The sequence below is a fragment of the Streptomyces sp. NPDC048411 genome (assembly GCF_040704695.1).
GTDB lineage: Bacteria > Actinomycetota > Actinomycetes > Streptomycetales > Streptomycetaceae > Streptomyces.
Genome location: NZ_JBEZKL010000052.1, coordinates 1 through 50,682, shown reverse-complemented (window position 1 = coordinate 50,682; position 50,682 = coordinate 1). Strand labels below are relative to the sequence as shown.

Annotated in this window: 38 protein-coding genes and 4 pseudogenes; 26 read left to right on the top strand and 16 right to left on the bottom strand. The window is 68.7% G+C overall.

What is annotated here, in order from left to right; all coding sequences use genetic code 11:
- From AB0915_RS19910 to AB0915_RS19870, 9 genes and pseudogenes are all read left to right on the top strand, one after another.
- Positions 1–84: pseudogene (locus AB0915_RS19910) on the top strand (transposase); the annotation flags it as partial.
- A 16-nt stretch (positions 85–100) separates the two neighbouring features.
- Positions 101–376, top strand: a complete 276-nt coding sequence (locus AB0915_RS19905; RefSeq protein ID WP_366692338.1) for a hypothetical protein — start codon at positions 101–103, stop codon at positions 374–376.
- Positions 377–990: 614 nt separating this feature from the next.
- A complete protein-coding gene (locus tag AB0915_RS19900; protein WP_366692337.1) occupies positions 991–2,187 on the top strand; it encodes a cytochrome P450 in 1,197 nt (398 codons plus the stop codon).
- Between the two features lie 31 nt (positions 2,188–2,218).
- Positions 2,219–2,404, top strand: coding sequence for a ferredoxin (locus AB0915_RS19895; protein WP_366692336.1), 186 nt, complete (start codon positions 2,219–2,221; stop codon positions 2,402–2,404).
- Between the two features lie 263 nt (positions 2,405–2,667).
- A complete protein-coding gene (locus AB0915_RS19890) occupies positions 2,668–2,805 on the top strand; it encodes a hypothetical protein (protein ID WP_366692335.1) in 138 nt (45 codons plus the stop codon).
- Positions 2,806–2,961: 156 nt separating this feature from the next.
- A complete protein-coding gene (locus AB0915_RS19885; protein WP_366692334.1) occupies positions 2,962–3,495 on the top strand; it encodes a hypothetical protein in 534 nt (177 codons plus the stop codon).
- 118 nt (positions 3,496–3,613) lie between these two features.
- Entirely contained in the window at positions 3,614–4,552 is a 939-nt protein-coding gene (locus tag AB0915_RS19880) for a hypothetical protein (RefSeq protein ID WP_366692333.1), read from the top strand.
- A gap of 20 nt (positions 4,553–4,572) precedes the next feature.
- A complete protein-coding gene (locus tag AB0915_RS19875) occupies positions 4,573–5,907 on the top strand; it encodes a Dyp-type peroxidase (protein WP_366692332.1) in 1,335 nt (444 codons plus the stop codon).
- A gap of 64 nt (positions 5,908–5,971) precedes the next feature.
- Entirely contained in the window at positions 5,972–6,844 is an 873-nt protein-coding gene (locus AB0915_RS19870) for a bile acid:sodium symporter (protein WP_366692331.1), read from the top strand.
- 332 nt (positions 6,845–7,176) lie between these two features.
- Here AB0915_RS19870 and AB0915_RS19865 read toward each other — a convergent pair whose 3' ends face one another.
- Positions 7,177–8,142, bottom strand: coding sequence for an NADP-dependent oxidoreductase (locus AB0915_RS19865; RefSeq protein WP_366692330.1), 966 nt, complete (start codon positions 8,140–8,142; stop codon positions 7,177–7,179).
- 335 nt (positions 8,143–8,477) lie between these two features.
- Here AB0915_RS19865 and AB0915_RS19860 point away from each other — a divergent pair, with 335 nt between their 5' ends.
- Positions 8,478–9,506 (top strand): aminoglycoside phosphotransferase family protein, encoded by a 1,029-nt coding sequence (locus tag AB0915_RS19860; RefSeq protein WP_366692329.1) that lies wholly within the window; start codon positions 8,478–8,480, stop codon positions 9,504–9,506.
- 108 nt (positions 9,507–9,614) lie between these two features.
- Here AB0915_RS19860 and AB0915_RS19855 read toward each other — a convergent pair whose 3' ends face one another.
- The gene (locus AB0915_RS19855; RefSeq protein WP_366692328.1) at positions 9,615–11,399 is read right to left on the bottom strand and encodes an MOSC and FAD-binding oxidoreductase domain-containing protein; all 1,785 of its coding nucleotides are present in this window, start codon (positions 11,397–11,399) and stop codon (positions 9,615–9,617) included.
- A gap of 147 nt (positions 11,400–11,546) precedes the next feature.
- Positions 11,547–11,858, bottom strand: a complete 312-nt coding sequence (locus AB0915_RS19850) for a hypothetical protein (protein WP_366692327.1) — start codon at positions 11,856–11,858, stop codon at positions 11,547–11,549.
- A gap of 776 nt (positions 11,859–12,634) precedes the next feature.
- On the opposite strand from AB0915_RS19850, the gene AB0915_RS19845 reads away from it, so the two are divergent.
- The 3 genes and pseudogenes from AB0915_RS19845 to AB0915_RS19835 form a co-directional block, all read left to right on the top strand.
- Positions 12,635–15,514, top strand: coding sequence for a hypothetical protein (locus AB0915_RS19845; protein ID WP_366692326.1), 2,880 nt, complete (start codon positions 12,635–12,637; stop codon positions 15,512–15,514).
- 4 nt (positions 15,515–15,518) lie between these two features.
- A complete protein-coding gene (locus AB0915_RS19840; RefSeq protein WP_366692325.1) occupies positions 15,519–20,618 on the top strand; it encodes a hypothetical protein in 5,100 nt (1,699 codons plus the stop codon).
- 92 nt (positions 20,619–20,710) lie between these two features.
- A pseudogene (locus tag AB0915_RS19835) lies at positions 20,711–20,854 on the top strand (diguanylate cyclase); the annotation flags it as partial.
- Positions 20,855–20,897: 43 nt separating this feature from the next.
- Here AB0915_RS19835 and AB0915_RS19830 read toward each other — a convergent pair.
- Both AB0915_RS19830 and AB0915_RS19825 read right to left on the bottom strand, forming a co-directional pair.
- A complete protein-coding gene (locus tag AB0915_RS19830; protein WP_366139215.1) occupies positions 20,898–21,164 on the bottom strand; it encodes a hypothetical protein in 267 nt (88 codons plus the stop codon).
- 276 nt (positions 21,165–21,440) lie between these two features.
- The gene (locus tag AB0915_RS19825) at positions 21,441–21,992 is read right to left on the bottom strand and encodes a glycoside hydrolase family 25 protein (protein WP_366692324.1); all 552 of its coding nucleotides are present in this window, start codon (positions 21,990–21,992) and stop codon (positions 21,441–21,443) included.
- Here AB0915_RS19825 and AB0915_RS19820 point away from each other — a divergent pair.
- On the top strand, positions 21,991–22,842 hold the full coding sequence (locus AB0915_RS19820) for an NAD(P)-binding domain-containing protein (protein WP_366692323.1): 852 nt from the start codon (positions 21,991–21,993) through the stop codon (positions 22,840–22,842). The genes AB0915_RS19825 and AB0915_RS19820 overlap by 2 nt on opposite strands.
- A 103-nt stretch (positions 22,843–22,945) precedes the next feature.
- Here the strand turns inward: AB0915_RS19820 and AB0915_RS19815 are convergent, their stop codons facing one another.
- A complete protein-coding gene (locus AB0915_RS19815) occupies positions 22,946–23,824 on the bottom strand; it encodes an oxidoreductase (RefSeq protein WP_366692322.1) in 879 nt (292 codons plus the stop codon).
- Positions 23,825–23,938: 114 nt separating this feature from the next.
- On the opposite strand from AB0915_RS19815, the gene AB0915_RS19810 reads away from it, so the two are divergent.
- A complete protein-coding gene (locus AB0915_RS19810) occupies positions 23,939–24,841 on the top strand; it encodes a LysR family transcriptional regulator (RefSeq protein WP_366692321.1) in 903 nt (300 codons plus the stop codon).
- On the opposite strand, the gene AB0915_RS19805 is transcribed toward AB0915_RS19810, so the two are convergent.
- Positions 24,842–26,176: a radical SAM protein gene (locus AB0915_RS19805; protein WP_366692320.1), complete on the bottom strand. Its 1,335-nt coding sequence runs from the start codon at positions 26,174–26,176 to the stop codon at positions 24,842–24,844. It lies immediately after the preceding gene.
- 320 nt (positions 26,177–26,496) lie between these two features.
- Here AB0915_RS19805 and AB0915_RS19800 point away from each other — a divergent pair, with 320 nt between their 5' ends.
- Both AB0915_RS19800 and AB0915_RS19795 read left to right on the top strand, forming a co-directional pair.
- Entirely contained in the window at positions 26,497–26,958 is a 462-nt protein-coding gene (locus AB0915_RS19800; RefSeq protein ID WP_366692319.1) for a hypothetical protein, read from the top strand.
- 14 nt (positions 26,959–26,972) lie between these two features.
- Positions 26,973–27,560, top strand: a pseudogene (locus AB0915_RS19795) (MFS transporter); the annotation flags it as partial.
- A gap of 227 nt (positions 27,561–27,787) precedes the next feature.
- Here AB0915_RS19795 and AB0915_RS19790 read toward each other — a convergent pair.
- A complete protein-coding gene (locus AB0915_RS19790) occupies positions 27,788–29,164 on the bottom strand; it encodes an ATP-binding protein (RefSeq protein ID WP_366692318.1) in 1,377 nt (458 codons plus the stop codon).
- Between the two features lie 3 nt (positions 29,165–29,167).
- Positions 29,168–29,845 carry a response regulator transcription factor gene (locus AB0915_RS19785; RefSeq protein ID WP_366692317.1) on the bottom strand — a complete coding sequence of 226 codons (678 nt, stop codon included), beginning with the start codon at positions 29,843–29,845 and terminating at the stop codon, positions 29,168–29,170.
- Positions 29,846–29,993: 148 nt separating this feature from the next.
- On the opposite strand from AB0915_RS19785, the gene AB0915_RS19780 reads away from it, so the two are divergent.
- Entirely contained in the window at positions 29,994–30,191 is a 198-nt protein-coding gene (locus AB0915_RS19780) for a hypothetical protein (protein WP_366692316.1), read from the top strand.
- Positions 30,192–30,245: 54 nt separating this feature from the next.
- Here the strand turns inward: AB0915_RS19780 and AB0915_RS19775 are convergent, their stop codons facing one another.
- The 3 genes from AB0915_RS19775 to AB0915_RS19765 are packed head-to-tail and all read right to left on the bottom strand — an operon-like array spanning position 30,246 to position 35,612.
- Positions 30,246–30,869, bottom strand: coding sequence for a 4'-phosphopantetheinyl transferase superfamily protein (locus tag AB0915_RS19775; protein ID WP_366692315.1), 624 nt, complete (start codon positions 30,867–30,869; stop codon positions 30,246–30,248).
- Positions 30,866–31,567 (bottom strand): BPL-N domain-containing protein, encoded by a 702-nt coding sequence (locus AB0915_RS19770; protein WP_366692314.1) that lies wholly within the window; start codon positions 31,565–31,567, stop codon positions 30,866–30,868. The genes AB0915_RS19775 and AB0915_RS19770 overlap by 4 nt, the downstream gene beginning before the upstream one ends.
- Positions 31,557–35,612, bottom strand: a complete 4,056-nt coding sequence (locus tag AB0915_RS19765) for a Pls/PosA family non-ribosomal peptide synthetase (RefSeq protein WP_366692313.1) — start codon at positions 35,610–35,612, stop codon at positions 31,557–31,559. The genes AB0915_RS19770 and AB0915_RS19765 overlap by 11 nt, the downstream gene beginning before the upstream one ends.
- Positions 35,613–36,064: 452 nt before the next feature.
- On the opposite strand from AB0915_RS19765, the gene AB0915_RS19760 reads away from it, so the two are divergent.
- The 4 genes from AB0915_RS19760 (at position 36,065) to AB0915_RS19745 (ending at position 40,439) form a co-directional block, all read left to right on the top strand.
- Positions 36,065–38,671 carry an NPCBM/NEW2 domain-containing protein gene (locus AB0915_RS19760; RefSeq protein ID WP_366692312.1) on the top strand — a complete coding sequence of 869 codons (2,607 nt, stop codon included), beginning with the start codon at positions 36,065–36,067 and terminating at the stop codon, positions 38,669–38,671.
- Positions 38,672–39,158: 487 nt separating this feature from the next.
- On the top strand, positions 39,159–39,386 hold the full coding sequence (locus AB0915_RS19755) for a hypothetical protein (RefSeq protein ID WP_366692311.1): 228 nt from the start codon (positions 39,159–39,161) through the stop codon (positions 39,384–39,386).
- Between the two features lie 278 nt (positions 39,387–39,664).
- Positions 39,665–40,000 (top strand): hypothetical protein, encoded by a 336-nt coding sequence (locus AB0915_RS19750; RefSeq protein WP_366692310.1) that lies wholly within the window; start codon positions 39,665–39,667, stop codon positions 39,998–40,000.
- Between the two features lie 67 nt (positions 40,001–40,067).
- Positions 40,068–40,439, top strand: coding sequence for a hypothetical protein (locus tag AB0915_RS19745; RefSeq protein ID WP_366692309.1), 372 nt, complete (start codon positions 40,068–40,070; stop codon positions 40,437–40,439).
- A gap of 36 nt (positions 40,440–40,475) precedes the next feature.
- Here AB0915_RS19745 and AB0915_RS19740 read toward each other — a convergent pair whose 3' ends face one another.
- Positions 40,476–41,549 carry an enoyl-CoA hydratase/isomerase family protein gene (locus AB0915_RS19740; RefSeq protein WP_366692308.1) on the bottom strand — a complete coding sequence of 358 codons (1,074 nt, stop codon included), beginning with the start codon at positions 41,547–41,549 and terminating at the stop codon, positions 40,476–40,478.
- A 258-nt stretch (positions 41,550–41,807) separates the two neighbouring features.
- Between AB0915_RS19740 and AB0915_RS19735 the strand changes: the two genes are divergently transcribed.
- Entirely contained in the window at positions 41,808–44,000 is a 2,193-nt protein-coding gene (locus AB0915_RS19735; RefSeq protein WP_366692307.1) for a SpoIIE family protein phosphatase, read from the top strand.
- Between the two features lie 122 nt (positions 44,001–44,122).
- Here the strand turns inward: AB0915_RS19735 and AB0915_RS19730 are convergent, their stop codons facing one another.
- Entirely contained in the window at positions 44,123–44,749 is a 627-nt protein-coding gene (locus tag AB0915_RS19730; protein ID WP_366692306.1) for an LAETG motif-containing sortase-dependent surface protein, read from the bottom strand.
- 567 nt (positions 44,750–45,316) lie between these two features.
- On the opposite strand from AB0915_RS19730, the gene AB0915_RS19725 reads away from it, so the two are divergent.
- Positions 45,317–45,805, top strand: coding sequence for a GNAT family N-acetyltransferase (locus AB0915_RS19725; RefSeq protein WP_366692305.1), 489 nt, complete (start codon positions 45,317–45,319; stop codon positions 45,803–45,805).
- 219 nt (positions 45,806–46,024) lie between these two features.
- Positions 46,025–46,750 carry a nucleotidyltransferase domain-containing protein gene (locus AB0915_RS19720; protein ID WP_366692304.1) on the top strand — a complete coding sequence of 242 codons (726 nt, stop codon included), beginning with the start codon at positions 46,025–46,027 and terminating at the stop codon, positions 46,748–46,750.
- 446 nt (positions 46,751–47,196) lie between these two features.
- Here AB0915_RS19720 and katG read toward each other — a convergent pair whose 3' ends face one another.
- Both katG and AB0915_RS19710 read right to left on the bottom strand, forming a co-directional pair.
- Positions 47,197–49,428, bottom strand: coding sequence for a catalase/peroxidase HPI (katG, locus tag AB0915_RS19715; RefSeq protein WP_366692303.1), 2,232 nt, complete (start codon positions 49,426–49,428; stop codon positions 47,197–47,199).
- Positions 49,429–49,461: 33 nt separating this feature from the next.
- Positions 49,462–49,841, bottom strand: a pseudogene (locus AB0915_RS19710) (transcriptional repressor).
- Positions 49,842–50,056: 215 nt separating this feature from the next.
- On the opposite strand from AB0915_RS19710, the gene AB0915_RS19705 reads away from it, so the two are divergent.
- Positions 50,057–50,467, top strand: a complete 411-nt coding sequence (locus AB0915_RS19705) for a Fur family transcriptional regulator (protein ID WP_366692302.1) — start codon at positions 50,057–50,059, stop codon at positions 50,465–50,467.
- Positions 50,468–50,682: the final 215 nt, after the last annotated feature.

Below are 50,682 nucleotides of genomic sequence, written 5' to 3'. Positions count from 1 at the left end.
ATCCGCCGCTACATCATCTGGCGAAACCGCCACGCCGACGACCAGCGCCTACGCGCCGTCGTCGACAGGGCAAACGTTGCCTGATCCGGCACTAGCTGCCATGCAGACCACAGTCCCGGTGCCGCAGGCCAGCGGTCACCCGGCAGGCACCCGGGACGGCCTGGGCCTGTTCTTCACACCCCTGTCCTGCGGCGGCGGTTACCTCGGGCACGGAGGAAGCGGCTTCGGATATGTCATCCGTGTCGCGACCACCACGGACGGCCGGCGCACTGTCACCGTGTCCGCGCACAGCCGCTCCGCGGACCCGCAGACCGCGGCCCGTCAGGAAGACACACTGAGCAACCTCATCGACCATGCTCTGTGCCGCACCACTTGAACATGCAGTCGGCACCACGTTCAGGCCGTTCGTGCCGGCACGGGTGGCTGCGGCCTGCGGTGGGCCGTCCGGGACCGACGGGTGCGGTTGCGGACGGTGAGATTCGCATCCGTGAGGTCGACGAAGGTGCGACCGGCCGCCGTGAGAACCGCCCCTGCCGCGGCCCGGTGCGGCAGACAGGCTGCCTCAAGAGCCATCGGCTCTGTTGCCGTGTGCAAGGGGACGGCGCCCCGTCCTTCCATTCAGCGGATGGTCGGGCACCCTCCCTTCTCGTGAATCTCGGCGTGGCAACCGACATCGGATTCCTTAGCATGTAGGACGTACGTGAGTCAGCACCGCACGTGCAGAACATGGTCGACCTTGTCGCCTGTTCTCGGTGCAGCCCTGATTCATGGGTCCACAGGCACGCACTCCGACGTATGCGACGCGTGCCTGACTACGTACGGAAATCCGGGCGCAACACCTAGGTGGCTCACAGCGCCCGGCCAAGGAAGTAGGCCGGAATCAACGGTCCACAGCGAGTTGGCCGAACACCCACTAGACCATTTGGGTGCCTGAGGCATCCAGTGGAGAGAGGCCGGCAGGAATCCCCCACCCTGTATGCGAGGTCCGCCATGGCAGACATTGAGACCATTTCCTTCCCGCAGGACCGAACCTGCCCCTACCACCCACCGACGGGGTACCGGCCTGCGCGCCGGGGACCACAGCCGGTTTCGCCCGCCCGGCTCTTCGACGGCCGCACCGTGTGGCTCGTGACCGGGCATGCGGAGGCGCGAGAGTTGCTGGTCGACCCGCGGCTTTCGGCCGACCGGGAGAACCCTGCGTTTCCCGTGCTCACCGAGCGGGTGGCAGCGACCACTTCGCGACGCGTCGAACTGCTCGGTCTCGACGACCCCGAGCACAACGTTCAACGACGGATGCTGATTCCGAGCTTTACGGTCAAGCGCACAGCGGCCCTGCGGCCGCGGATCCAGGAGACCGTGGACAGACTGCTGGACGCGATCATCGAGCAGGGCCCGCCGACCGATCTGGTCAGTGCCTTCGCGCTGCCCGTTCCGTCCATGGTCATTTGCGCGCTGCTCGGGGTGCCCTATGCCGACCACGAGTTCTTCGAGTCGCAGTCGCGCAAACTGCTGCGCGGTCCCGCAGCCAGCGATATCGAGGCCGCGCGGGACGCACTCGACGACTACTTCCGAGCCCTGATCCAACGCAAACGGTCCGACCCCGGCGAAGGATTGCTCGACGAGCTCATCGCCCAACAGCTCGACACCGGGGCCGTCGACCACGACGAACTGATCCGGCTGGCCGAAATCCTCCTCGTGGCCGGTCACGAGACGACCGCGAACATGATCTCGCTCGGTACTTTCACTCTGCTGCAGCATCCCGACCAGTTGGCCCGGGTGCGCGCCTCCACGGACTTGATGCCTACTGCCGTCGAGGAACTGCTCCGCTTCCTCTCCATCGCCGACGGAATGTCTCGGGTGGCTACGCAGGACATCGAGGTGGGCGGGGTGACAATCCGGGCCGGGGACGGCGTCATCCTGTCCACGTCCGTGATCAACCGGGACGTGGCCGCATATCCCTCGCCGGACGAACTGGACCTCGGACGGAATTCGCACAACCACGTCGCGTTCGGCTTCGGTATCCATCAGTGCCTCGGTCAGAATCTGGCGCGGGCCGAAATGGAGATCGCGCTGCGCACGCTCTTCGACCGTCTTCCGGGACTACGGCTGGCGGTACCCGCCGACGATATCCCGTTCAAACCGGGTGACACTGTCCAAGGCATGGTTGAACTGCCCGTGGCGTGGTGACCGAAATCCGAACGGAAAGGACCCTGTTGTGATGCGGATCAGTATCGACACGGATGTGTGCATCGGAGCCGGACAGTGCGTGCTTGCCGCGCCGAAAGTCTTCACCCAGGACGACGACGGTTTCAGCAAACTGCTGCCGGACCACGAGGACGCCGCCCACCCCCTCGTCAGGGAGGCGGCCCGCGCCTGCCCCGTACAAGCGATCACGATCACATAGCCCCATGGCGCACACGCTGAGTGGACCACGTTGTTCCTGACGGCCGGTCCGTCCCGGCCGCTGTCGCCGGGTGGCGTCGTCACACAGGACAGAAGCTGTCCCGAAGGCCCCCGCACCCGCGCCGGTCGCGGGGATCTTGCGCAGGTCGTACGCAGCCTGCGAAATACTCGCTACCGCTGACCGCCCCTGGCAAACAGGGGCGGCGCGTGTTCAGGACCAGGTGAACGGTCGGCGAGGCGTTCGCGCAGGCCGCTGTCGACTACGTGGCCGTTCTCGTGAAGCTGCCGGCGGCTGACCTCGCGAAGTACGACCTGTCGTCCCGGTTCGCCAAGAAGCACCGTACGCAGATCCGCGAGGCCCTCGGCTTCCGTCCGGCTGCCCCTGTCCGGAACTGCCCTTGACCACCCCCCGTGGCCCGCTCCAGTCAGGCTGCCGACGGGGTTGCCCGCACGCAAAGCTCCTGATCACGACGGTGCTGCTCATCAGGCGGATGGAGTGGCTGCATGGCACGATGAGAGGAGTTGTTCCCGGCCGGTAGGAGGCGGGAGGGAGCAGATATGGAGATCAAGCCGCAGGCGGCTGTCATCCCCAAGGAGACGGGCGATCTCGAGCAGGGGAAGTACGGCCCCGTATTTCCGAAGACACCGGCGTGTTACGGGTTCACCATCGTCGCGAGGGTCAAGCCGGGCCGAGCCGAGGCAATCCGTGAGCACGGCAACACCCTGGCCGAGGCGCTGGAGCGGGATCCGTATCTTCTGGCGCCGCTGAAGCTGCACTACCTGCGCTGGGTACTCTTCGACGACGACACTCGTTTCATGTATCAGGGGATCTTCGACACCGACTTCGACAAGTACACCGAGGACGCCGTCGCCCTCTTCAGCAAGGCGGGGGTGAGCACGGCCTTCGAGAACCTCGAAGGGTTTCCCGAGGACTGGAAGACCAACCCCGAGGCGTTCGTCAGGTTCGTGCGTGAACACCACTGTCCGAGCTTCATCGAGTACGGCGAATATCCGTTCGTCACGGCCGACGAGATCAAGAAGGCTCTGCGGATCAAGAGCGCGCTGTCGGAGATGCTCGACCAACTGCAGTGAGAGCGGCTGCCACACGCTCGTCCCACTGTGGATCGGAGACGAGATGAACGAGGTTACGACCGCACGTACCTACAATCAGAACCACGTCCCGCGTGTACACACCCCTGGTCGGCGACGGGTGAGCGTCTACGTCTCGTGGAGCTATCCGGCGGAGGCGGGCAGGAACCCTGCCGAGCTGGACAACCGGTTCTCCACCATGACCGAGGTACGGCGGGTGACCTGGCCCGCCTACGAGGACCCGAAGTGGTCCGAGCCGTCGCAGTTCCAGCAAGGCATCGCCGGTTCATTGGAGTTGTTCTTCTGGGCCTGGGTGCCGTTCCAGCAGTTCGTCGAGGAGACCACCGGACATCCCGTCCCCGTATACCAACGCGTCGACCAGGCCGGTTTCCATACCCCGCTCGACGAGCGGGTACTGGCGGACACCGACACCTTGTTCGTGTTCGGGCTGGATCACATGATCACAGGACAAGAGCCCGAACCCGGTGAGGTCGAGGCACTGCGCGCATTCCTTGAACGTGAGGACACCCGTCTGGTCCTGGGACCTCACCATGACGTCGGGGCATCGGACGATCTGACAGAGCGGGAGATCGAATACTGCCATCACGGCGATCCTTTGGTTCCCCGCCAGCAGCGGTTCGCCACCTATGTCCGGGGCTTGATGCAGGGGCTCGGGGTACCCGTCGAGAACCGCTACGGACTCCGTCCCGCCGTGCAAGGGCCGACCCGAATCGCCCCGTTCTCCGCGGTCCGGGATGCGGATACGAGAGGCTGGCTGGACGGGGTGACGAACTTCAACTTCCACCAGCACCTTCCGCATTACGCCGTGACGAGCGACGAGCCGGATGTCATTCAGCTGCTGGCGCGGCAGCCGATCGACACCTCCAGGCCCCATCCGTTCATCGAGGCAGGCAACACCGAGTTCAACATGTTCCTGTGGATGCCCCCGAGCGGTGAGCGGGCCGGCGATGTGCTGCTGGCGGACTCCACGATTTTCAGTTCGCTGTTCGGCGGCGACGAGAGCCTGCGGAATTTCTGGCGGAACCTCGTCACGAAGTAGTGACGCAAGGAGGCGCGAGTGTGAGCACGAACGCGCGAGCCGCTCTGGAGCTCGACGACATTCAGCGCGGGGTCCTCACCCCTCGCCCCACGCCCTACGCGGCGACCTATGTGGTGTTCCGTATCGATGACCGGGCGCATGGACGGGAGCTGATGCGGCGCGCGAGTGCGGTGGTGACTTCCGCCGCCGACTCGGCCAGCCCCCTGGGGGAGACGTGGGTGAGTATCGCGGTCACCTCTCACGGGCTGAAGGCGCTGGGTGTGCCGCGCGCATCGATGGACACCTTCGCCTGGGAGTTCCGCCAGGGGATGGCAGCCCGCGCCAAGGCGCTGGGTGATGTCGGCCAGAGCGCCCCCGAGCACTGGGAAGCGCCGCTGGGCACGCCGGATGTCCATGTCGTGCTCACAGCGGTCGCGCCCGATGCCACGCGGTTGGCGGGGGCCCTCGATCGGGCCCGCGCCGCTTACGACCGGCTCCCCGGGGTGACCGCGATCTGGCGGCAGGACTGCTACGCGCTGCCCACGGAGACCGAGCATTTCGGCTACCGCGACGGCGTCAGCCATCCTGCCGTCGAGGGCAGCGGCTTCGCCGGGTCGAACCGGCTGGAGGTGCCTTTGAAGGCCGGCGAGTTCGTGCTCGGCTACCGGGACGAGATCGGCGGCATCCGCACACTGCAGCCGGAGGTACTGGGACGCAACGGCAGCTACGCGGTCTTCCGCAAACTCCACCAGCGGGTTGCCCTCTTCCGGTGCTATCTGCGGGACAACGCCACCGGCCCCGAGGACGAGGAACTGCTGGCAGCCAAGATCATGGGACGATGGCGCAGCGGTGCACCGCTGGCGCTCAGTCCACAGCACGACGACCCCGCTCTCGGCGCCGACCCACCGCGCCGCAACACCTTCCTGTACGAGCGGGACGATCCGGTGGGCTTCACCACGCCCAGCGGCTGCCACATCCGGCGGGCCAACCCCCGCGACGCGTCGGTGGCGGGCGAAGTGCGACTCCACCGCATGATCAGACGCGGCGCCGCCTACGGTCCGCCGCTGCCCGAAGGAGTGCTGGAAGACGATGGGGCCGACCGCGGCTTGATGTTCGCGTTCATCGGGGCCCACCTCGGGCGTCAGTTCGAATTTGTGCAGTCCGAGTGGATGAACGACAGCGTCTTCTTCGGCGGCGGCAACGCCGGCGACCCCGTCACGGGATCCCACGACGGCGTGACCGGCTACACCATTCCCCGGCGGCCGGTGCGACGACGCCTGTCCCCACTGCCACGGTTCGTTGTCACCCGCGGCGGCGAGTACTGCTTCCTGCCGGGCCTCAACGCCCTGCGTTGGCTCGGCGATCTCCAGGACTGACACTGCGGTCACGCGCACCGGGGGACCGCTCCGAGGCGCTCCGCAGCCCGAGGAGACATGCCTCATGGGCACCCTGCACCTGCTGTTCAACGCCGTCACCGTGATCTTCATCGCGGCCACCATGTTCACTGCCGGCCTGGGCGCCACCGTCGCGGCACTGCGGGGCGCCCTCACCAACGTCCCACTGCTGACGCTGTCCCTGATCGCCAACATGGTGGCCGTCCCACTGCTCGGTTGGGGCATCGGTGCCCTGCTCAGCCTGCCCACCGCGTCGTTCATCGCGCTCGTCCTGGTCGCCTCCTCCCCTGGCGGCCCCTTCGGCACGAAGCTGGCCATGGTGCAAAAAGGCGACGTCGTCGCAGCCGGGGCCCTGCAGGTGCTGCTTGCCGCCATCGGCAGCCTCACCTTCGCCCCGACCGTCAACGGCATCCTCACCGCCGCCAAGGTCGGCAAAGGCATCTCCCTCGACGTGGGGGCGCTGGTACAGACTGTGGCACTCCTGCAGCTCGTTCCGTTCGTCATCGGCCTACTCCTGCGCCGCTACGCGGCACTCACCGCACAAGCGTGGCATCCCACCGCGGCCGCGGTCTCAAATGTGACATTCCTGATCGTGCTGGCGGGCATGCTGCTCGGCAACTGGCGTGACGTCGTCGCGCTGCTCGGCTCACGCACGCTGCTGGCCGGGTTCGTCCTCGCAGCCGCCGCCTTCGCCGTCGGCACACTACTGTCCACAGGGCCGCCGGTGCGCCGCACCGCCATGGGAGGCGTCACCGCAGTACGCAACGCGGGGCCCGCCCTGGCCGCGATCGGCATCGCCTTCGCCGACCAGCCCGCCATCCTGGGCGCCCTCGCCGCAGCCCTGCTGAGCGGCCTGGCGGCAGCCCTGCCGATCGCTACCCTGCTCAGCAGCCGACGAAGCGGCCCCGGAAACCCGTAAGACACGCTGCTGCCCAGGACACGCGTGGTCCATGAGCAATGCCGCGGGCACGCTCTCCGGCACCCCCTCCTTCGGGGCTGCCGGCTCGGGCCCGAGCGCGCCGCCGCATCGCAAGCCGTGGTCCACGATCCGCAGCCGCTCGGGCATCTCGACGTCGTCGCGCAGGCCCTCCAGCGGGTGGTCGGCGTGTGCCGGAGCCGTCTGCAGGGGCCGGTGACACAGGTCAGTTTCGAGGCCCAGGTCGGGCGGCCACGCTGCATCTGGTCTGCGATCGCACGTTACCGGCGTGCGTGCCAGACGCCATTCGGCAGACGGCAGTTCGACGACAGAACCTAGGGGCTCCGGTTGCCGTCCACATGGAGGACGACCTTGCCGCGCGGGTGCTCGGTCACAAGTACCTCGTAGGCCGCGCGAGTCTCGGTGAGTGGCACCACGCGGTCCACCACCGGCGTCAGACGGCCCTCGTCAATCAGTTCTGCGATGGCCACCAGCCCGGCCCGGTCGGGTTCGACGATGAAGAACAGGGCGCGGACGTCGTGGGCGGCGGCCTTCTCAGGGTCCGGGGGCTGCACGATGCTGATGAGGGTTCCGCCGGGCCGCAGCGTCACCCAGGAGCGGTCCTGCGTCTCTCCGCCCACCAGGTCGAGCACCACGTCGGCGTCCCGTACCAGGCCCTCGAAGCGTTCGGCCCGGTAGTCGATGACCCGCTGCGCGCCGAGTGCGGTGACGAAGTCAATGTCACGCGAGGAAGCGGTGGCCGTCACGCGCCCGCGCAGCGCCGTAGCGATGTGCACGGCGAAGGTACCCACACCGCCGGCGCCGCCGTGTACCAGGACGTGCTGTCCCGGTTGCAGCTCGGCATGGTCGACCAATGCCTGCCATGCGGTGAGGGCTGCGAGCGGTACAGCGGCCGTGCGGTCGTGGTCCAACTGGGACGGCTTCGCGGCGAGCATGCTTGCGGGAACGGCAATGTACTCGGCTGCCGCACCGTCGCGGGTGAACGGGATCAGCCCGTAGACCTCGTCGCCGACAGCAAGATCGGTCACCCCGGCGCCGACTTCGGCCACAACGCCGGAGACCTCGTGCGAGGGAATGGTCGGCGTTCGGTCGCGCCCCGTCCCGTCAAGGCTGTCGGTCCAGCTGGCGTCCCATTCGAGTTCGCCGGCGGTGATGGAGGCGGCGTACACCGCGACGAGCACTTCGCCGGTGGTCGGTTCGGGGCATGGGGCCGACTCGTAGACGAATTGTTCCGGGCCGCCCCGCCGGTGGGCCCGGACGGCGTGCATAGTACTGGTCATGAGGAGATCACTCCCGTGATCGGACCGGCCTCAGTCGGTCATACCGGCCCGATCACTCCTTGGACGGCGGCTCGCTCCTCATCGGGCCCGCATCGGACGCCCGGCTTCGTAGGTGAAAGGCAGCACCGATTGTTGGCGCATCGCGGCACCATTTGTCGATCCAGTGCCCCGGAATGTTGATGAGGACTGGCAGCACCCCGATGGCAGTCCCGGTTGTCTACCCGCTCTTGCGACAGCGTGTACTGCAGCATGCTGGTCCTGGGCGAATTGAAGCGGGACGGCTGGTTGCTGGCCGTAGCCACACACTCGTGTCGGCCGCGTGGAAGGATGAGCCCATGTGGTCGCGACTGACGTTCGGGGACGAGTTACGGGCCAAGCTGGGATCTCCCAGGCATTCTCGCAGACTGGGCAGCAGCCCGCGCTCACGTGTGTGGCGCGTCGAGCTGCCGGAGACATCGGCAGTGGTGAAGCAGATCGTCGACGGCCCCGATGCCGACGAGCGATTCGCCCGCGAGGTGACAGCCCTGCGGCTCGCCGCCCAAGCTGAGACGCCCGTGGTGCCTGCGCTGCTGGCCACCGATCCCGGCGAGCGGGTGCTGGTGCTGGAGCATCTGGAGCACCAACGCCCGTCCAGCGACTGGATCGTCGACTACGCAGCCGCATTGGCGCGGCTGCATGCCACCGCCCGTCCGGAGGACGTTGGGGTACTTCCCCCATGGCAGGGCCCTACCCAGGCCGACGTCGACTCGTTCCTCAGGCTGGCCGTGGCTCTCCAGGTTCCTGTCCTGCCTGGCGTTTCCGACGAACTCGATGACCTCGTGAACCGGCTCGGCCAGGTATCCGGCCACGCCCTTCTCCACGGGGATCCCTGTCCTGGGAATGATCTCCACACCGCGACGGGCATCAGATTCATCGACTTCGAGCAGGCGTCACTGGGCAGCGGCTTGATGGAGCTGGCCTATCTGCGCATCGGTTTCCCGACCTGCTGGTGTGTCACTTCGGCGTCCGAGCCTCTGCTGGAACGGGCGGAGCACGCCTACCGCACGACGTGGCGCACCGCGACCGGTTACGAGACTCAGGACGGCCTCGTCGACGCGTGCGCCGGCTGGCTGCTCCGCGGCGACGCGCTGGTCGAGCGGGCACGCCGCGAAAGCATTGACCACCTGGCCCGGATTCCGCACCGGGACTGGAAGTGGGGCACGGCGACAGCCCGGCAACGGCTCGTCCACCGGCTCGGTGTCGTCAGCCAGATGACCGCCAACCACAGCTCTCTCAGCGGGGTGAGCAGCCTCACCGCCGGCATGCGCCAACGAATGCTCGCTCGCTGGCCCGCACTTGAGCCAGTCCCGACAAAGCGACCTTAGAGGTCGGCCGGCACCCCGGAATCGTCGGAGAATCACTGGCATGCCGACCTGTCTCGTGCTCAGAGAGCCGTTGGTCAGCTGATCATCTGCTGTTCGGCGCGGAGGGAGTCACAGATCGAGGATGAGATCCGCGGGTGGTTGTGAGCAGCAGACGAGCGCGTTGCCCTCGGCCGGCAGGTCGATGGGGTCAGGAGAGTAGTCGACACCGCCGGAGACGACTGCCGTCTCGCAGGTGTGACAGACACCTGTGCGGCACGACCACCGCACTGGGACATCGCATGCCTCGGCGAGTTCCAGGAGTGTGCCGTAGCCAGGGTCCCAGGGAACGGTCAGGCTGCTGCGGGCGAAAGTGACAGAGGGCCCAGTACCCGGTCCGGGCGGATGGGCGGGCAGATGGGGAGCCGGTGCATCGGTGGGAACCACTCCGGGCGTCATCGCGGTCACGGATCCAAAGGTCTCTGTGTGGATCCGCCCAGGGGCCAGGCCGCAGTCCACCAGTGCTTGTGTCATGTCGTCCATGAACGCCACCGGTCCGCAGATGTAGGCGTTGGCGTCCTCCGGGATTCCGAGGCCCTGGAGAAGCCGGGCGGTGAGCCGACCGGTGGAGGTGTAGTCGTCGCCGGGACGGTCGTCGTCGCGTGGGCGACTGTACGAGACATGCCGTCGGCCGGACGGCAGGCGTGACATCAGGGTGCGCACCTCGTCGGCGAAAGGATGCTCGGCGCCGTCCCGGGCTCCGTGCACCCACCACACCGCGCGGGGATCACGGTTGTCGGCCAGTGCATGGAGCATGGCGAGCACCGGGGTGGCTCCGACGCCTGCGGAGACCAGCACGATGGCTGCGTCGTTGTTGTCGAGGATGAACGTGCCTCGCGGAGCGGCCACTTCGAGGACGTCGTCGACCACGACGTGTTGGTGCAAGTAGCTGCTGCCCACGCCATGGGGTTCCTGCTTGACACTGATCCGGTAGTGAGCGTCCCCCGGGCGCCCGGACAGGGAGTAGCTGCGAATAACCGGCGCGCCCTGCGGGTCGGGACGCATCCTGACGGTGACGAACTGGCCTGGCAGCGCTGGTGGAAGCGGACTGCCGTCGGTGGCGGAGAGAGTGAGGGAAAAGATGCTCCTGCTTTCGGGGGCGATGCGCGTGACCGCCAGGGGGCGGAAGCCCGGCCAGGCCGGCGGCGGGCTGCTCGCGGCGGCAGTCAGGCCCGTATTGCCTCCCGTATTGCCTGTTGACCAGCCCTTCGAGTCGTAGTCGTCCAGGAGCGACTGCATGGACGTCTTCCAGCCGGGGCTGAGCGCGGGAATGCGGAGCGCCCGCTCCACCTGGGCGCGTGAACGCCCGGGTCTGTAGAGGACGGCGTCGACCTCCGCGACGGTCATGGCTTCCGGCCCCGTGGAGACTTTGACGATCTCGTCTCCGGCCTGGACGACCCCCTCGGCCAGCACCTTCAGATAGAAGCCGGGGCGTCCATGGGCGACCAGCAGGGCGGGCATCTGCGGTTCGTCCATGCGAAGACCCACGCGATAGCACGTCACCCGGGGCTGCGTGACTTCGAACAACGCATCGCCGATGCGGTACTGGTCGCCGATGCACACCTCGTCGTCGGGCAGTCCGTCCACGGTGAAGTTCTCACCGAACTGGCCGTGAGTGAAATCGTTGCGGTGCAGGTGCTCCTGCCAGTACCGATAGGAGTCCACCTGGTACACCAGCACTGCCCGGTACGGCCCGCCGTGACCGGTGAGGTCGCCCTGGCCGTCCCCGTCGATGTTCAGCTTCCTGACCATCCGCGGGCCCGTGACTGGGTGCTTCCATACACCCGTATGCGTCTCTCGGCCCTTCCAGGGAACATCCCGGGGCATCCCGACATTCACCGCGACGAGCGTGGCCATCCGTGCATCTCCCTGGTCGAACGGACCGCCCCCACCACTGCCACGCTAATACGCCAACTGTCGATGGCACGTGCAGGACACGTGACGCAGTGCGCCAAAGCACGCCCCCGACAGAAGTAGCTTGACGTCGGCAGCGCACTCCCGGGGCTACTTCCTCCGGCTGGCCTCGATCGTGAACGCGGCGGCCAGGCAGGCCGCAGCTGCGGCCATCGAGCCGAAGAAGATCCCGTCGAAGAGCCAACTGTTCGCGCCCTCAACCGTGCCATCCTCGCGCGTGCAGAACTTTTCGAAAGGGAAGCTGGCCGTGCGTAGATCTCCACAGTGATTCTGCAGGTCCTCATTGATGGCGTTCGCCTTGACCCAGGAGAGCCCCCATACGAGGAGGAAGATCGCGGCGAAGGCCCACACGGCGCCCCACAGCCGGTTCAGTAGGGCATCACGCGTGCTGGTTATCGTCATGCGGCGGAGCGTACCGCGCCGCCCACCGGCGATGACTCGCTCAATCGGCGCTGACAGCTACTCAAGGTTCGACGAGAACATTCAGTGGGTTGTTCGTGAGCCTTTGAGCATTTCTGTCGTCGCCTGATGGTGTGGGTGCGAGCGGAATCCGCTGGTGCGTAGCCGGTGGTCTATTGAGGTGGCGGGGTGAGTGAACGCAAGCCGCACCCGGGCGACTTATCGGATGGGCAGTGGTTGTTGATCGAGGGTGCCGGGCCGTAAGCGGGGACTGGCTGTGGACGTACTCGTGCGCGATGTGCCAGCCCAGCAGCAGCACCTCGATCAGGGCCCGGATGCCCTCGGCGTCGCAGTGGGCTTTGACCGCCGCCGCCCACCACGCGTCGTGGACCGAGGTGAACTTGCCTGCGGAGCGGGCCTGTTCCAGCAGCCCAACCACCGACGGCATCCACGACCTCCCGAGAAGCGACAGCACGACAGGCCACTACTCCCATGGGACCCCCGCCCCTACGCCCGACCAGCAGAAACGCAGCCCTCAAGCCCGGGAAGACAACAGCTACTTACAAGCACCCGGACCCTGAACAGAACATGAACGGCGTGACGCGCCTTCGAAATGCGCCGAATCGGGCCACATCCCCCATGGGACAACCTTCTGCGTACAGCAATACTGCGCTACTCTGCGTGACTAACCGGCGCGGTTCGCCGGATCTCCGCATGCTGCGACTCCGGGGAGATGACCGATGGTCGACATGTTCCGATACATCGAGCACAACTTTGCGGTGCCAGCGCGGACTGACGCGCTCGAGGTCGCGAACCGGTCCGAATTCCAGCTGGCGCTGGAGCACGCCGCGGGCGGTGGGGGTGAAAGGGCAGAGCCCTCGGCTGCCGAGCAAGTCCGGGCCATCGCCCGCGACTTCCTGACCCGTCGCTTTCCCTCGCCAACGACGGACCCCACGACACTGGGCGGGGCGCTGGCCGGGCTGGAAGCCGCATTCGACAAGCTCCCCGCTGTCAACCCCGCGACCGTCAAGAACCTGGTCAGGGATATGTTCGGGGGAAACCCCGACCAGGTCGTCGCCCTGCAGGAGTTCAAGAGCGACCTGGAACTGTTGCAGAACGCCGTGGTGGCGGCCAAGCTCATCACCGGGTTCGACAGGATCGACGCAGGCAGGGTGGTGCGCCAACTGCGTGCGGCGGCCTTCCTGATCCACATGGCGGCTAACTCCACGGGCAAGCTGGATCGTGCGGAGGTGCGGCGGTTGCTGGCGCGGCCGCTGCGGATCCCGCCAAGGCCGCTGGCAGCAGTCACGCCGTCGCAACCGGAGGTGCTCGCCGACCGGGCGCCCACCGACGGCCGGACCGAAGAGCGGGAGCGGATCGACGGGTTGCGGCAGGCACGGAATCGGCTGCAGGCCGCGTACGACACGCTGCTCGCCGTACGCCCCCACGAACTGGAGGTCGTAACACCCGCGCAGCAGCCCCCGCAGGACCTCGGCAACAGGGACGACGCGGACGCGATCGTGGACGGCGGGCGGGGACCCGCGCCCACCAGCGAGTCGGTGGGCGCGGCCGGCCTGTCGGCCCTGCGCCTGGCCCAGGCGGCGAGGACTCGGTTTAGCGACGACGAGACGGCCGCGATGGCCGAGCTGCGGATCGAACCCGGCGAGACGGAGGTGCCGGTGGCGCTCGACCGGATCGGGCAACGACTCGCCGCGCTCAACGAGGAGTTGCTGCCACTCGAAGCGCCCACGACGGCGAAGGTGTTCCGGGTCGGCGGCCATCTCTTCGCCGAGACCACGCCGGTGGTTCCGCCTACCGGCGAGGAACCTGCCACGCCGGTACCGGACTTCAGCAAGGCGGTCACCCGGCCGGTCGGGTTCGGCAACCTGCTCGTGGTGCGTCAGGAACCGATCGGGTACCGGGCGGGCGAGATCTCCCACATCGAGAACGTCCTGGAGCGCGAGGAGCTGCGCCGCTGGACGCGGCGTTCGGAGAGCTCGGAGATCATCGAGATCGACGGAACGGTGACGTCGCAGACGGAGGAGCGCGACCGCCAGTCCACCGACCGCAACGAGCTGGCCGTCGAGACCCAGCGGGAGTCCGGGCAGCAGAACAGCCGGGCCGGAGAGGGGATGACCTCCTCCGACTACGGCCGCCTGGTGGAGAACAGCAAGACCAACTACGCGCAGACCGTAGTCGCCAAGTCGGTGGAGAGCCGCACCCAGGAGGTGCGCCGGCAGCGGGTGCGGCGCGAGAGCCGCAGTTACGTCGAGCGGGTCGGCCACATTCTCGACAACCACGACGGCGCGACCAAGATCCGCGGGATTTATCAGTGGGTCGACAAGCTGTACAGCCTGCGCGTCCTGAACTATGGCAAGCGCCTGATGTACGACGTCGTCGTGCCCGAGCCGGCCGCCGTGCTGACGCAGTCACTCAAGGACGCCGCCCAGCCCGAGAGCTTCCAGCTCGTCAAGCCGCTCGACCCCAACCTGACACCGAGCCAGGTCAATGGGTTCAACTACATGTGGTACGCCACGCAGTACGGGGTCACCGGGTCGGTGACGCCACCACCCCCGGTCTACGCCAAGACGGTGTCGCAGACGCAGCTGGTCGAGGGAAGCAAACACGTGACGGCCTACGGCGCCGAGCTCGACGTGCCCCACCAGGCTGCCTTCAAGCTCACCGTCCCCGAGGGATACAAAGCGGTCAGCGGCTATGTGCAGAGCACCAACGCGAACTGGCTCGAGGCGCCCGGCCGGACGCTTGAGACCTTCATCGGCGAGAACACCTACGTCCGGATCCTCGACCCGGACAACCCGTTCCTCAATGTCTCGTTCCCGATGGCCGGCGAGACCGGCGATGTCCCCGTCACCGTCCGCACCTTCGCGCGGGTCACAAACATGGCGTACGCCGCCGCGCTGGTCTGCCAGCGCACCGACGAGGCCTACGCCCAGTGGCAGCTCAAGACCCACGCGACGATCACCAACGGTTACCAGCGCCGGCTGGCGGAGTACGCGGACAAGCTGACGCGGTACGTCGCCGCGGTCCGGGCGCAGCTCGCCGCGGCGGGCGGGCTGGCTCACGACCCGGCGGTGACCCTGCAAGAGCTGAAGCGGGCCTTCGTGTTCCTGCTGCTCGGCGAGCACCCGTCGACCTGGTTCCCCACGCCGACGCCGGCGCCCGCACCGCCCGGTGCGGCGCTCCCCGACCCGCTGGCCGTGCGCCAGTGGGGGGCCGTGGTGGCGTTCTTCGAGCGCGCCTTCGAGTGGGAAAACCTGATGTACACCTGCTACCCCTACTACTGGGCCCGGCCGCCGCGGTGGCAGGAGATGCTGCTCACCCAGGACGCCGACCCGCAGTTCGAGGCGTTCCTCAAGGCCGGCGCGGCGCGCGTCGTAGTCCCCGTCCGGCCCGGCTTCGAGGCGGCCCTCGCTCACTACCAGGAGACCGGGGACGTGTGGATGGGTGAGGAGATCCCCGACATGTACGGCGACCACTACCTGTCGATCATCGAGGAGATCAAGGCCGCCAACTACGCGCCGGGCGAGGAAGTGTGTGTCGAGCAGTGGGAGGTGACCCTGCCCACGACGCTGGTCCTCCTCAAGGAGGACGCCGCGCTGCCGAGTTGGACTCCGACGCCCTGCATACCGGAAGCCTGACGGCGTGGCGGACGACATGCGCGAGGCGATGCGGCGGCGCGCGAGATGGTTCTACGAGACGCAGCTGCGCCGCCTCAACTACGACGCCTTCCGCGGAATTCGGCCCGACTCGACGGATCCACGGCTGGACCTGATCTCCGAGCAGCAGCTCACGGCCGACTTCCGCGTCGGCCCCAGCGGCCGCCTCAAGGACGCCGGCCGGATCTACCTCGACAGTGGGGAGCCGGTGTGGACCGCAGGTGACGATGCGCGCCACGGTGCCTTCGCCGCCTCGCTCGTCGGGCGGATGGGCGACTGGCTCGGCGCCCGCGAGCCACGCAGGCTCGCCGAGCGGCTGAGGACTCTCCAAGATGAGTATGAAGCGAGTGAGTTCGCCTCGGTCACCGATCCGATGAGCGCCCTGGGCCGCTTCCCGCGGGAGTGGGTGCCCATGCCTACCGATGAGCATCCGGTGGGAGAGCGGGTGGCCTCCGCGATCGCCCGCGCCGAGCTCGCCTCTCAGCAGCCCTGGCTGATCCCCGAGCTCTACAGCACCGCGGCCGAGGTCGCCCACGATCCACGGGCCTGGGTCGCGGGCCTCGAACGCTATGTCGAGGAGTTCGAGGCGGAGCTCGGGGTTGCCGTGGGCGGGATCGCCGGTGTCCGGGCTCCGTTCGACCTGGCCGCGCCGGCGGCGTACCGCTCGTTCCTCTCCACCATGCTCGGCGCCGCCACCGAGCGCCCAGCGGGCGACGCGGTGCAGGTGCGGCTGCTCGAACTGGCCAAGCAGAAGCCCGAGGACAAGGAGGCCACGTACCGCTTCCGGCTTTCGGTGGCCACCAACGGCGCTCCAATGGGCCCGGTCACGGCGTACCCGCTGTCCAAGCGAGTGTCGTACTGGGCCGGAGTCATGTACGACCCGCTCGGCGAGTGTGTCGGGCTCAAACCCAGTTCCGACATGGGGCTGTGCCAACTGGTGCGCCTGCTCTACCGCTACGGTCCGCTGCCGTCCCGTTTCGCCGCCGGGACCACCCCAGCCTGGCGCACCCGTACACCGCCCGACGACCGGTTCACCCGGTTCGTGGAGGCACGCGCCGCTGACCCGGCCGTCGCGAACGACCCCGAGCTGTCCGCCCGGCTCCACGCCGCCGCTACCAGGCTCCGCATCATCCTGGAGGAAACGGCTGCCAACCCGCTCAGCCCCGACCCGAGTTGGTCGCCGCTGGCCGGTGAGATCCTCAAACAAGGACTGAAATCCTACAAGTTCTGGCTGGACGAGACGCCCCGCGCCAAGGACAACGACCGACTTAACAAGGTCAAGACCGCGCTGGGATACGGAGACGAAGCCGACCGGGAGATGGAGTTCTGGTCGGAGAACCACTACATCATGTTCGCCTCCTCGGAGTACCTCCTCGGCCAGCTCTGGGAGGACGAGACCTTCCAGCCGTGCCGCCTGTTCGCCGACCCCGGCGACCGCACAGGTGCCAGGACCGGAGCGCAGCGCCGTGACCGCGGCCGCGCACGGGTGCTCAAGTGGCTCAACAACCGGCTGATGTTCGGCTGGATGGAGTTCAACTCCTCCGGCTACTACCGCGAGCACCTCTGGGCCCTGCTCAACCTCGTCGACTTCGCGCTCGACGAGGAGGTGCGCACCAAGGCGACGATGGCGGTCGACCTGATGCTCTTCGACGTGGCACGGTTCCTGCACCGTGGGGCGATGGGGGCAGCCGGTGGGCGCAGCCAGTTCAAGTCCAAGAGCCACGGGTTCGACAACGGCCTCACCGACGTCGTGGAGATCGTCTTCGGTGCCAAAGGGGTCTTCAACGAGGGCAACGCCCAGATCGGCGCGAGCTTCGCTTCGTCGACGTACGTCGTGCCCGACGTACTGCTGGAGATCGGCGGTCACCCGCCGGCGTACTCGTTCACCGACCGGTCACGGGTGTCGGTCACCTTTGAGGAGGCGGCGAAGTACGGCATCACCTGGTCGCAGAAGTCCGTCGTGAAGGACTCGCTGCTGCGCGGGTACGCCGCCAAGCGAGCTCGCCATTTCCCGCACCTCGCGGAGATAAACCGGGAGATCGCCCGCACCCATGAGGGGTACGGCGCGGTCGAGGACGACACGGTCTTCTTCTGGGGCATGTCAGCGTTCTTCAACAAGCAGGTGGTACGCAACTCCTTGCGCGTGATCCATCGGTTCGGCCTGGAGAAGGCGGAGGCGTTCGGCCCGATCCGGATCCTGGTCGAGACGGTTCTGCCGTTGGTCCGGGCGCCGGAGGGCGGCCTGCTGGGCTTCAGCGTCGCGGATCTGCCGGGCCGCCTGCTGGGCGCGGTCACCGGCGGGGGTCCCGACGAGCTGGACGAGAAGTCGGCCGACGACCTGTCGCTGGTGCTGGAAGGGTCGACCCGGACACGGGCGAACATCCTGACCTACCGCTCCCCCGGGGCGATGCTCTCCACGATCCAGAACTTCCGCTACGGCCAGCTCAACTTCCAGAGCAGCGTCCAGCAGGCCACCCTCAACGGAGCGGTCAACGTGTTCGTCACCGCCGGTTTCGGTGGTCTCGACATCTCCGGCCTCGCCGCGCTCGGTGCGGGGGCGCTGGTCGGCGGCCTGCTGCTTGGACCCCTGGGGGCGGTCGGCGGCGGGATCGCGGCGGTGGTCGCCAACAACGAGCTCATCGATGGCATGAACCCCCTCGACCCCCACCACAACGACGGCCCCGAGTGGTGGACCGGCTACTGGGCGCTGCCCCGGGTAGTCCAGCACGGCGGGGCGGCGATCATGGCCTCGGAGTTCCACGACATCCAGGACTTCCTGGCCGAGACGGGCTCGCACGCCTGGTTCCCCAAGAGCGGGTTCGACCGGGTCGTGGAGCGGCGTAGCTCGGCGTACGACGACGCCAACTTCCCGCTGCTCGACATCGGGCACATCGGGCCCAAGGGCTTCTGGCTGTTCGGCAAGGTGGTGCACTCGGCTCCCGAGGGTTCGGCGGCCGAGCCCGAGGAGGGGTACGTCGGAGTCTTCTCCAACAAGCGACCGGAGTGGCTGACGAAGGACTCGGACCCCTATGAGGGGCGCCTGGCGGAGCAGGGGGAGAACGGGATCTGGAAGGACCCGCCGGACCTGTTCGCCGACAAGGACTGGTACGTCAACGGTAAGAACGTGTGGATCGTGCAGGTCGGCAGCAGGAGCGAGTTCGGGAGCTTCGAGGCGTTCATGGACCGGGTGTCGTCCGCGCGAGTGCACCTGGACGACGTCGGGGACCTGGAGTGCACGTACGACGTGCCCCGGCCGGACGGCGGATCGGACCGGCTGCGCCTGGCCAACGGCGACGGCGGGGAATTCGAGCTCAACGGAAAACCGTTGGGGACCGACCTGTTCCCGCGGTTCGAGAACCCGTTCGTGCGAGGCGGACTGGTGGAGTGGGGGCAGCGGGCCTACTGCCTGGAGTGGAACGGGCGGTCGCTGCTCCACGACTTCGGCGATTTCCGGCGGCCGGTCCGGATGGAGCAGCCGGAGGCCGGCCCGCGGGACGACGAGACGATCATCGCGCTGGTAATCCACCTGCGCACCGGCGACGAGGCGATGGAGGCGTTCACAGTGACGACCGCGACAATCGACGTCGGCTGCGAACGCCTTACGACAGGGCAGGTGGTCGCGGTCGGCCCGGTGGCTGAGGGCACGCCTCATGACGCCGAGTGGATCTTCCTGGACCGGCCCGTGCGCCGCGCGCCCGATATGACGGTGACTCTGACCCACTCCGCCTTCGGGGGCGACCCGCCCGACGTGGACGTGCTCGGCCTGGGGGAGACGGGGCTGCCGGACCTGTCCGACCCGTTCGTTCTGCCGGACATCGCCCCCGCAGCGCTGGTGGGCCCGTTGGCACTGCTCGGTGAAGGAGGCGACCCGGAGTGGGAGGCCTCGTACTCGCTCAAGGCGCTCACGGGCGACTGGCGGCTGCGGGACTGCTCAGTGCCGTTCGGGCGGGTGGACGTGGAGGGCGACCGGCGTGGCACTGGGCCGCGGCCGTTCGCCGTACGCCTGTCGAAGTGGGCCGAGTGGGCCGATGTTGCGGGCGCGGTCCGAGCGCGGCGCTGGGTGCTGGCGCGTCAGCCCGCGGCGAGCTCGGTGTGGCTGGACCATCACGACCTGTTCGTCCTCGACGGCGACGGGGAGATGTGGCACAAGCGGGGGAAGTGCGGCATGAGTTTGGGCGCGTGGGCGCGGCTGGAGCCGTCCGGCCCGGCGCCGGTGTGGTCGCGGCCCTTCTCGTGGGTCGCGGTGTCGGACGCGTCGGGGCGGGCGGTCGTACTGGTGGTGAGCGAGGGGCGGCTGCTGGCTCGGGCGAGCGACGAAGAGGGTCGCTGGGGGCCGGGGTGGGCCGACCTCCAGCCGATGGTGCCGGGCGTGCTTCTGGCGGAGGCGGTGCCGCTCGGGCCGGGCAGTGCGCTGAGTGTCGTGCCGGGCGACGGCCCGTTCTCCGGCAGCGCCGACCTGTACGTGACCGGCGCGGACGGAGAGGTCTACCTGCGGCCGGGGTGGAACCCCGGCGAGAGTGGCCTGTGGGAACGCCTGGCGGCCACCGGGTTCGACCTCGCGCCGGGATCGCCGGTGGGGGTCGCCGGTCGTCTTCTCGTCGCTCGTTCGGTGCAGGGCACGCTGTGGCTGCGGCACCGCGAGTGGGTGGTGCTGTTCGGGGGCAGCTGGCAGGCGCTGGACGGACCGGGCTACGCCGTTGCGCGCTTCGCGGTGGCCGGCACCGAGGACGACCTGTTGCTCGCCGCGACCGGGCCTGCCGGGCAGGTCAGCCTCGGACGGCGCCGCGGCGAGGACCCGGTTCGATGGCTGCCCACCACGGCCGATGACGGCTGGCGGCCACGTCCGGGTGCCGAGGTGACCTGGGTGCTGCCAGACCCGGGCGTGGCATGGGCCCTGGCAACTGGGGTCGACGGAACGGTGCGCTCGGCGTCGTCCGAGGACGGGGTGTGGCGTCAGGTCGGGTCCGGGCGCAGTCCCTTGGGCGGGTCCGGCGGTCAGGTGGCCGCCACCTGTCGGATCCCGGGCCAGGTCGAGGTGTTCGCCGACACCGCGGACAGGCTGCTCCGCTGGACCTGGTGGTCGTAGGTGCGATGTACCAGCTCTGTGTCAGTGGTGCATGCGCCAGGGTGGGTCTGCGGGCCGTGATCGCCATGGCGAGGGCGTCGGTGACCAGCTCGGTCGCTGCGTTCACCGACGGGATCCGGCCCAAACCGGAGACGACCTTCGGCCATGTGAAGGCAGATGTGCTGCAGCACTATGTGCCCGGTTTCGAGCGCGGGGACTTCGTCCGTACGATCCTCGGCTCCCCATGGCCGGAGTGAGCGGGCGCAACCGATCCGCACCGGACTGCGCCGCGGCAGCGGTTCAGCCCGCTTGGGCGATCGCGCCGCGGAGCATGGCCACGGTCGTGGCCGCCGCCCGACGCTCCGTGTCGTCCTCTGTCGTACGCACACGCTCCTCCAGGAGCACAACGGCCGCCTGGAGGACCCCGATGCGCACCGGAACGCTCCGCATTCCGGCCAGTACCGCGGCCGCTTGCTCCGCCGGGGTCACGCTCGAAGCCTGCGGGATGAGGGTGGTGATGCCGCGCCCGAGCGCACGGTCGCGGGGAGGTTGAGCTGCTGAGGTCACCGGAGAAGTCTGCCGCACCGGAACCCTGGATTCGGTCAGCGACTTGGCCGTTGTCCGTCCTCTTCATGGTTGATGTGTACATAGACGCGCCTCAACAGGTATTCCAGCTACGTGCGTTCGTCTTCGGTCAACGGCGCCAGAAGCTCTTCCTGCACGTTCCGGGTGTCCGACTGGATCTCTGCGAGCACACATCGGACCGCCGGTGTCGGTGTGACGGTGACGCGGCGTCGGTCGCCGGCGTCGCGAGCGCGGGCCCGCCGTTGAGGCAGGCAGCGGTCATGGTCGCGCCCAGGTGCGCATGGCGCTGCGTGAGGCGAAGGCGGCCACGTCCTTGTCGAGCGGGTGGTCGGTGTACTGATGGATGCGCCAGGGCGCCTCGATACGGGGATGTCCGGCGGTCACGTAGTCGGCGATCCACAGACCGTCACCGGCATACGACGTGGTGTCGTAGTTCAGCCAGAAGTGCCGGTTGCAGTAGAGCAGGACCCGGTGGTGCGGCCTCAGGCGCTTGACCTCGCGGATGAAGCGGTCCTTCTCGGCATCGCTCGCCCGCGTTCCGTCGCCGGTCACTTCCCAGTCCACGGCGAGCAGATCGCCCGCCTTCTCCGGGGCCTTGCTCACGAAGTACTCTGCTTGCGCGGTGAGGTTTCCCGGCCACAGGAAGTGATAGAAGCCGACCACGCATTCTGCGTCCCTGGCTCGTTTGACCTGTGCGGACAGGTGCGGATTGACGTACGAACCGCCTTCAGTGGCCTTGATGAGAACGAAGTCGAGTCCGTCCGTGTCGAAGGACGACTGATACGAGCTGACATCGACGCCATGCAGCATGGGCACCGCCTTCAAGTGGGCTCTGTGGTTCCGTTTCTCTCTCTGTACGTGCCCGCAGCCGCCGGTTCCCATCCGTCCCTCCCCAGGGGGAACGTTCTTCCGGCCACCCGGAATAGGTCTCCGCATCGGCGAGTTGGTGGAACGACAAGACGGCATTGCACTTCGCAGGCACCATCGGAAGGTCGGATCCATGAAGATCGGCATCATTGGAGCGGGCAACATCGGCGGCAACCTGACTCGGCGTCTCACCGCGCTCGGTCACGAGGTGTCCGTCGCCAATTCCCGTGGCCCGCAGACGCTCACGGCGCTCGCCGAGGAGACCGGAGCCACCCCGGTCACCGTGGCGGAGGCGGCACGAGGGGCGCGCGTCGTCGTCGTCACCATCCCGGTCAAGGCCGTCCCCGGCCTGCCCGCGGGGTTCCTCGACGGGGCGGCGGAGGGTGTGGTCGTCATCGACACCGGCAACTACTATCCGCAGCAGCGCGACGGCCGTATCGCCGCCATCGAGGACGGCCTGCCGGAAAGCAGGTGGACCGAGGAGCAGATCGGTCACCCGGTGATCAAGGCGTTCAACGGCACGTACGCGGAGGACATCCTCTCCAAGCCGCTCCCGAAGGGCAGCCCCGGCCGTCAGGCCCTGCCGGTCGCCGGTGACGACGCGGCCGCCAAGCACACCGTGCGCGACCTCATCGGCGAGCTGGGATTCGACACGGTGGACGCGGGCGGCCTGGACGAGTCGTGGCGCCAGCAGCCCGGCACGCCCGTCTACGGCAACCAGGGCGATGCCGAGACCATCGCAAAGGCGCTGGCCGAGGCGTCCCCGGAGCGTACGGCGGAGTGGCGCGCCTGACGGCTCGGCGCGCAGCTCCGTCCATCGGCGGCGGGGCGGCGACGGGGCGGGTTCCGGTCGGATTTATACCCAAACCCGCCCCTCGTCGGCTTGTGGCTCGCGCTCAGTCGTCGAAGCCCGTGCTGCGGCTGACCTTCTCCCAGGCCACTGTCTCGGCGCGGGCGGTGTCGAGGGCGGCGAAGACCGCGTCGGTCGCGTCGTTGCCGAGCGGCAGCCGCATCGGCGTCCTCTCGGCAGCCAGCGCGGCCAGGATCGCCGCGGCTGCCTTGTCGGGGTCGCCCTCCTGCTTGCCGTCCGAGCCGGGAAGGCTGGTACGGACCGGGCCGACCAACTCCTCGTACGCGGGGATGGCCGCGGTCTGGCGCAGTGCGCCTCCCCCGGCAAACCCGGTCCGGAACGATCCGGGTTCGACGATCAGGACCTTGATCCCGTGCGGGGCCACCTCGGCCGCGAGTGCCTCGGAGAGACCCTCCAGGGCGAACTTGGTCGCCGAGTAGGCGCCGACGCCGGGGAAGGAGAGCCGGCCGCCCATGCTGCTCATCTGCACGATCGCCCCTGAACCCTGGCGGCGCATGTGCGGAAGCGCCGCGCGGACCAGGGCGGCGGGGCCGAAGAAGTGCAGGTCCATCAGATCCCTCAGTTCGCGGTCGGTGGTCTCCTCGACCGCCCCGACCAGCCCGAGACCTGCGTTGTTGACGAGGACATCGATCCTCCCGTACCAGAGCGCCGTGTCGGCGACGACGGCGGCGATACGCGCCTGGTCGGTGACGTCCAGTTGCAGGGCGACCGCTCGGTCGGGGTGTGCGGCGATCAGGTCATCGAGCGCCTCGGGCCTGCGGGCCGTGGCCACGACGGTGTCTCCGGCGGCGAGGGCTGCTGCGGCGATCGACCTGCCGAAACCGGAGGATGCTCCCGTGATCAGCCAGACGCGGCCGGTCGGCTCGGTGCGGGCGTCCGGGGTGGCGGCGGTGTCGGCATTCATTCTTGACTCCACTTGTCCAAAGGGGTGTTGGGCAGTTCTGTTATGTCAGCCGACGCCTCTGTTGGTCCAAGACAAAGCCTCTCTCACTCCATAAAGACGATTTATCATCGCTGGATGGAACTGCGTCAGCTGCACTACCTCACCGTGATCGCCGAGGAGGGGAATCTGGGACGGGCCGCCCAGCGGCTGTACGTCAGCCAACCGGCCCTGTCCTACGCGCTGAAGAGCCTGGAATCGGAACTCGGTGTACGGCTCTTCGACCGGCACGCGGGTGGCGTGGCCGCCACCGCTGCCGGACTCGATGTCATCACCGAGGCCCGTCTCACACTGCTCCAGTCCGAGCGGGTGACAACCGCTGCCGAACGGCACCGGCGCGGCGAGACGGGCGTCCTGCGGGTGGGGTTCGAGGCGAGCGGGGCGGGCGAGTTGACCACTCGGGCCAGGGCGGAGTTCGCGCGGCGTCACCCGGGCGTACAGGTGGCGCCGAAGAGGTACGACTGGGGCCAGGAGGCCGCTGCGCTGCGCGACGGGCTTGCCGATGTCGCCTTTGTCTGGCTGCCCAATGACCTGACGAGGCTGCATGCCGAGGTCGTGCACTCCGAGCCACGGGTCGTCGGTCTGCCGTCCAGGCATCCGCTCGCCGGCCGCTCCGGTGTCTCCCTGCTCGATGTCGCCGACGAACCGCTGATGTGGACGGAGCGGGCGCCTCGCGAGTGGGTGGACTGGTGGGCGGTCAACCCCAGGCCGGACGGGTCGAGCCCGCGCTGGGGCCCGACCAACGACAACGTCGAGGAAATGCTGGAGCAGGTCGCGGAGGGGTCGGCGATCTGCTTCGCACCCTCCAGCATGGCGCAGTACTACGCCCGGCCGGATCTCTCGTGGGTCCCGCTGACGGATGCGGAGCCGCTGCGGACCGTGCTCGCGTGGGTGGACGGCGCGGACAACGCCCTGGTGCGGGGCTTCGCCGAGGTCGTACGTGAACTCGCGGCTGACGCACGTACGTTGCCCTGCGGCTGACTACCGTGCGTCGTCCGGTGCGGCCGGGAGGCTGTCCATGAACGAGCTGACGGAGAACACGGCGCGGCCGGGTCCGGGCGGGCCGTAACCGGGCGGCGAGCTGAGCCCGTACTCCTCCATCGTCGAGCGGTACGCGTCCAGCAGCCGAATGTGGTACTCCAGTGGCGCACCGTCCGGGTTGGTCTTTCCCAGCGGCGTGGTGGGCTCCGGGCACCATGTCGTGAAGCGCGGGGTGATGCCGTGCGACATGAAGAACCGCAGGCCCTCGGTGGTCGAGTCGATGGCCTCGTCAACGGTCGTGAAGCCGAATGGCTCGGCCATCTCCACGCCCGCCACGAAGTTGGGAATGACATTGCGGGCGCCGAAGACCTCAGCGGAGTCCAGGATCCGGCGGTGCCACTCGTCGCGGCCCACGTAGCGCTCCTTGCCGGGGCAGTACAGCTCGAACAGTCGCCGGTCCCACACTTCGTAGTTCGGGTGGTAGATCTGGACGCCGTAGTCGTGGAAGCGCTGGACATCGGCTTTCGGCAGTGCCTGCGCGACGACCTTGCCGATCCAGCGGCCGGGGAAGGCGTCCTCGATCGCCTTGGCGTACTGCCCGTAGAAGTCGGCTTCGTCGCGCCCCCCGATGTGGGAGGTGATGGCGCCGCCGGTCAGGGTGTAGGCGGTGGAGGTCTTCGCGGTGTCGTAGCGGTCGATGATGGCGAGTGCTTCCAGCACCTCCTCGACCGGCTTGACCCCGGTGTAGGGACGTCCCGCCGCCTTGTGCTGGCGCCAGTTGTGGTTGATGTCGCAGTACTGGCACTCCTCCTTGGCACCGAAGTACTGGCAGACGCGGAAGACCGTCAGATAGACGAGGTAGCCCCACTGGATGGTGGGCGCGACCTCCATCACCGACTTGCCGTTGGAAAGCGTGTGCCGGTAGTAGTCCGGCATCGGCGGCAGGCCCACGTCCGAGATCCGCCTGCCGTCCAGGTACAGTCCCAGGACGCCGTCCTCGTCGGCCGCGACGCGGTAGGGCGACGCCGGGTTCACCCGTACCGAAACAACCGTGCGGCGCAGGTCGTACGGGCCTCCGGTGAGCACGATCTCCTCCGGCGGGCGTCGCAGTGCGGCCGCTCCCAGCTCCGGCAGGGTGCCGTGGTCGAAGGAGAAGATGAAGTACGACTTCGGCTTGACGTCGCCGTCCTCGTTGTCACTGAGCGCGGACTCGTCGAACGCCACGCCGCCGCGGAGGAGGTCCTCCTTGATGACGGCTTCCCGCGGCACGTGCGGGAACCGTTCCATGAGCCGCTCGATCAGGTGGGTGCGGCTGGGGTCGTTGCGGCTGGGCATGTACGGGGCTCCTCGGTCCGGTCGTCGAATGTTCTTCCGGGTACGCCACACTCTGCAACGAACCACGGACGTGATCCGTTCGCGACGCCCGTCCGCATCCCTTCGCTTCGCCGTCCGTGGACAGGAGACCTGCGATGCGCCGCACCATGTCCATGTCGGACAGCTTCGTGACCACCGCTGCTCCCAGTACGGTGTACGCGCAGCTCAGCGACCCTCCAGCGAGGGGATGTCGGAGCCCGGAAAGCCGTGGCGACATCGTGATTGGGGAGCGTCGGGATGCATACGTCAGCAGGAGTGCGGGACGGGTAAAGGGGACGCGGATGGGCAGCGAGCGCGACACCGGTTTCGAACCGGCCACCGGGGACGGCCCTTTGGCCCCGGGGCCGGCGGAGAAGCGTGCCGCGTCGGTGCGGACGGCGTGGGAGGGGCTGCTGCAGATCCGACGGCTGACCAACACCGGGCGGGCGGACCCGGAGGGCGTACCGGCTCAGTGGGAGCTCCATCGGATGGTGCGGGCGGTCGCGCTGGCGCTGGAAGCGGCCGGTGTGCCCGCATCGGCCGTTGATGCGTCCGGGCAGCGGGTCGCTTCGGGGTACCGCGTACAGGAGGGCGGGACGCCCGGCACCGTGCGGGTGGAGTGGCTCGGTCCGCCCGGCAGCGGGGCTTCGCACGAGGAGGAGGCGGAACTGACCCGGTGCGCGGCATCGCTGGGGCAACTGGGCTGGACAGCGCTGCTGTACCGCGGGCCGCGACGCCGACGGTTCCTGGAGGTCGAGCCATGAAATGTCACACGCGCATGTACCTGCAGAAGGTCCTCGGTTACGGCTCCGCACGGACCGGACTCGCGATGCTTCCGGCAGCCCTGGTGATCGGCGGGGTGTCCCTGGCGGTCTCGGCCCGCCTCAATGCGCGCTTCGGTGAACGCCGGGTCCTGCTGAGCGGGCTCGTCATGCTGATCGGGGTCCTCGGACTGCTCGCTCGCGTGCCCGTACACGCGCACTACCTCACCGATCTGCTCCCGGTGATGCTGCTCGGGGCCGGTTTCGGTCTCGCCCTCCCGGCGCTGACCACGCTCGGCATGTCCGATGCGAAGGCCGATGACGCCGGGCTCGCGTCCGGCCTGTTCAACACCACCCAGCAGATCGGTATGGCGGTGGGCGTCGCCCTGCTGTCCACACTGGCGGCCTCCCGCACCCAGGGACTGCTCACGAAGGGAGAGAACCGGGCCAGGGCACTGACGGGCGGCTACCACCTGGCCTTCACCGTAGGCGCGGGCCTCCTCGTCGCCGCATTCACCGTCACGTTCACGGTGCTGCGCCCGGTGCGGCCGGTGCGGCCGGACCATCTCCACGCGGCGTCACGGAGCAGCACTCGAAACCTCTGAACGTCCCACCATCACTCCCGCGAAGGGCACGCCATGAGCGCGAACACGGAACGGACGAGCAAGGACCAGCAGCAGCCGGGTAACCGGGCCCGCGCCCCGCGTGCTCACCGATGGGCCACACCCGGGCCTGGTCGCTCCGCGCCCTGTGAAGCCTGAACTGTCCCCACGCTGTTCCAGCACGGACTCGCCCGCGCCGGCCGCATCGAAGTGCACCGCCCCGACGGCGATCACCGGTCCTCTGCCGGCAGCAGGACGACCAGCCGGGCGCCGGGTCGGTTGTCCTCGATGCGGGTGCTGCCGTGATGGGCCGTGACGGTGTCACGGACGATGGCGAGGCCGAGGCCGCTGCCACCGGTGTACCGGGCGCGGGCGTCGTCCAGGCGGGTGAAGCGTCCGAAGACGCGCTCCCGGTCGGCCTCGGGGATGCCGGGGCCGTCGTCGGCGACGACCAGCCGGGCGGTGCCGTCGAGGATGCGGAGGCTCACGTCGATACGGGTGGTGGCGTGGCGCAGGGCGTTGTCCAGCAGATTCCGTACGACACGGGCGAGGGCGTCCTCGTCGCCCTGCACACGTGCCGCGCCGACGGCGTGCTGGTCGATGACGAGCCGGGTGCGGCGGCGGGCCTGGCGCACCTCAGTGAAGACGATCTCGTCCAGGTCGACGGGACGGGTGCGCAGCCGGGGCCGGGCGTCGAGTCGCGCGAGTTGGAGCAGGTCGTCGACGAGCCGGGCGAGCCGTTCGGTCTCCCGGAGCAGGCCGGGGGCGAGGGTCTGCCAGTCGACGGAGCCGGGGTGATGGGCGGCGACTTCAAGGCGGGTGTGCAGGGTGCTGAGGGGGGTGCGCAGTTCGTGGGCGGCGTCCGCGATGAACCTTCGCCGCCGTTGGGTAGCTGTGTCCAGACGGGCCAGCAGGTCGTTGAAGGTCGTGGCCAGCCGGCCGAGCGCGTCGTCGGCGGGCGGTACGTCGACGCGGCGGCTCAGGTCGGACGCGGTGATCTCCGCGGTCTGGGCACGCATGGCGTCCACGGGGCGCAACGCGCGCCCAGTGAGCGACCACACGACTCCGGTGAGCAAGGCGACGACCGCCGGCACGCCCGTGGCCAGACCGACGGCGAGCTGGGCCAGACCGTGATCGACGCTCTCGGTGGGCACGGCCACGTACACGGTCACGGGATTGCGGGCCGTGCCCGCGGGGACGCCGACGGCACGCCACGTCCCGCTGCCCCCCACGGGAATGTTGTGGACGGTGTGGGCCCGCGGAATGCTGGACTCGCTCGCCGGGAAAGTGAACGCCCGTGGCCGACCGCGCAGATTGGCCGAACTGGAGCTCACCTTTCCCCCGGCGTCGACGACCTGTACGGCGACTTCCCCGTGGGCGGTGAGGGGCACTTCCGCAGGGATCCGGTCGCTGTCCTCGTACGATGCCACGACCTGGGCGCTTTGCAGGGCGGTCAGATCGAGACCGCTGATCAGGCTTGCGTGCAGCCAGACGACGAGCAGCGCGGCGGCTCCGGCCAGCCCGGCCGTCATGACCACGGCCGCGGCGGCGGTCAGCCGCAGCCGCAGCGACCGGCAGGCCCACCAGGACCGAACGATGGCGGACATCCGTCACCTCGCACCACTGCGCAGCCGGTAGCCGGCGCCGCGGACGGTCTCGATGGTCCGGCGGTCGAACGGGGCGTCGATCTTGCGCCGGAGGTAGCCGATATACACCTCGACGATGTTGGTGTCGCCGTCGAAGTGCTCGTCCCACACGTGGGAGAGGATGTCCGTCTTGCTGATCACCTCGTCGGGGTGCCTGAGCAGGTACTCCAGGAGCGTGAACTCCCGTGCCGTCAGGTCGATGTCACGGTACCCACGGCGACAGCGGTGACGCGCGGGGTCCAGGGTGAGGTCGCCGGCGGTGAGCACGGCGGGACGGGCGGGTGCTCCGCGACGCAGCAGGGCCCTCAGGTGGGCGACGAGCACGACGTAGGAGAACGGCTTCCTCAGGTAGTCGTCGGCGCCGAGGTCGAGGGCGTCCGCCTCGTCGTATTCCCCGTCCTTCGCCGTGAGCATCAGCACCGGCGTCCAGACCCTGGCCGCCCGCAGCCGTTTCAGGACCTCGTACCCCGACATGGAGGGCAGCATGATGTCCAGCCCGATGACGTCGTAGGGCTCGTGGAGAGCCCGCCACAGTCCGTCCGCGCCGTCGTGTGCGACGTCGGCGACGAAGCCCTCCGCGGCAAGCCCGTCGGCGATCGCCTCGGCGAGTGCTTGCTCGTCCTCGATGATCAGCATCCGCATGGCAGCCTCTCTCCATCCACCGTAGCTCCGGACCAGCGGCTGTTTGCTGAGAGGACCCTGAGGATCGGCTCGGCTCTCAGCCTCCTCTCAGTGCCCCGGTCACAGGCTGGAATCGTCAAACAGGCACGGCCAGGCAGGGTGAGGAACGATGAAGGGCCTCCGAGACGAGTGCCGGGACCGGGACCGGGACACCCGGGAGCGCATGCGGCACGACGACGACCGCGACCGGCGGGCAACCGACGTCCGGCGAGTCGGCGGGCGGCCCGAGGGACGGCGAGAGACGGACCTCGACGAGCGGCAGCGCCTGGTGCGCACGTCGCGCGTCGCCGATCAGCCATTCGGCTGACGGCACAGGCGGCCGGTCCGTGCTCCGCGGGGCGCGGACCGGCCGCCTGTGCCGTCAGCCGCTACGGATGGCGATCGCCGCGGTACGGCTTTCGTCCATGGTGACGTCTGCGATCGTCCAGCCCGGCAGCCCCTCGGCCGGCGCGGCGCCGGTGCCGACATAGTCGGTGGACAGCCCCCGGGTCAGGCCCGTGCCAAGGCCCTTGAGGTAGGCCTCCTCGCGCACCCAGGTCCGGGCGAAGGCCAGGGGCCGCTCGTCCTCGGGAAGGGCCGCGAGTTCGGCCTGCTCCCGCGGGTGCAGGTCAGGGACGAGTCCGGTCACGACGCCGGGCGCGGGGATGCGCTCCATGTCGACGCCGACGGCCGTGTCGGCAAGCGCGAGCAGGCAGCGGTCGCCGCTGTAGGCCAGGGAGAAGTGCGGTGTGCCGCCCACCACAACCGGCCGGCCGTGCGGTGCGCCGCACACCGGGCACGGCTCCTGGGTGAGCGCCACCTGCCGGGGCGCGACGCCGAGCCGGGCGGCGAGGAGGAGGCGCAGTACGGTGTGCGCGGCGACGTACCGGTCGCGGATCATCGCCTGGGCGAAGCCGAGAGCCCGCCGCCGCTCTTCGGCGTGCAGCGACGTCGGCGCAATCCGTGGGTCCGCGCGCACGAGCCACAGGGCGGGCGGCGAGGTCACCCCTGCATCACCGCCTCCACCAGGTCCAGGGCCAGATCCCGGGTGTGGTGAACCGGCAGGCCGTGGTCGGTGTACCAGCCGTCCGTGGCCTCCGGGTGCGGCCCGGTGACCGCCACGCGGCCGCCGCCGAAGGGGGCCACGAGGGCGGCGAGGGTGCCGTTGTCGTAGGTGGCGAGTACCCGGGCGTCGGCGTTCTCATCGAGGACGAAGAGGGGGCCGTCCTGGAAGAACACGGTGCGTGGGCAGCCCCGCCACGACACCCGGACCAGCGTGTTGCCCTCGTCATGGACGGTGGCCCCCGGGGAGGAGATGTACTGGTCGGTATCGCCAGGAAGGAGACCGAAGCCCGGGGTGGCCCCGGCGAGGTAGCCGCCGAGGCAGAATCCCAGATAGCGCCCGCCGTCGTGGACGAAGTCGCGGATCGCCCGGCGCTGCCGCCGCAGTTTCCGGTAGGCGCGGGAGAGCGTGCCGCCCCCGGGCTGGGCGTACAGCGCGGCGTGGGACAGGGACTCGGCCGACAGCGGGAGTGCCTCGTCCGGGCCGGTGAAAAGGACGTCCAGATCCCACGGACCGGAGGCAAGAAGTCCGGCGACCGCCTCGGGGCAGCCGGGCAGCGAGGCCGGCCCTCGATAGACGAGGGCGAGGGGGCGGCGCCCCGCGGTGGTGTCGGAGTGCGCCATGGCTGCCTCAGCTCGCATGCTTCGTCGGCTTGGACCTCGTACGCGGCCCGGTGGCCGCTGCGGTGAGCCCCTCGGCGGGGAGCCCGTGCCAGCTCGTTCCCGGCGTCAGCCGCTCGCCCTTCATGACCAGGGACAGTGCCCCGAGCCGGACATCGGCGCCCACCACCGCGTCGTAGAGCACGATCGTCCGCGGCCCGATGCTCGCGCCGGGGCCGACGGTCACTGTCGACATTTTCATCACGCGGTCCTCGAACAGGTGGGTCTGCAGAGAGACGTGCAGGCCGATCGCGGCGTCGTCGCCCACCTCCACCAGGTCGAACTCGGTGAGGTACGTGGTTCCCATCCAGGTGCGCCGTCCGATGGCGGCGCCGAACCGGCGGAGCACCGGCGGCAGGAACGGCGTCCCCACCAGGAGGGCCACGCCTGCCGGGACCGCGGCCGACTCGAAGAGACCGGTGACGAATTCCGTACGGCGCACGAACAGGCTCCACAGGGGCTCGACGCGCGGCCGGTACCTTCCGGCGACCACCCACTTGGCCAGCGCGCAGTACCCGATGACAGCCAGCACCGCGCCCATGGCGAGGAACGGCGACACGAGCAGCGGCACCAGCAGCCCTGTACGGCGGGCAACGCCGGTCAGGGCGAGCAGGTACAGGAAGGCACTGGTGGCGAGCACCGAGGCGGGCATGGTGGCGCGGAAGAACTCGATGGCCAGGCGGCCGAGCACGGCCTTGCGGGTGGGCCGGAACGTCAGCTCCTCGGGGTACGAACCACTGGCCTGGCGTACCGGCAGCCGCAGTGCGGGCGAGCCCAGCCAGGTGCTGTCGGCGGGCACCCGGTCCGGGGGCGGCACCGTGCCCACTCCGATCAGACTGCCCGGGCCGAGCCGCGCTCCGGCGGGAACGAGCGCCGCGTTGCCGACGAACGCGCGTCCGCCGACCTCGGTGGGCCGGAACGCCATGCGGTCGGCCGCGAAGGTGGCGACGCCGACGCCGGCCTTGTCGGCGACGAAGCTGCCGTCACCGAGGGTGAGCAGGTCCGGGTCGATGTGCGACGCGGTGGAGACTTCGGCGCGCCGGCCGATGCGGGCGCCGAGCAGCCGCAGCCACGGAACCGTGTAGAGCGTGGCGTAGAGCGAGTTGGTGAGGAGCAGGCTGTGTTCCAGCAGCTTGTCGGCGATCCACTTGCGCACGCCGAGTGCCGAGCGCGCCGGGTGGATCCCCAGGGGTGTTCTCGGCAGGACAACCCGCTTCCCGGCGGCGACTGCCAGGCACACCGTGGCCACGAAGACCGGGCCGGACAGCGCGGTGGCGGCCAGACCGGCGGTCGTGCCGACGTGCAGCCAGGCCCACCAGAACACGGCGAAGCTCGGCAGGGGCATGGCGATCACGGCCACTTCCAGCAGGGCCAGGCCGAGCAGGGCGGCGGCCAGCTGCCGCGGGCGCCAGCGGTCCGTCTCGGCTCGGCTTCGCAGCATCGTCTCGACGAGCGGGGAGAGTGCCTCGACCCGGCGTGCGGGCGATCCGACGCGGCGCGCTCCGGCGGGTACCGCCTCATCGGGGCCTGCCACGGACTGCTCGCCGAGCGCGGACCCGGGGCCCAGACACGCGCCGGGCTCGAGGACCGCGTTGGCGCCGACGTACGCCCGCTCGCCGATGGTGATGGGGGCAACCGTGACCCATCCGTCGGTGACCTGCCAGGGGCGAAGCGTGGCGCCGTAGCCGATCGCGGCGTCGCGGTCGATGCGCAGCAAGGTGGGCAGGCCGACGAGGCTGGTGGCGATGGAGGTGCTGGGGCCGATGCGCGCGCCGAGGAGCCGCAGGTAGGGACCCATCAGAGGGGACCCGCTGAGCATCCGCACAGGGCCGATCTCGATCAGCAGCACGTCCAGCGCCCACAGTCGCAGGTAGGTCGCTCCCCACAGCGGGTACCGGCCGGGCCGGATGCCCGCCGCCAGCGGTCGCGCGAGAGCGAGGGGAACGAGCCAGCGTACGGCGGCGTAACCGGCCAGCACGGCGATCGTCGGCCCCACAGCCCCGAAGCCCGATACCTGCCCGTGGTGCAGTGCATAGGAGAAGGCCACCGGTCCCGACAACAGGAAGAGCAGCCCGTAGAAGGCCGCCGCCTGGGCCAGGCCGGCGCGCGCGATCCTCGCGCGGCCGTGCCGCAGGGGCGCCGGGCGGGGCTGCTCCGACGGGCGAGCGGCATCCGCGGAGGCACGCAGGCGTGCCGCGAACGCGCGCACGGTCGGGTTCTCGTACAGGTCGCGCAGTGTGGGGCCGGTCCCGCCGTCCCGGCCGCGCAGCAGCGACACGGCGCGGGCGGCGAGCAGGGAGTGACCGCCGAGATCGGTGAAGAAGTCGGCCTCCGCCGACAGCTCCTCAGATGCGATGCCGAGCGCCTGCGCCCAGGCGCTGCGTACCCTCGTCTCCAGTTCGCCGCGGGCCGGCGCCACGTGGCCGGTGCCGACGAGCCGACGGCCGGTCGGTGCGGGCAGCCGCGTGCGGTCGGTCTTGCCGCTCGGCATGACCGGCAGCTGGTCGAGGAAGTCCAGCGCCGAGGGCACCATGTAGGCGGGCAGCGAGCGCCGCAGGCGCTCGTGCAGCCGGGCGGCGAGGGCGTCGTCGGGAAGCGCGCCGTTCTTGGTGCGCACGACGTAGGCGGCGAGAACGCGGTCGCCGTCGTGCCCGTTGCGCGCGGCCACGAGGGCGGTGCCCGCCTGGGCCACGCCGGGGTCCTCCAGCAGTACGTTGTCGATCTCGTCCAGCGACACCCGGTAGCCGCGGATCTTCACCTCGGCGTCGGCCCGGCCGAGGTACTCGATCTCCCCTTCGTCGGTCATCCTGCCGAGGTCTCCGGTGCGGTACAGGCGGCCGCCGCCGGGCGCCAGGGGGTGCTCGACGAAGCGGTCCGCGGTCAGGTCCGGCCGGCCCGCGTAGCCACGGGCGAGGCCGGGACCGCCCAGGCAGATCTCGCCGACGGCGCCGTGCGGCACCGGCCGGCGCCGCTCGTCGAGGAGGACTGCCGAGTACGTCGGCAGGGGGCGGCCGATGGTCACCGGTCGCCCCGGTAGAAGTTCCTGCCAGGTCGCCGTGACGGTGGCCTCGGTCGGCCCGTATGTGTTGAGGATGCGCCGTCCCGGCCTGCTCCACCGTTGGACGAGTGAGGCAGGGCACGCCTCACCGCCCACGACGACGCTGCGGATCCGCGGGAGGTCGCGCGGGATCGTCGCCAGCAGCGTCGGTACGCAGTACAGCATGGTCACGTCGTGCTCCTCGAGGAAGTCGGCGAGTTCGTCGCCGAGCCGTCCCGAGCCGTCCGGTCCGGCAACGAGCGTGGCGCCGGCCGCCCAGGTGGGCCAGATCTCCTCGATGGAGAAGTCGAACGAGATGGTCATGCCCTGGTACACCCGGTCCTGCGGCCGGACGCCGTAGATCGGGGACACGACGCGCAGGAAGTTGCAGATGCTCGACTGGGCGATCTCCACGCCTTTGGGCCGGCCGCTGGACCCCGAGGTGTACATGACGTAGGCGAGAGGATCATCCTCGTCCCGGGCCTCGGCAGGCGGGCGCGAGGACGCCACTGACGGCAGATCTCCGGCGCACGCGTCGATCTCGATCACCGGGCACACCCGGCGCGGCCCCGCCCAGGTGGCGTCGGCCGCGAGAGCGGACGTGGTCAGCACCACGGTGGCGCCCGCGTCACTCAAGATGAAGGCGACCCGGTCGGGCGGCGCCGCGGGGTCGATCGGCACGAATGCCGCGCCCGTCTTGCAGACGCCCAGCATGTACACGTACATGTCCACGGACCGGGGCAGCAGCAGAGCCGCGCGCCTGCCCGGACCGATGCCGATACTGCGCAGCCGGTGGGCGACTCGATTGGCTCGGGCGTCGAGGCCTGCGTAGGTCAGACGGTGTGATCCGCATTCGAGGGCGACGGCCGACGGTGTGCGGTCGCACGCGTCCTCGAAGAAACAGTGCAGTCTGCCGGTGGTGTCCGCAGCCCTCGGGGCCGTGCGGCCCCGAGCCGGATCGACGGGGAGGGCGACGGTACGCGGGGCCATGGGCTCCATCCTTCCGGTCCACGAGGTGCTCGGTCGTTCCCGGTCACTCCTCCAGCCTGGGTGGCGTCCGCTGAGAGGACGCTGAGAAACGGATCCACGCGTGGCAGCACCGCTCTCCCGGTGGGTGGCCTGCGGCCCCTCCAGCGACCGCACCCGCGCCACCAGGAACTCCCGCAACTCCGCCTCGCCAGCGCATCTTCGGTCGTGAGCCATGGAACCAAGCGTGTTGGTTTTTGTTACTTCTCTTGCCCTTCTGATGAGTTGACCTCTATCTTCATGGCGTCGAATTCATCGGATGTCAAGCTCGGTTCTCAGAAAGGGACACCATGAGATCCATGCAGCCGCGGGGTGCCCGTACTCCCTGCCGCTTCAAGGCGCTTGCCTCTGCTGTCGCAGCGTGCGGTGTTGCGGCCCTCTGTGTCACGCCCCCCGCTGTCGCCTCCGAGAAGAATGTGAGCCAGGTTCAACAGACTTCAGTCATCGGATCTGCGTCGAGCCAAGCGTCGGTCGACAACACCAGGCGTACCGTCGTTGAGGTCACGGACTTCGGCGCGGACCCCACCGGAAAGTCGGATTCGGCGGCCGGGGTCGCAGCCGCCATAGCGCATGCGAAGAGCATCGACCGTCCCACCACCATCCACTTCGCGCCCGGCACGTACCAGATCTATCCAGAGCACACCCCCAAGCGGGAGCTCTACGTCAGCAACACGATCGGCGCGGACCAGTCGTTGAAGACGAAGAACATCGGCATTCTCCTCGAGGACATGCACGACGTCGTGGTCGACGGCGGCGGCTCGACGATCCTCGACCACGGATTCCAGACCGTGTTCGCCGCGATCCGATCCACCAAGGTGCGGTTCACCAACTTCTCGCAGGACTGGGTCGCTCCCAAGACAGTCGATATCACGGTGGCCGAGACCGGCGTCACGAAAGGACGGGCCTACCGCATCATCACTGTGCCCCGGACCTATCACTACGCCGTGGAGGGCACCTCGGTGCGGTGGTCCGGCGAGCGGAGCCCGGCGACTGGGCAGCCGTACTGGACGGGTACGAACTCCTTCAACTACGCGCAAGTCCACGACCCTGCGTCCAACAGGACCTGGCGCACATCGAACCCGGTCTTCAAGAACGTCGCCAAGATCACCGACCTGGGTGGTAACCGACTGGAGATCGTCTACGCCAACGGCACCGCGCCGATGGACGACGGATACGTCTACGCGATGCGCGAGACCACACGGGACACCCCGGCCGCCCTGTTCTGGGAATCGGCCCGGGTCACCGTCGACCATCTGCGGCTCGGTTATCTCCACGGCTTCGGAATGGTCGGCCAGTTCAGCAAGGACATCACCATCGACTCGGTCGCGTTCAAGACCGATCGCAGCACCGGGCGCGTCACATCGAGCTTCGCCGACCACATCCAGATGTCCGGCGTCAAGGGCACCGTTCGCATCACCAACTGCGTCTTCGACAACCCGCAGGACGACCCCATCAACGTCCACGGCACCTATCTCCAGGTGACCGCCGTGGAAGCGAAGCGGAAAAAGCTGCACCTTCGGTACATGCACAACGAGACGTCGGGCTTTCCGCAGTTCCACCCCGGCGACGAGATCGAACTGGTCAACAAGCACACCATGCTGGCGGTGCCCGGCGCGACGGCCACCGTGGTCTCGGTGGACGGACCCACAGGCACGAGCGTCCCTGCCGGCGCCGATCCGGAGACGTACCTGCGCACCATGACCGTGGCTGTCGACCGGCACCTGCCCGAGTCGGTCGTCGACGCCCCCGGCGACTACGCCGCGGAGAACATCAGCTATACGCCGTCCGTCGAGATCAAGGGCAATACCTTCCAGGCGGTCCCCACCCGAGGCATTCTCGTCACCACCCGCAAGCCCGTGCGGATTGAGAACAACCACTTCGACGGCATGAGCATGTCCAGCATCTACATCTCGTCCGATGCGCAATCCTGGTACGAGTCCGGACCCGTACGAGACGTCGTCATCCGCGGCAACGTCTTCGACCGCCCGGCGAGCCCGGTCATCTCCTTCGACCCCACCAACCAGGATCTCGTCGCCGGCCAGCCGGTGCACCGCAACGTCCTCATCGAGGACAACGACTTCAACCTCACCTCCGCAACGGTGGTCTCCGGCCGTAGTGTCGGTGCCCTGACCTTCCGCGGCAACAGGATCCAGCACTACGCCCACCTGCATCTGACCGGGCCGGACCAACCGCTGTACATCGGAGGCACCGCAAATCTCTCCACGGACGCTCCGCCCCCGAGCAGCACCGTGCCGCTGTTCACCTTCGACGGTGCCAACGACATCAACCTCGCCGGCAACACCTATGACGACGGCTTCAACAAGCGTGTCAACACCGCCGACATGGCCGCCTCAGAGGTCACCGTCACCGGCGACGGTCTGGCCCTGAATGCCGACAACATCACCAGCGCACCCGCAGTCACCTACACCAGTTCGAACCCCTCCGTCGCCACGGTTGACACCCAGGGCCTGGTCACAGGGGTCGGCATCGGGCAGTCCGTCGTCACCGCCCAGGCCACGATCGGCGGCAAGCAAGTCCGCTCCAACCCTGTGACAGTATCGGTGGCGCCCCCGCCGGACCCGCCGAAGGGCCAGGCGTGGGTGAGCGATCTGACCTTCGTCTCCGAGACCAACGGCTGGGGCCCCGTCGAACGCGACCACAGCAACGGCGAACAGGCCGCCGATGACGGCGGGCCCATCACGATAGGCACCGCTGCCTTTACCAAGGGTCTCGGCGTGCACGCGGCCTCCGACGTCGGGCTCTACCTCGGCAAGCAGTGTTCCAAGCTCACTGCGGCCGTCGGCGTCGACGCGGAGGCCGCGGCCGGCGGCAGCGTGATCTTCGAAGTCTGGGCGGACGGCAAGCAAGTGTGGAAGAGCCCTCTCCTGACCGGCACTGAGCCGGCGAGCCCCGTCGACGTCGACCTCGCCGGGGCGACCATGCTCCACCTACGCGTCACCGACGGCGGCGACGGCAACCAGTACGACCATGCCGACTGGGCGGACGCGCGGCTCACCTGCTGAGTTGTCAAGCAGTCCAGGGCACGCCCGATGGCCCGCCCGCGCCGAGTGTGCCCCGGACTGACGCTTCCAGGCTGGTCCGGATCTGCTCCTGTCTGTGTTCGGCCCCATGGCCAGATCCACATCATGGTGGAACCCTGTTTCTGATCCGGGCGCCGCCAGCGCGAACGAGGCAAAAGTCCAGCCAGCACCGATCAAGTTGCGGCGGGTGTGCACGTGGTGCTGCCTTCCTAGCCGGAGGTGACGCCCGGCCGGGTGGGACGGACAGGACATTGAGGGGGCTTCTGGCCAAGCTCCTATCAGGTCACGTTCCACCTGGCCGGAGCCATGAAGAACGGGTCCCGGCAGCCGGACGAACCCATCGCAGAACAGACCAGCAGGACGTCGGTCAGACCCAGTGCCACGGCCACCGGAACCCGGCTACGAGTATCAATGTCAGACCCATGAGAGATGCTTGATGGTCCGACACCTCTGACCAGGAGATGCTGAGATGCGCAATGACGAACTCGTCGCGGCCCAGGCGTACGTCCGGCTGCTGGAGGCCACTCGGGCCGCCCTCGCGGACCCGGACGAGTCGCCGTTGTACCTGCCCCTGCTCGCCTCGCCGATGGCGGAGGCCGACGGTGCACTGCAACGTGCAGGGCTCTGCGGCAATGAGGCCCGGTTCTTCGACCTCGTGCGAACCCTGCAGCCGAGCATGTCCGGCAGCGGTTGCTGAGCAGCACGGGACATTGCATACCGCGCAGTGTGGCGGACCGGGCTGCGGCGCCCGCGGCGGCGGCCGGTTCGTTCCCGAGGGGAGGGAACCGGCGGCCGCCTCGGTCGGTGCCCTCGGACAAGCCGAGGCAGCGCGGCCGGCATGCCGGTGACACAGCGGTGCCAGCGCCCCTACGGTGGCTGCCATGACTGCAGCTCCACGGACGCTCGCACTCGCCCGCCCTGTTCGGGGCGTAAAGGTGTACCCACGTCCGACGGTCGGCGTCGACGTGCGGAAGGGTGGAGCCGGACTTCGAGTCGCTGCCGGAGGGAACGGTCCCGTCCTGCGAGTTCGCCTGCACAGCAGAGCCGGAACCGGCGGCGGAGTACGAAGAGTCTCTCGCCGGGCGCGTGATGCGGAAGCCGGCCGCCGAGGAGGTCACGGCTCCGGAGGCCCGCCGTGGCGATCCCGTCGGCGCCCGGGTCGTGGTGCGCGCCCTCTCGTGGCACTGGACCGATACCCGCGAGCAGACGTTCTTCCGCCAGGGCCCCACGCGGTGCGGGAGGCGCTGCGCCGCGTGGCGCAGGACCGGTGAGCCCCTGCTGATCGAGACAAGGGTCAGACTGTTCTTCTGACCGCAGGCACGACGACAAGGACGGCGGTCCGCCGACGGTTCGAAGCAGCAGGAACGCCCGACGTCTCGTGGTGAACGACGAGACGTTCCTCTGGTCGGTCGGTCATGACCACGATGTCGAAGAGGGCACGTACCGCAACTGCCGCGAGATCCTCACGATCCGCCACTACCGCGCACGCGGGCGGCTCCTGATCGTGTTCCAGGAGGGCACCGGCCGGCTGGTCCCCGACGGCTTTCTCCCCTCGGGAGCCGTCGGCACCACGCAGGGCGGCTGGCTGAACCCGCACAAGCCCGGAACCGTCAGGGCCCTGCTCGACGAGGCGGTGTCCGGCGGGTGGCACCCGGACACCGCCTCGACCGAGCAGCTCGACGGCTGGGATCTCTTCGATGCGGTGGCCGCTCGCCGGAACACGGGGCCGCCCGAGCTCCCGCACACGTAGCCGGGCCCGTGAATCGTGCCCGGGTCGCCGCGTGCCTCAGCCGGCGGCCGAGGCGTCGCAGGCGAGTCCGAGTTCGCGGCCGCCCAAGGGGGTGAAGAACGCTGCCACGTCAGCCGTCGTGACCTGGTCCAGCCGGGCCGGGCTCCACTGCGGGTTGCGGTCCTTGTCGATGATCTGGGCGCGCACACCTTCCACCAGATCGGGCCGGGTGAAGGCGGTGCAGGAGACGCGGAACTCCTGATCGAGCACCCCCTCCAAGCTGTTGAGGAGCCGGGCGCTGCGCACCGAGGCAAGGGTCGCCTTGAGTGCGGTGGGCGACTTGGCCAGAATCGTCTCGGCGGTCTCCTTCGCGGCGGATACGCCGCAGTTCTGGAGCCGATCGACGATCTCCTCGACCGAGTCCGCCGCATAGCAGGCGTCGATCCAGTCGCGATGCGCGGCCAGTTCGGCGACCGGCGCCTCGGTGACGTACTGCCGCACCGCCTCCGTGACGTCGGCGGGCGTCGCGGCCCCGGCCAGTTCCCGGGTCATTTCCGGGAGATGCCGCGACGGTACGAAATGGTCCGCGAGCCCGCACAGCAGGGCGTCGGCTGCTCCGACGGCGTCCCCGGTGAGCGCCAGGTGGGTGCCGAGTTCACCGGGTGCGGAGGCGAGGAGATGGGTCCCGCCCACGTCGGGTACGAAGCCGATACCGGTCTCCGGCATGGCGACGCGGGAGCGTTCCGTGACGACACGGACACTTCCGTGGGCCGAGATGCCCACCCCGCCACCCATCACGATGCCGTCCATGAGCGCGACGTACGGCTTGGGGAAGCGGGCGATACGGGCATTCAGCCGGTACTCGTCACGCCAGAAGTCCAGCGATGCGGAGCCGCCCGCTCGGGCGTCCTCATATACGGCGCGGATGTCCCCGCCTGCGCAGAGGCCACGCTCCCCCGCCCCGCTGATCAGCACCGCCGTCACCGAGTCGTCGTGTTCTGCCCCGGTGAGGGCTTCATCGACGCGGAGCACCATGGTGTGGGTCAGCGCGTTCAGTGCGCGTGGGCGGTTGAGCGTGATGTGCCGGGTGCGGCCCTCGGTGTGCAGCAGGACGGGGTCTTCGTTGTTCATCAGTGCGCTCCGGTCAGCCCCTGGGTTGTATCGCCCGCCGGTCACGGACGATCTTCCGTTGCTCATTCTGCGATGGCGGTCCGCAGGTCGGGGCAGCAGGGGTACCGAGGACCCGCAGGGACGCGTTCGGCGGGCCAGTGGGGACGCCGGCTCCGCTGTGGCAGTACTCGAGGCCAGGTTCGACAATTGAGACACGTACAAGACACACATACAGGCCGTACTGTCCGCCAATCCCGCCGGACGATCTCCGGAGCAGGAATGACCGACCACGACCAGGAGCCAGACTCCGACGATACGCCCCGCCTGCAGATCGACCGGCCGTACAGTGGCGAGACCGGGACGGAGGAACGGCTTGCCCTGAATCGCACGGGCAGCTTCGAGTGGGACCTGGATGCGCGGTCACTGGACATCGACGCGGCAGGTCTGCTCGTCTTCGGACTGGACCCGGAGGAGTTCACCCCCGACCCGGGAATTCTGGTTTCACGGCTCGACCCGGCGGAACGGGCCCGGCTGGAACTTACGATCAACGAGGCCATCACGCGTGGCCACAGTTCGTACAGCGTCCATTTCCAGGTTCCGCGTGAGAACGGCACCCACCAGTGGACACATGTCCAGGCGCGCATTCTGCGGAGGGACGACGGGCGGGCGCACCGGGTCATCGGGGTCGTGCGAGACGCGACGGCGGAGGTCACCCATTCGGCCTTCGTGCTGGACCTGGAGAAACGCCGCCAACGACAGACAAGCATCGTTGAACGCACAACAAGTGCGATGTCGCGTGCGGTGAGCGTGAACGACGTGACCGCCACACTCACCGGTCCCAGCGGTCTGGCCATGCTCGGCGCGGACGGGCTCGCCCTCGGTCTGGTGGAGAACACCTCCCTGAATGTCATCGCGGTGAGCGGGGTCGCGCCGGAGAGCATCATCGAGATCGGGTCCGGGACCCTCGATCCGCGGTTCCCACTGGCCGATACGGTCCTGAGCGGTCGGCCCTGTTTCGTGACCTCGACCGTCGGCCTCCTGCGGCGGTATCCGGCCCTGGAGCCGTACAGGGACCAGCTGAAGTTCCGCGCCGCCGCTTACCTTCCGCTGGTCGCGCAGGCGCGATCACTGGGCGGTCTCGCGCTCTTCTACTGCGAGCGGACGGCCTTCAACGCCGACGAACGCAACCTGTGTCTGGGGCTCGCGGCGATCGTGGCCCAGTCACTGCAGCGGGCGACCCTCTTCGACGAGGAGCGGGAGTTCGCCACCGGGCTGCAGTCGGCGATGCTTCCCCGGCGGATCCAGGAGATCGAGGGCGGCGAGATCGCCGTGCGCTACCACGCGGCACGCAGCGGGCGGCAGGTCGGCGGCGACTGGTACGACGTGATCGCGCTGCCCAAGAACCGCTTCGGCATCGTCGTGGGCGACGTGGAAGGACATGACACCCATGCGGCCGCCATCATGGGCCAGCTGCGCATCGCCCTGCGCGCGTACGCGGGCGAGGGACACCCGCCGGCGACGGTGCTGGCCCGGGCCTCGCGCTTTCTCGCCGAACTGGACACGGACCGCTTCGCCACCTGCACATACGCGCAGGTCGACCTCCCCTCGGGTACCGTACGCGTGGTCCGCGCCGGGCACTTCGGTCCGCTGATCCGACACATGGACGGCCGGGTCGGCACTCCGCAGATACGGGGCGGTCTGCCCCTGGGGCTCTCCACCGACTTCGAGAACGAGGAGTACCCGGAGACGCGTCTCGACCTGGTGCCCGGCGAAACCCTCGTCCTGTACACCGATGGGCTGGTGGAGAAACCGGGCGCCGATATCGAATCGGGTGTCCGTGCGCTGATCCACGAGGTGAGCACGGGGCCCGCGAGTGCGCAGGCACTGGCCGATCATTTGTCCGACCGGCTCTGGGAGCGCTGGGGCGCGGGGGACGATGTGGCGCTGCTGATCCTCCGGCGCAGTCCGGACCCGGGTTCGCGGCGGGCGCCGCGCTTGCACCAGTACATCCACCAGGCGGATCCCGAGGGTCTCTCCGATGCCCGCTCCATCGTGCGTCAGGCACTGCGGGACTGGAACATGGCCGATCTCGCCGACGATGCCGAACTGGTCACCGGTGAGCTGCTGGTGAATGTGCTTCTGCACACCGAGGGCGGGGCAGTGCTCACGTTGGAGGTCCTGCCGGAGCCTGTCCGCCGGGTGCGGCTTTCGGTGCAGGACCGCTCCAGTGCCTGGCCGAGGCGCCGGACTCCCGGCGAGACAGCGACATCGGGACGCGGTCTGCTGCTTCTCGACGCGGTCGCCGTGCGCTGGGGCGTCGAGCCGCGCGGCGAGGGGAAGGCCGTGTGGTGCGAGATCGGACCTGCCACACTGCCCGCCTCCGGGCCGCCGGTCGCCGCCGCGGAGACCCATGAGTCCGCGGAGCATGTGGAGACCCCGGGTCCGTCCGAGTCCACGGAGGAACGACGTTGAGAAAGCTGTGAGTTGAGGAAGCGCTGAGGGGCGCGCCGTCACGCAATGCGTGATACGGCACGCCCCTCGTCCGGCGGTCTCGGCGTGGTCCTGCGCCCGAACCGGCGGACTACTGAGCTACGTCAGCCCTGCGTGGTACGACGCTTGCGCACCGACCACATGATGCCGCCACCGGCCAGCAGCACGGCGACAGCCGCACCACCGATGATGGGCGTGGCGGACGACGAACCGGTCTCGGCCAGGTCGGGCGAGCTGGGGCTCGGCGAGGCCGCGGCAGGCGCGGTCTCGGGAGAGCTCTGGCTCGGCGTGGCGCTCGGCGCGGGCGCCTCCGTCGTGGGCTCCTCGGCGGGCTTCGACTCGGACGGCGTCGGCGTGGCCGTCGGGGTGTTGTCCTCACACACCGGTGCCTGCTTGGTGTCGTCCTTCGAGAACCGGTCGCCGTCGCCGGCCTTCACCACCAGGTGGACTGTCAGTTCCTGGTCATGCTTCGGCAGTTCGAGCGTCTTGTGGAACTCCTTGCCGAATGTCTCGGTGGGCAGGAGGTCCTTGCCGTCAACAGTGACGGTCACCGTGTTGGCGACGTCGTTGTTGTAGGCGGTCAGGTCAAGCGTCACTTCATTACAGGTCACGGCCCAGGTGGGGGTGTGAGCTGCGGCCGGGCCGGCGGAAAGGACCGCGCCGGTCAGGCCGACAACCGTAGCGGCCGCGAATGTCCCCGCGGCACGCAACGATCTCCTGGGTATGGTCATGGATTGTTCCTCCACATGTTTCATCGCTGAATAGCGGTGAGGCGCACAGTACTGCCCAGCTCACAGGTTCACGCAGCCGCCCCATGGACCACACGGGTTCACAACTGTCAACAGATCAGCCCGGGTTGGCATATGACGGACACTTCGTTCAACGTGGAGCAATGTGGACGGTGGCATGACGTAAGCTTTCACTGCCGGACCGTATCGAACGGCCGTCAGTCAGAATGGCGGTACCTGATCTGCAGGCCGACGAAGCCTTTCGATCGAGATCCGGGACCATGAACTCGAGGCGTCCCCACGGCAGTAGCGAGGGATTCCGTGCTGCCGGGAGTCGCCGTACATTCAGCGCTCCGACGTGACCAGGTACTCCGCCGCTGCGGCGATACCCACGTACCGACAGTTCACGGCCGCCTTGAGCTCACCTCCCCACGCATACGGACCCTCCCTGCGCGCACCCCAGCTCCTGTACCCGAGCCCCCGCCAGATGGGGGTCACCCGCGGAACCCGACGATGTCCTGGGCGGGAAAAGTGCTGGAGATCGCGTTCCCCTTCAGGCATCCTGACCGCATGTTGATCAGGGAAGCCAACCCCGAGGACTGGGCCGCCATCTGGCCCTTCTTCCACACCATCGTCGCCGCAGGTGAGACCTTCACCTATCCGACGGATCTCGGCCAGGACCAAGGCTGTGACTGGTGGATCCTGCCATCCCCCAACCGGACCGTCGTCGCGGTGGACGACTCGGGTACGGTCCTGGGCACGGCAAAGATGAACCGCAACCACATGGGCAACGGATCGCACATCGCGAGCGCCAGCTACATGGTCGACCCGGCGCACTCCGGGCAGGGCGTGGGGCGCGCGCTATGCGAATACACGATGCAGTGGGCACGTGCTGCGGGCTACCGAGCCATGCAGTTCAACGCGGTGGTGGAGACCAACGTCCATGCGGTGAACCTGTACCGGGCACTCGGCTTTGAGGTACTGGGCACACTGCCGGAGGGCTTCCGCCACCCGAAGAAGGGCTACGTCGGGCTGCACATCATGCACCGCGCTCTGTGAAAAGCGCCGGGGACTGGTCCGGTACCGCACGATTCCGGAGCGCTGCTGCCTTCAGTCGAACTTTGAAAGAAGTCCAGCGCGTCTCCGGCCAATTGTGCTCCCCTCCGACCCCCTGCTGGTGAGGTTCCCCTCGTAGCGTGGAGTCCCTGACAGCAGGGGATGTTGGTTGTGTGCCTCAGCCCCTGACCTGCGTTCCTCGCGGATGGCACGATGGGCACCATGCATGATCAAGAAACTCTTGCTGCCCAGGCTCTACGTTTGGTCACGACCCGCTTCCCAGATGCCCTGGGTGCCATGCTGGGGGGATCGGTTGCCCAGGGCCGCGCCACCGCGGCCAGCGACTTGGACGTGGCCATCCTCCTGCCGGACACAGACGTCAGCCGCCGTGAGGTAGTGCGCCATGAGGGCCGCCTGGCTGAGCTGTTCCTGAACACTCTTGCGGACATACCGGAATTCTTCGAGTGGGACAGAGCCCGTCGCCGCGGCACGGTCCTGTTCATCTATGACCAGGGCCTGCCGTTGATGGACCCGCACGGCGATCTTTCCCGTGCGCGCAATCAGGCCCGAGCGGTACTCGCGGCCGGTCCGCCTCCCCTCACGTCGGCGGAATGGGAACGAGGCCGCTACGGCCTCACCTGCTACATGGACGATCTGGTCGATACCCCGTCGGCCAACCGCTATGAACAGCTCGCACTCGCCGACTTCACCCTGCGCGAGGCTGCGCACCTGCTCACTGCCTACCACGGCGCCTGGACGGGCATCGGCAAGTGGTTGCCCCGCAGGCTGCTGAGCGCGGACCCAGTACGGGGAAAGGCACTGCTGGACGGCCATCAAGCTTTGGCGGAACATGCCGATCCCACTCCGTTGGCGTCTGCGGCTGAGGGGGTACTCGACCTGCTCGGCGGACCGCTGAGGGAAGGTTACGCACATCGCTGGCGCACCTGATCTGCCTGATCCGTCCGGCCTCCAACAGAACCCATCCGCTTTCCTTGTGTTACCTCAGTTCTGGGCTCAGGCTCCCTCGTCGGCCCGAGGCCTCGATGGAACGTTTCTGCGCGCAGGCAGTGGACCTTGGGCTGCCGTGATCGCCTTCACCGAACACCTCGACCACACCGTGTGGACCGTCGCTGTCCGAGCCGCTCCACGCGGGCACGTGAGAAGCCTCGGATCTTCGGTCCGGGGCTTCTCACGGCCCGGCGGAGGTTCGGGCCGTCGCTGGCTATCGGCGAAAGCGCACGTCCGCCTGGGCGCCTCCCGTTGCGGTCACCGACCCGCCAACGGCAGCAACAGCGGTTGCCGCCTCGGCGTTGTGCCTGAGGACCAGGACAACGGGGGCGACCATCGAGGCCGGACAGGTGGCCATCCTGCGCGGGCCGACCTGGACGTCGTGATCAGACAAGGTCGAACCGGTCGAGGTTCATCACCTTGTCCCACGCCGCGACGAAGTCGTTCACGAACTTCTTCTTCGCGTCATCGCCCGCGTAGACCTCCGCGAGCGCGCGCAGCTCGGAGTTCGACCCGAAGACGAGGTCGGCGCGGCTGCCGGTCCACTTGACCTCGCCCGTGGCGGCGTCGCGACCCTCGAATGTGTTCGCGTCCTCGGACGTTGCCTTCCACGTCGTGCCCAGGTCGAGCAGGTTGACGAAGAAGTCGTTGGTCAGAGACCCGGGGGTCGTGGTGAAGACGCCGAGCGGCGACTGCTGGTAGTTCGCGCCCAGGACGCGGAGGCCACCGACGAGAACGGTCATCTCGGGGGCGCTCAGGGTCAGCAGGTTCGCCCGGTCGATCAGCAGGTACTCAGCCGGCAGCCGGTTGCCCTTCCCGAGGTAGTTGCGGAATCCGTCGGCGGCCGGCTCGAGCGCGGCGAACGACTCCACGTCGGTCTGTTCCTGCGACGCGTCCACGCGGCCCGGCGTGAAGGGCACCTCGATGTCGAATCCGGCGTCCTTGGCGGCCTGCTCGACGGCCGCACCACCGGCGAGCACGATCAGATCGGCGAGCGAAACCTGTTTGCCGCCGGACCGGGTGGCGTTGAAGGACTCCTGGATCCCCTCCAGGGTGCGCAGCACCACCGCCAGCTGGTCGGGGTCGTTGACCGCCCACCCGTTCTGCGGCTGGAGGCGAATGCGCGCGCCGTTGGCGCCGCCACGCTTGTCGCTGCCACGGAAGGACGAGGCCGACGCCCACGCGGTGGAAACGAGCTGGGACACCGACAGGTCGGAGGCGAGGATCTGACCCTTGAGGGCGGCGATGTCCTCGGCGTCGATGAACTCGTGCGTCACCGCGGGGAGAGGGTCCTGCCACAGCAGCGTCTCGGCCGGGACCTCCGGGCCGAGGTAGCGCAGGGTCGGGCCCATGTCGCGGTGGGTCAGCTTGAACCACGCCCGGGCGAAGGCGTCCGCGAACTCGTCGGGGTTCTGGAGGAAGCGTCGCGAGATCTGCTCGTAGGCCGGGTCGAACCGGAGCGAGAGGTCGGTCGTCAACATCGTCGGGGCGTGGCTCTTCGACGGGTCGTGGGCATCGGGGACGGTGCCCGCCCCGGAGCTGTCCTTCGGCCTCCACTGGTGCGCACCGGCGGGGCTCTGGAACAGCTCCCACTCGTAGCCGAACAGGATCTCGAAGAAGCTGTTGTCCCAGGTCACCGGGGTGTTCGTCCATGTACCCTCGAGGCCGCTGGTGATCGTGTCGCCGCCCTTGCCGGTGCGATACGAGTTCCTCCAGCCGAGACCCTGCTCCTCGAGCGAGGCGCCCTCGGGGTCGGGGCCGACGTTTTCCGCGGGGCCCGCACCGTGCGTCTTGCCGAAGGTGTGACCGCCCGCGATCAGGGCGACCGTCTCCTCGTCGTTCATCGCCATCCGGCGGAACGTCTCACGGATGTCGCGGGCCGCGGCGAGCGGGTCCGGGTTGCCGTTCGGGCCCTCCGGGTTGACGTAGATGAGGCCCATCTGGACCGCGCCGAGGGGGTTTTCCAGCTCTCGGTCGCCGGTGTAGCGCTCATCGCCGAGCCAGGTGGTCTCGGGACCCCAGTAGACGTCCTCGTCGGGCTCCCACACGTCCGCACGACCGCCGCCGAAGCCGAAGGTCTTGAAGCCCATCGACTCCAGGGCGACGTTGCCGGCGAGGATCATGAGGTCGGCCCACGAGATGCTCTGGCCGTACTTCTTCTTGACCGGCCACAGCAGACGGCGGGCCTTGTCGAGGTTCCCGTTGTCCGGCCAGCTGTTGAGGGGGGCGAAGCGCTGCTGGCCGGCCCCGGCGCCGCCGCGGCCGTCGCTGATCCGGTAGGTGCCCGCGCTGTGCCACGCCATCCGGATCATGAACGGGCCGTAGTGACCGAAGTCGGCCGGCCACCAGTCCTGCGAGTCCGTCAGTACCTCCGCGATGTCCCGCTTCACGGCCGGGAGTTCGAGGCTCTTGAACGCCTCGGCGTAGTCGAACTCCTCGCCGAGGGGATTGGCCACAGCCGGGTTCTTGGCGAGGACCTTCAGGTTGAGCCGATCCGGCCACCACTGACGGTTTCCGCCGCCCTGAGTCGGGTGCGGGGCGCGCCCGTGCACGACCGGGCAACCACCTCCGCCTTCCGTTTTCGCGTCTACGACGACTGCATCGTGGTTCTCCGACATGGGAATCCTTCCGTACTGGGCGGATCACGGTGTTCAGGAACTGCGGGCGGTGGAACAGTCGGGGCACAGACTCCAGCAGATGGCCTCGGCCCATTGATCGAGCAGCCGTGGTCGTCGGACGCGGGCAGGCGGGGCGCCTCACCGACCGCGCGGTTCGACATCAGCGACGACACCGCACAACAGGGACACGGTGTGGTGGTGGTTGTCCCCGCGGCGTCGCTCGAACCGGGCCGGACTCCCGACCGGGTCGACGCGGCGTACGAGTCACGCCGCAGTGAGCGCGTGGAGGGCCTCATACACGTCCTCAAGGGAGATGAGGCCCACCGATCGCGCGCCCCGGAGGCGATCGCCTCGGTGCCGAGGTGGTCACCGTCCCGGACGGTCTCGAGCAGCGCGACGCGGGCGGCCGTCACCACCCGCAGGCCGGCACCGCACAGCTCCTCGGCGGTGGTCCCGTCACTCTGTCTCCTGCCGTACTGGAGTCTTCCTGTCCCTGGGCTATTGCCGAAACCGATCCTACGATGGACAGAGTCTCAGTCAAGAAGCGCGCCAAACCCATATTCGATCAGGGCCCCTACCTCCACTGGTAAATTCGGGTATCCCACCGAATCTGAATAGGTGAACCGTTATGAGTGACCTGCTGGAGCGACTGCGAGGACGCGGCTGGCGGATGACCTCCCAGCGGCGTGTCGTTGCGGAGGTCCTCGATGGCGACCACGTGCATCTCACGGCCGACGAGGTGCACGCCCGCGCGGCGCATCGACTGCCCGAGATCTCCCGGGCGACCGTCTACAACACCCTGGGCGAGATGGTCTCCCTCGGTGAGGTCATAGAGGTCTCCACCGACGGCCGCGCCAAACGCTACGACCCCAACGCACACCACCCGCACCAGCACTTGGTGTGCTCCAGCTGCGGCACCATCCGCGATGTCCACCCCACTGGCGATCCGCTGGCCGACCTCCCGGCGGTGGAACGGTTCGGCTTCACGGTCTCCGAGGCCGAGGTCACCTACCGCGGGCTGTGCCCATCCTGCGCCTAGGGCGTGTTTCGAAAGTAGCGTCGTCCGCCCGTAGGGCGGGCCTGGCGGCGTCTGGTGCGTGCGATCGCAAGGCGGCCGGAAGTCCTTGTGGCGAAGCTACGTCGAGAGGAACGCCTGTATTTCGGTTTCGATGACCACGGACTCGCCGTGGTCGAGAGCGATCAGGTGGAGACGGCACGGAGGGCGAGTCCGAAGCCGATCAGGGCGGTGGAGGA

Coding starts and splice junctions, on each gene's coding strand:
- AB0915_RS19905 (WP_366692338.1), top strand. CDS start 101: ATGCAGACCACAGTCCCGGTGCCGCAGGCCAGCGGTCACCCGGCAGGC.
- AB0915_RS19900 (WP_366692337.1), top strand. CDS start 991: ATGGCAGACATTGAGACCATTTCCTTCCCGCAGGACCGAACCTGCCCC.
- AB0915_RS19895 (WP_366692336.1), top strand. CDS start 2,219: ATGCGGATCAGTATCGACACGGATGTGTGCATCGGAGCCGGACAGTGC.
- AB0915_RS19885 (WP_366692334.1), top strand. CDS start 2,962: ATGGAGATCAAGCCGCAGGCGGCTGTCATCCCCAAGGAGACGGGCGAT.
- AB0915_RS19870 (WP_366692331.1), top strand. CDS start 5,972: ATGGGCACCCTGCACCTGCTGTTCAACGCCGTCACCGTGATCTTCATC.
- AB0915_RS19865 (WP_366692330.1), bottom strand. CDS start 8,142: ATGACCAGTACTATGCACGCCGTCCGGGCCCACCGGCGGGGCGGCCCG.
- AB0915_RS19860 (WP_366692329.1), top strand. CDS start 8,478: ATGTGGTCGCGACTGACGTTCGGGGACGAGTTACGGGCCAAGCTGGGA.
- AB0915_RS19855 (WP_366692328.1), bottom strand. CDS start 11,399: ATGGCCACGCTCGTCGCGGTGAATGTCGGGATGCCCCGGGATGTTCCC.
- AB0915_RS19850 (WP_366692327.1), bottom strand. CDS start 11,858: ATGACGATAACCAGCACGCGTGATGCCCTACTGAACCGGCTGTGGGGC.
- AB0915_RS19820 (WP_366692323.1), top strand. CDS start 21,991: ATGGGCACCGCCTTCAAGTGGGCTCTGTGGTTCCGTTTCTCTCTCTGT.
- AB0915_RS19825 (WP_366692324.1), bottom strand. CDS start 21,992: ATGCTGCATGGCGTCGATGTCAGCTCGTATCAGTCGTCCTTCGACACG.
- AB0915_RS19815 (WP_366692322.1), bottom strand. CDS start 23,824: ATGAATGCCGACACCGCCGCCACCCCGGACGCCCGCACCGAGCCGACC.
- AB0915_RS19810 (WP_366692321.1), top strand. CDS start 23,939: ATGGAACTGCGTCAGCTGCACTACCTCACCGTGATCGCCGAGGAGGGG.
- AB0915_RS19805 (WP_366692320.1), bottom strand. CDS start 26,176: ATGCCCAGCCGCAACGACCCCAGCCGCACCCACCTGATCGAGCGGCTC.
- AB0915_RS19800 (WP_366692319.1), top strand. CDS start 26,497: ATGGGCAGCGAGCGCGACACCGGTTTCGAACCGGCCACCGGGGACGGC.
- AB0915_RS19790 (WP_366692318.1), bottom strand. CDS start 29,164: ATGTCCGCCATCGTTCGGTCCTGGTGGGCCTGCCGGTCGCTGCGGCTG.
- AB0915_RS19785 (WP_366692317.1), bottom strand. CDS start 29,845: ATGCGGATGCTGATCATCGAGGACGAGCAAGCACTCGCCGAGGCGATC.
- AB0915_RS19780 (WP_366692316.1), top strand. CDS start 29,994: ATGAAGGGCCTCCGAGACGAGTGCCGGGACCGGGACCGGGACACCCGG.
- AB0915_RS19770 (WP_366692314.1), bottom strand. CDS start 31,567: ATGCGAGCTGAGGCAGCCATGGCGCACTCCGACACCACCGCGGGGCGC.
- AB0915_RS19765 (WP_366692313.1), bottom strand. CDS start 35,612: ATGGCCCCGCGTACCGTCGCCCTCCCCGTCGATCCGGCTCGGGGCCGC.
- AB0915_RS19755 (WP_366692311.1), top strand. CDS start 39,159: ATGCGCAATGACGAACTCGTCGCGGCCCAGGCGTACGTCCGGCTGCTG.
- AB0915_RS19740 (WP_366692308.1), bottom strand. CDS start 41,549: ATGAACAACGAAGACCCCGTCCTGCTGCACACCGAGGGCCGCACCCGG.
- AB0915_RS19735 (WP_366692307.1), top strand. CDS start 41,808: ATGACCGACCACGACCAGGAGCCAGACTCCGACGATACGCCCCGCCTG.
- AB0915_RS19730 (WP_366692306.1), bottom strand. CDS start 44,749: ATGACCATACCCAGGAGATCGTTGCGTGCCGCGGGGACATTCGCGGCC.
- AB0915_RS19725 (WP_366692305.1), top strand. CDS start 45,317: ATGTTGATCAGGGAAGCCAACCCCGAGGACTGGGCCGCCATCTGGCCC.
- AB0915_RS19720 (WP_366692304.1), top strand. CDS start 46,025: ATGCATGATCAAGAAACTCTTGCTGCCCAGGCTCTACGTTTGGTCACG.
- katG (WP_366692303.1), bottom strand. CDS start 49,428: ATGTCGGAGAACCACGATGCAGTCGTCGTAGACGCGAAAACGGAAGGC.
- AB0915_RS19705 (WP_366692302.1), top strand. CDS start 50,057: ATGAGTGACCTGCTGGAGCGACTGCGAGGACGCGGCTGGCGGATGACC.